Origin of the sequence: Neoroseomonas soli (genome assembly GCF_018129065.1) — a bacterium.
Classification (GTDB): Bacteria; Pseudomonadota; Alphaproteobacteria; order Acetobacterales; family Acetobacteraceae; genus Neoroseomonas; species Neoroseomonas soli.
Map to the genome: position 1 here is coordinate 1 of NZ_JAAEDM010000031.1, position 48,231 is coordinate 48,231.

Genomic DNA, 48,231 nt, shown 5'->3' on the forward strand with positions numbered 1-48,231 from the left:
GGCTTCGCGGCCGCCTTCGGCCCAGCCTTGGCGGCGGGCTTGCGGGCCGGGGCCTTGGCTGCGGGCGCCTTGCGGGTGGCGGCTTCGGCCGTCTTCGCCGAGGCCTTGCGCGGCGCAGCCTTGGGCGAGGCGGCCTTGCGCGCCGCGGCGCCGCGCGGCTTCAGTGCCTTGCCCTTCTCCTCGAGCAGCGCCACCGCGTCCTCGAGGGTGATGTCCTCCATCGCCACGTCGCGCGGCAGGTTGGCGACCGTCTTGCCGTGCTGGGCATAGGGGCCGAAACGGCCCTTGCGGACCACCACCGGCTCCTTGTCCTTCGGGTGCGCGCCGAGTTCACGCACCCGTGCCCGCGCATCCGCCAGCAGCGCCAGCGCCCGGTTCATGCCGACGGTCAGGACGTCGTCATCCTTGTCGAGCGACTTGAAGACTGTCCCGCAGCGCACATAGGGACCGAAGCGCCCGAGGCCGGCGGTGATCTCCTCCCCCGTCTCGGGATCGAACCCGATGGCGCGGGGCAGGGAGAGCAGGCCGATCGCCTGATCCAGCGTGACAGTATCTGGCGCTACGCCGTTGGGAAGGCTGGTTCTCTTCGGCTTGGTCGGCTTGCCCTTGGCATCCGTGCCGCCCTCGCCGAGCTGGATATAGAAGCCGTAGGGGCCGCGCTTGAGCGTGATCTTCTCGCCCGTCGCCGGGTCGTCGCCGAGTTCCTGGTCGCCGCCCGCACCCTCCGCATTGCCCGAATCCACGCCGAACGGCCGCGTGTAGCGGCATTCCGGGTAGTTGGAGCAGCCGATGAAGGCGCCCGTCCGCCCCAGCCGCAGCCCGAGCCGGCCATTGCCGCAGGTCGGGCAGACGCGCGGGTCCGTGCCGTCGGCGCGCTCGGGGAAGATGTGCGGGCCGAGATCCTCGTCCAGCGCGTCGATGACGTCGCGGATCTTGAGGTCCTTGGTCGCTTCCACCGCGGCGGAGAAATCCTTCCAGAAGTCGCGCATCACCGCGCGCCAGTCGGTCTGGCCGGCGGAGATCTCGTCGAGCTTCTCCTCCATCGCCGAGGTGAACCCGGTGTCCACGTAGCGCTCGAAGAAGCGGACGAGGAAGGTGGTCACCATCCGCCCGAGATCCTGCGCGATGAAGCGCCGCTTCTCGAGCGTGACGTATTTCAGGTCCTGCAGCCGTTGCAGGATCGAGGCGTAGGTCGAGGGGCGCCCGATTCCCAGTTCTTCCAGGCGCTTGACCAGGGAGGCCTCGGAATAGCGCGGCGGCGGTTGGGTGAAGTGCTGCCTGGCCGTGACCTCTCCGCGCTTCAGCGGATCCCGCTCCCGCATCGGCGGCAGGATGCGGCTGTCCTCGTCCTCGGTCGGCTCGGCGGGCTTGATGCCGGCGCGGAGGTCGGCGGCGCGGTCGTCCTCGTCTTCCCTGTAGAGCTTCAGGAAGCCGTCGAAAGCAACGACGGAACCCGTTGCACGGAAACGAAGATTTCGGTCGGCACTGTCGATGTCCACTGCGGTCTGGTCGAGTTCCGCAGCCGACATCTGGGACGCCACCGCGCGCTTCCAGATCAGTTCGTAGAGCCGGGCCTGGGCGCCATCGAGTTCGCGGGCCATCGCCTCCGGCGTGCGGGTGACGTCGGTGGGGCGGATCGCCTCGTGCGCCTCCTGGGCGTTCTTGGCCTTGGTCTGGTACTCGCGCGGGGCGGACGGCAGGTAATCCGGGCCGAAGGCATCCTTCACATGGTCACGGATGGCGAACATCGCCTCCCGCGCCATCGAGACGCCGTCCGTCCGCATGTAGGTGATGTGCCCGGCCTCATAGAGCGCCTGGGCCGTGCGCATCGCCTGCTGCGCGCCCATGCCGAGCTTGCGCGAAGCCTCCATCTGCAGCGTCGAGGTCATGAAGGGCGGCGGCGGGTTGCGCCGGGTCCGCTTCTTCTCGACCGAGGCGACGGCGTAGCTCCCGGCTTCCGCCAGCGCCTTGGCGCGCTTCGCGGTCGCCTCGTCCGGCAGGTCGAACTGCTCGAGCTTCCTGCCGTCCAGGTGCGTCAGGCGGGCGGTGAAGGGGGCGCCGGCGGGGGTCTGGAAGCGGGCTTCCAGGGTCCAGTATTCGCGGGCACGGAAGGCCTCGATCTCGGCCTCGCGCTCGCAGATCAGGCGCAGCGCCACCGACTGCACGCGGCCTGCCGACCGGCTGCCCGGCAGCTTGCGCCACAGCAGTGGGGAGAGCGTGTAGCCCACCAGGTAGTCCAGCGCGCGGCGCGCCAGGTAGGCGTCGATCAGCGGCACATCGAGGTCGCGTGGGTGCTCCACCGCGTATTGCACGGCGCGCTTGGTGATCTCGTTGAAGGTGATGCGCTGGACGTCCTTGCCCTTCAGCGCCCCGCGCTGGCCGAGCATGTCCTTGACGTGCCAGGAGATCGCCTCGCCCTCGCGATCCGGGTCGGTGGCGAGGAAGAGGCGCTTCGCCCCCTTCAGCGCCTGGGCGATCTTGCCGACCTGCTGTTCTCCGCGCGGGTCCTTGCCCCAGACCATGGCGAAGTCCTGGTCGGGGATGACGGCGCCATCCTTTTCCTCCAGGTCGCGGACATGGCCGAAGGAGGCGAGGACCGTGAAGTCCCGCCCGAGATACTTCTCGATCGTCTTGGCCTTGGCCGGGGATTCGACGACAACGACGTCGGACATGCTTTGAGGATCACCCGTTCGCAGAGCGCATGACGCGGTGGCCGGGCAGCAGTTCCACCCGGCCTTCGAGCTCCAGATCCGTCAGCACGGCCTGGAGTTCGGGTGCAGTCAGGTGGCAGCGCCGCAGCACCTCGTCAACCGATACCGGTGACATTCCAATTAATTCAAGGACTTCCCCCGTCCCTTCCGGGGGTGGGCCGAGGGGGTCGGCGGCCTCCGGCGCCGTTTCGGCGTTCGCCGGCGCCATCCGGGAGGGGTCGAAGAGGGGGCCGGCGCGCGGCGCATCGGGCAGGTGGTCGAGCACGTCCTCGGCCGTTTCGACCAGGTGCGCGCCCTGTCGGATCAGGTCGTTCGAGCCGCGGCAGCGCGGGTCGAGCGGGCTGCCCGGTACCGCGAAGACCTCCCGCCCGTGCTCCAGCGCCAGGCGCGCGGTGATCAGCGTGCCGGAGCGGTGCGCGGCCTCCACCACCACCACGCCGAGCGACAGCCCGGCCACGATCCGGTTTCGCCTTGGAAAGTGCCGGTTCAGCGGCGCGGTGCCGAGCGGGCTTTCCGCCACCACCGCCCCGCGCCCCGCGATCCGCGCGGCGAGCCCCGCATTCTCCGGCGGATAGGGCACGTCGATGCCGCCGGGCAACACGGCGATGGTGCCGCCGCTGCGCAGCGCCCCCTCATGCGCGGCGGTGTCCACGCCGCGGGCGAGGCCCGAGACGACCGTCAGCCCCTTGCCGGCCAGGGCCTCAGCCAGTTGCTCCGCCACGCGGCGCCCGGCGGCGGAGGCATTGCGCGCCCCCACCACGGCCACCGCCGGCGCGGCGAGCAGCGGCGCATCGCCGAGCACGGCGATCACCGGCGGCGCATCGGGCAACAGCGCCAGCAGGGGCGGGTAGAGCGGGTCGTCGAGGAACACGAATCGGCCGCCGAGTTGCGCGAGTGCCGCCCCCTCCCGCTCGGCTTCGGCCGCTGGTGGCGGCTGGTACGGCGTGGCGCGGGTGGTGCTCAGTGCGGGCAGGGCGGCGAGTGCAGCCTCAGGGTCCCGATGACGTGCGATGAGCTTGCGGAATGTAAGGGGGCCGATGCCCTCGGTGCGGGCGAGGCGGAGTCGGGCCAGGGTGTCCGGGGTCATGGTCATCCGTGGGGGCGCCGCCCCCACGCCCCCGCCGGGGTGCGCGGCGCATCCCGGCCCCCGCCAGAACTGGGGCGCGGCCGGTGGGGAGGTGGAGGCAGAAAGTTCACGCGATAGAGATAGCGTGAATTTCTACCGGAAGGCGAGGGCTCAGCCCTTCTGCCCGATCCGCGGTTCCGTCCCCGCGATCAGCCGCCGGATGTTCGCTTCGTGTCGCCAGAAGACCAGCAACCCGACCAGCAGGGCCAGGAGCGCGTGTTCCGCATCCGCCAGCAGCAGCGCCAGCAGCGGCGCGGCAGCGAGGGCCGCCAGCGCGCCGGCCGAGGAGATCCGCGTCACCTTCGCCGCGACCAGCCAGACCGCGCAGCAGGCGAGCCCGACAGGCCACATGGCGCCGAGATAGACGCCGAGCCCCGTCGCCACCCCCTTGCCGCCCTTGAAGCCCAGCCAGACCGGCAGCGTGTGCCCGAGCACCGCCGCCGTCCCGGCCACCAGATCCTGCTCGCCGAGGAAGGCCCGCGCCAGCAGCACCGCGGCCACGCCCTTCAGGCCATCGAGCAGCAGCGTCGCCGCCGCGAGCTTCCTGTTGCCCGTCCGCAGGACGTTGGTCGCGCCGATATTGCCCGAGCCGATCGCCCGGATGTCCCCGAGCCCCGCCGCGCGCGTCAGGATCAGCCCGAAGGGAATCGAGCCGACCAGGTAGCCGCCGACCAGGGCGAGCAGGAAGGCGATGCTGTCCGCGTGTTCGCCCATGCTCAGCCCCCGAAGACCCGGCGGCCGGACTTCCAGGTGCCGAGCACGCGACCCTCGAGCGCCCGCCCATCGAAGGGGGAATTCTGCGCCTTGCCGGGCAGTTTCCCCGCCTCGACCTTCCAGCCGCGATCGGGATGGAACAGGACCAGGTCCGCCGGCGCGCCCTTGGCCAGCCGGCCGCAGGCAAGCCCCAGCAGCGCCGCCGGCTTCGCAGTCAGCAGGCCGAGCGCTGTCAGCATCGGAATGTCGCCCGCGTGAACCCGCGCCAGCGTCACGGCGAGCAGGGTGGCGAGGCCTGCACCCCCGGCCTCGGCCTGGGCGAAGGGGAGCCGCTTGTCATCGGCATCGCGCGGCTGATGGTCGGAGGCGATCGCATCCAACGTCCCGTCCGCCAGCGCGGCGACCACTGCCCGGCGATCGGCCTCGGTGCGCAGCGGGGGCGAAAGCTTCGCATAGGTGCGGTAGTCGCCGATCGCCGTCTCGTTCAGGTCGAAATAGGGCGGCGCGGTATCGGCGGTGACTAGCAGGCCCTCGGCCTTGGCGGCGCGGATCAGGTCGAGCGCCGCCGCGGTCGAGACATGGGCGAAGTGCACATGGCCGCCGGTCATGCGCGCGAGGGCGATGTCGCGCGCGACCATCATCGCCTCCGCGGCCGGCGGTATCGCAGGAAGGCCGAGGCGGGTGGCGAGTTCGCCCTCCGTCGCCGAGCCGCCGGCGGCAAGGGACGGCTCCTCCGGGTGCTGCACGACGAAGGCGCCGAAGGCGCGCGCGTAGGACAGCGCGAGCCGCATCGTCCGCGCATTGCCGATCGCCCGCACGCCGTCGGTGAAGGCGATGGCGCCGGCTTCCCGCAGCAGGCCGAGTTCGGCGAGTTCCTTACCCGCGCAGCCGACCGTGGCGGCGCCGTAGGGCAGCAGCGCGACCGAGCCCGTCGCCTCGCCCCGGCGGATGATGAAGGAGAGCAGCGCCGGATCGTCGAGCGCCGGATCGGTGTCGGGCAGCACGCAGAGGGTCGTGATGCCCCCCGCGGCGGCGGCGGCGGCGGCGGAGGCGATGGTTTCGCGGTGCTCCGCGCCGGGCTCGCCGAGATTGGCGCGCAGGTCCACGAGGCCCGGGGCCAGGCAGGCGCCGTTGGCGTCCAGCACCTCCGCGTCATCGGGCGCCGTGAGGCCGGGGCCGAGATCGGCGATGGCGCCGTCGCGGACCAGCAGCGCGCCGGGCGCGTCGAGGCCGGAGGCTGGGTCGAGGAGGCGGGCGCCGGTGATCAGCAGGTCGCGCATGGGTTCCGCTTATAGACGGATGGCCGAGTCCTGCCATGGGGCGGTGCGCGGGCGCGCAGACCGACGGGACCAAGGGCTGCACCGGACGGGCGCCGTCGGGGCGCGCCGGTTCCGCTGCCGAAGCTCGGGGATGGCCATGGCAGCCCGACCGGTGCTTTCCGCCCGAGCACCTTGCATTTCTTTTGTGTCGCCGACGAAATGTGTGGTGGGGTCCTCCTGGCATCGCGGCGTGCCCCGGCACGTATCCGGCCGCGCAGCGCGCCATGGAGACGCCAGATGGAAAAGATCGCCAGATGCCTGTGCGGTGGGCTGCGCGCCATAGTGACGGCGGACCCGCGGAGCGTGACCATTTGCCACTGCACGGACTGCCAGCGCCGCTCCGGCGTGCCGCTGACAAGCAATGCCCACTACCGGACATCGGATGTGCGGCTGGACGGGCCGTACAAGGTCTATGTCCGCGATGGCCAGGAAGGGCGGAAGGTCCGCCACCACTTCTGCCCGGAGTGCGGCACGACCGTGTTCTCGCAGGGCGAGAAGTTTCCCGGCCTCTGCACGGTCTTCGTGGGCGCCTTCGCCGATCCGGACTACCCGGCGCCCACGGCCTCGGTCTTCGAGGAAACGATGCACACCTGGGTCATCCTCCCGCCGGGAATCGAGCGCTATCGGCAGGGTCGGGCTCCGGGCGCCCTGACGCCCACGACCGGCGGGCGCTGACCAGGGGCGGCAGCGCGATCCGCCTGGCCTACGGCAGCGGTTGGCCCGGTGGCGAAAGACGCCTTTCCATGAACACCCGCCGGAAGCCCGCCTGTTCCTCCCGGTGCGTCTCGGTGAAGCCGAGGCGCAGGTAGCGGGCGATGTTCGTCGTCATCATTTCGTTGGTGTAGAGCCAGACCCGGGCATGGCCGCGGCGGCGAGCCTCGGCCTCCGTGAAGGCCATCAGCGCGCCGCCGAGGCCGCGGCCGCGCGCCTCCGGCGCCACGGCGATGTTGTCGAGCAGCAGCCCGTCCTTGGTGTCCTCGAGGATCAGCGCGCCGACCAGGCGGCCGGCTTCCTCGACGACCCAGGCCTGGTCCGCGGCGATACGGGCGGCGTAGTCGTCGGTCATCGGCATGGGCTCGCGGCCCACGGTCGGCACCCATTCCGCATAGGCGGCGCGAACCAGGTCCCGCAGCGCGGCGGCTTCCTCGGGCCGTGCGCGCCGGGGCTCGTTCACCGGTTCCGCGGCAGCCGCCGCGCCAGCACGTCCAGCACCGCCATGCGGCAGGCGACGCCCATTTCCACCTGCTCCCCGATCACGGAGCGCGTCGGGTGGTCGGCGATGGCGCTGTCGATCTCGACGCCGCGGTTCATCGGGCCGGGGTGCATGACGATGCTGTCGGGCTTCGCGTGCGCCAGCTTCTCGGCATCCAGGCCGTAGAAGCGGAAGAACTCACGCGCCGAGGGCACCAGCCCGCCTGACATGCGTTCGCGCTGCAGGCGCAGCATCATCACCACGTCGGCGTCCTTGAGGCCCGCCTTCATGTCGTGGAAGACCTCGACCCCGAGCCGCGCGACATCCGCCGGGATTAGCGTGGGCGGACCGATGATCCGCACGCGGCTGCCCATCGTCGTCAGCAGATGGATGTTCGACCGCGCGACGCGGGAATGGGCGATGTCGCCGCAGATCGCGACGATCAGCCCTTCGAGGCTTCCCTTGTGGCGGCGAATGGTCAGGGCGTCGAGCAGCGCCTGGGTCGGATGCTCGTGCGTGCCGTCGCCGGCATTGATGACGGCCGCATCGACCTTCTGGGAGAGCAGCGCCGGCGCGCCGGACTGCGCGTGGCGGATGACCAGCAGGTCGCACTGCATGGCGTTCAGCGTGCTCGCGGTGTCGAGCAGCGTCTCGCCCTTGTTCACCGAGGAGGTGCTGACGGACATGTTGATCACGTCCGCCCCCAGCCGCTTGCCGGCGAGCTCGAAGCTGGTGCGGGTGCGGGTGCTGTCCTCGAAGAACAGGTTGATGAGGGTCCTGCCCTTGAGCAGGTCCCGCTGCGTCTTTCCGCTGCGGTTCAGCAGGGCATAGGATTCCGCGAGGTCGAGCAGGTCCGCGATGTGCGGCGGCTCGAGCCCCTCGATGGCGAGCAGGTGTTTGGACGGGTGCGACACGGCCGGACCTTAGGCCGCCGGAGCAGATTCGGCCAGGGTCGGGGCCGCCGCGGCCGGGTCGCCGCGCTGCGACCTGACGCACACAGGGCGGCAGCCGGAAGTGGTAGAAGGGTGGCCGGCCTCAACCGGCCCCGGCGACGTCCGGCAGTGTCACCTACGGAGATTTTCGCACCGCATCCCAGCCCTTCCGCCACGCAGGAGAGCCCGATGGCCAACGAAATGACCTCGCTGCAGTTCCAGAAGGCCCTGAAGGCCGATGGGCTCTTCGCCGGAAAGGTCGATGGCGAACCCTCCGCCGCGCTGGATCGCGCGATCGACGCCCGCTTCGACCGTGAGGCACTGGCCGGCCGCCTCGCCGATGGCTGGCAGGGCTGGCCGCCCCTGCGCCGCAAGCTCGCGGTGGAGCAGGCGATCATCCGCGATGCCGGCATCGAGGTGGGCAAGGTGGACGGGCTGATCGGCCCGCAGACGCGCTTCGCGCGGGAATCGTTCCAGGCCTTCGACCAGACGGGAAAGCCCCTCGTGATCCCCGGCAGGGACGAGACCCCCGCCCAGCCGGTGCCGGCGAGCGGGCCGGCGACCCGCTGGCCCCGCCAGTCCGAGGTGCCCGCCTTCTACGGCGCCATGGAGCAGAACCAGGCGATGCTCCGCCTGCCCTACGAGATGCGGCTGTCCTGGGAACCGCAGACGCGCATCACCCGCTTCTCCTGCCACGAGAAGGTCCACGACGCCTTCCTGAGGGTGTTCCAGAAGACGCTCGCCGAATACGGGGAGATGCGCATCCAGGAGTTGCGTCTCGACCTCTTCGGCGGCTGCCTGAACAAGCGGCTCATGAAGGGCGGCACGCAGATGTCGATGCATTCCTGGGGCATCGCGGTCGATCTCGACCCCGAGCGCAACGCCCTGCGCATGACGCACAGGGAAGCCGCCTTCGCCCGCCCCGAATACGAGCCCTTCTGGCGCATCGTGGAGGGGGAGGGCCTGGTCAGCCTCGGCCGCGCGCGGGACTTCGACTGGATGCATTTCCAGGCCGCACGGTTGTGACGCCCCGGCGCGCCGCCGTCGCCGCGTTGCTCGCGATGGTCCTGCCGGGCTGCGCGGTGGATGGGATCGGCCTGGCCCGGGCCGAGGTGGTCCGGGCCGACGGCGCGGTGGTCGTGCGCGCCGAGACGTTGGGGGCCGCGCTGCGCACCGACCCGGCCGAGGCGGGCCTGGCCATCGGCGTCACCCGCACGCTGACCGTCCTGCCGGACAGGGACGGGGCGCCGGCGCCCGGGCGCTATCCCTTCGGGCTGGCGCTGCGCGGCATCGCGCCCGCGGCGCGGATCCGGCAGGTAATCGGCCTCGACCTCGGTTTCGGGGGGCGGATGGCGGGCTTCACCCTGGGCTATTCCGAGGACGCGGTCTTCGCGGCCGTGCCCGCCGGCGCATCCATCATCCGGCGGCTCGAACTGGTGCCGGACGAACCCGGCCTGACCTTCCTGCGGTCCTGCGAGGAGGCATCGCGATGCGAGTGAAGGCACCTCGATGCGCGGGGGCGGCGCTGGGCGCGCTGCTGCTCGCGGCCTGCGAGCCGACGCAGCTCTACACCGGCGCGCGCACGGTGATCGGCATCAACGCGGCGGTGAACCTGGAACAGACCAGCGGGTCGCTGGTCATCGGCTACGACCGCTCCTTCGCGGCGGTGGTGCCGCGGAGCGTGGAGGCGCCCGGGCAGGACGGGCGCGACGCGATGTCCGCCCTGGTCTGCTCGGACCTGCAGGTGCAGGGCATCACCATCCGGCACTACAGCGAGTCCCTCGCAACCGGGCAGGCTGCGACCGACTTCGCCGACCAACTTCGGAATCAGGACCGGGCGGGGCAGGCAAGAGTGGCGCTGCGGGACTTCTTCCGCTGTCTCCGCGAAGCCCCGGCGACTGCGGGAAGTGGGTCATGACCGGAAACCGAAGGCCGCGGCGCCGTTCCGCCGCACTGGTGGCATGCGTGCTCCCTGCGGTGGCGGGCTGTGGGCAGACCCTGGTGTTCGCGGAGCGCAGCGGCGTGAATCTGTCGATCCGCGCCGATGCGACAAGCCGCCCGCCGCTGGCGGTGAATTTCGGCCTCGACCGCGCCTCCGGCACCATCGTGCCGCCGCGCGCGCGAGGCGAGGACGGCAGGCCGCAAGGGGAGGCGATCAACATGTTCGCCGGTTTCCAGGTCGATCGCCGGGGTGAGGTCGCGACGCAGCAACCGGTCAACGTCGATCTGCGGGTCTCGACGCAATTCGCCTCGGGCGCGGCGGCCCTCAAGGTCGCCGGTGCCCCCGACGTGGTGCGCGACATCGTAACCCTCGGACAGTTCCCGCTGGCGGAGGCAACCCCGGAGGCCCTCCAGGCCAGGGTCGCTGCCTTGTCCCGTCGCATCCTCGGACTGAGCCCGGAGGCGGCCCGCAGGGCGCTGACGCTGCTCGGCCTTCCTTCGGGCGGGGCGGACCCGAAGCGGCAGTTGAGGGAGGTGCTCTCGGTGCGGAACACCTCGGCGGATCAGGTGGCTGCGATCGAGAGCGCCGTCAGGACGGCGGCGGGAGGATAGTCCCATGGACCCGCATATCCGCAATTCACCGGGTTCGAGGACGCTGGCGCAACTCGGGCAGGTGATCGGCAGTCAGGAGGTGATCCTCGGCCGGTTCCTCGGCGCGATCATGGCCGGCTCCGAGACCAACTTCCTGGCTTTTGCAGGCGTGGAAACCGCGGATGACCTGCCGGGGGATGGCCAGCAGACCCGGCTCGAGTTCATCGACGGGCACCCGCAGGAGAAGGCCGGATCCGCGCTGGTCTGGTTCGGGACGGTGCTGGTCGGCGCGGAGCCGCGGCTGGTGGCGGCGTACAGGCCGCTGTGAACGGCGGAATCACGGAGGAGAGGCCAAGGGGGGAATGTCCGCGGGTGGCGATGGCCGGCCGATCCGGCGTGTGGAGGCGTTCCTGGCCGGTCAGGCCCGGGACGCATCCAGCGCGGCCTGCAGCATGTAGGCCGCCGCCGCCCGGTCCACCGCCTCGGCCCGCTTCGCGCGGGTGAGGTCGGCCTCGCTGATCAGCATGCGATTGACGGCGGCAGAGGAAAGGCGCTCGTCGAACAGGGCGCAGGGCAGGCCGATGGCGTCCGAAACCGCACGCGCCCAGTCCTTCGACGCCTGGGCGGCCGGGCCCATCGTTCCGTCCATGGACAGCGGCAGACCGACGACCAGGCCTCCGGCGCCTTCCTTCTTCGCGATGGCCGCGATCTCGGCGGCGTTGGCCGTGAGTTTCCCGCGCTTCAGCGCGCCGTAGGGGCTCGCCAGCATCAGGGTCACGTCGGACAGCGCGACGCCGATCGTCTTCGTCCCCGGATCGAGTCCGATAAGCCTCGCGTGCCGGGCCAGGCCGGCGCGGAGGTCCTTCAGGTTGATGATGGCCATGGCGGGCCTTATGGTCCGCCGCCCGTTCCCCTGGAAGTAGAGAGTGATGTCCCTCGATACCGCCACCGTGCGGCGTGTCGCCGCCCTTGCCCGCATCCGCCTGGAGGAGGAGGAGGTCGCCCGTGTCCAGGGTGAACTCAACGGCATCCTCGGCTGGATCGAGCAATTGCAGGCGGTGAACACCGACGGCGTGGAGCCGATGGCCGGCGGCACGCCGGAAGGCATCGCCGCGATGCCGATGCGCGACGACGTCGTGACCGATGGCGGCATCGCCGCGAAGGTCCTGGCCAATGCCCCCGACCGCGAGGGCGAGTATTTCGGCGTGCCGAAGGTGATCGAGTGATGCATCCGACGGAATTCACCCTGGCCGGCGCCGTCGCCGCGCTGGAAGAGGGCGTGATCTCCTCCGAGGAGCTGACCCGCGCCCATGTCGAGGCGGTCGAGGCGCTGAACCCGCGCCTGAACGCCTTCATCACGACGACGCCCGAGCAGGCGATGGAGGCCGCGCGCGCCTCCGACGCCCGTCGCAAGCGGGGCGAGGCCGGGCCGCTCGAGGGCATCCCGCTCGCCATCAAGGACCTGTTCTGCACCGAGGGCGTGCAGACCACGGCGGCGTCGAAGATCCTCGAGGGCTTCGTCCCGCCTTATGAAAGCACCGTCACCGCCAAGCTGAAGCGCGACGGGGCGGTGTTCCTGGGCAAGGCGAACCTCGACGAGTTCGCCATGGGGTCGTCGAACCTGACCTCGGCCTTCGGGGGCGTGCTGAACCCGTGGTCGCGGCGCAACGACCCCGACGCGCGGCTGGTGCCGGGCGGGTCCTCCGGCGGGTCGGCGGCGGCGGTCGCGGCGCGGCTGGCGCTGGGGGCGACCGGCACCGACACCGGCGGGTCCATCCGCCAGCCTGCGGCCTTCTGCGGCATCGCGGGCATCAAGCCGACCTATGGGCGGTGCTCGCGCTTCGGGATCGTGGCCTTCGCGTCGTCGCTCGACCAGGCCGGGCCCTTCGGACGCACGGTCGAGGATTGCGCGATCATGCTGCGCTCCATGGCCGGGCACGACCCGAAGGATTCGACCAGCGCCGACAGGCCGGTGCCCGATTTCGCCAAGGCCTGCGGGCGTTCGGTGAAGGGCCTGCGGATCGGCGTGCCGAAGGAATACCGGCTCGACGGCACGCCGCCGGAGATCGAGAAGCTGTGGCGCCAGGGCCTCGACTGGCTGCGCGAGGCGGGGGCGGAGATCGTGGACATCTCCCTGCCGCACACCAAGTACGCGCTGCCGACCTACTACATCGTCGCGCCGGCGGAGGCTTCGTCGAACCTCGCGCGCTACGACGGCGTGCGATTCGGGCTGCGTGAGGCCGAAGCGAATTCCGACCTGCGCGACCTCTATGAGCGCACCCGCGCGGCGGGCCTCGGGCAGGAAGTGCAGCGCCGCATCATGATCGGCACCTATGTGCTGAGCGCCGGCTACTACGACGCCTACTACCTCAAGGCGCAGAAGGTCCGCGCGCTGATCGCGCGCGACTTCCGCGAGGCCTGGGGGAAGGTGGACGCCATCGTCACGCCGGCCACGCCGAACGCCGCCTTCGCGGAGGGCGAGAACACCGACGATCCGGTGAAGATGTACCTCAACGACGTCTTCACCGTGACGGCGAACCTGGCGGGGCTTCCGGGCCTCGCGGTGCCGGCGGGGCTCGATCCGCAGGGGCTGCCGCTCGGCCTGCAGGTGATCGGGCGGCCCTTCGACGAGGAAACCGTCTTCGCGGTCGGCTCGGCCATCGAGCGCGCGGCGGACTTCAAGGCACTTCCGGGCATGAGGGCCGGGGCATGAGCTACACGATCGACGGCGAGACGGGCGCCTGGGAACTCGTCATCGGGCTGGAAGTCCACGCGCAGGTCGTCAGCAAGGCGAAGCTGTTCTCCGGCGCGGCGACGGAATTCGGCGCCGAGCCGAACAGCCAGGTGTCCTTCATCGATGCCGGCTTCCCCGGCATGCTGCCGGTGATCAACCGCGAATGCGTGGCGCAGGCGGTGCGGACGGGGCTTGGCCTGAATGCCAAGGTGAACCTGTGGTCGCGCTTCGACCGCAAGAACTACTTCTATGCGGACCTGCCGCAGGGCTACCAGATCAGCCAGTTCGCGCATCCGATCATCGGCACCGGCGAGATCGAGATCGAGTTGCAGGACGGCAGCACCAAGACCATCGGCATCACGCGCCTGCACCTCGAGCAGGATGCGGGGAAGTCGATGCACGACCAGCATCCGACGAAGTCCTTCATCGACCTGAACCGGTCGGGCGTGGCGCTGATGGAGATCGTGTCGGAACCCGACATGCGATCCCCCGAGGAAGCCGGCGCCTACCTGACGAAGCTGCGCCAGATCCTGCGCTACCTCGGCACCTGCGACGGCAACATGGAGGAAGGCTCCATGCGCGCCGACGTGAACGTTTCCGTCCGCAAGGCGGGCGAGGAATACCGCACGCGCTGCGAGGTGAAGAACGTCAACTCCATCCGCTTCGTCATGCAGGCGGTGGAGGCCGAGGCGCGGCGCCAGATCGAGGTGTGGGAATCCGGCGGCACGGTCGAGCAGGAGACGCGCCTGTTCGACACCGGCCGCGGTGTGACGCGGTCCATGCGGTCGAAGGAGGACGCGCACGACTACCGCTACTTCCCCGACCCCGACCTGCCGCCGCTGGTGATCGAGCAGTCCTGGGTTGAGCAGCTCAAGGCGGCCCTGCCGGAACTGCCGGACGCCCGCCGCGCCCGCTACGTGCGCGACTTTGGCGTGACGCCCTACGACGCGCATGTGCTGACGCTCGAGAAGGAGACCGCGGCCTATTACGAGGCGGTCGCCAATGGGCGCGACGCCAAGCAGGCGGCGAACTGGGTCATGGGCGACCTGTTCGCCGCCATCAACCGCACCAAGACCTCGATCTCGGAGCCGCCCGTCTCCGCGGCGGACCTCGGCGCGCTGCTGGACCTGATGGCGGACAACACGCTGTCCGGGAAGCTCGCGAAGGAGGTCTTCGAGGTGATGGTCGAGACCGGCCGCGCACCTGGCGTCATCGTCGAGGAGCGTGGCCTGAAGCAGGTCACCGACACCGGCGCGATCGAGGCGGTGATCGACGGCGTGCTCGCCGCCAATGCCGACAAGGTCGCCGAATTCAGGTCCGGCAAGGACAAGCTCTTCGGCTTCTTCGTCGGCCAGACCATGAAGGCCATGCAGGGCAAGGGGAACCCCGCCCTGGTGAACGAGGTGCTGAAGAAGAAGCTGTCCTGACGGCGCGCTTTCCCGGAGGCTTCGTGGCGTGCTTGGCTGGCGCCGCGAGGCAGGGAAGGCCGCCATGCAGACCGATTCGCCGGGTCCCGAGGAGCGTCACGCCACCACCGTGCTGATGGCCGAGCGGGCAGCGGTGCTGATCCTGCTCGCACTGCTGCTCTACGGCGTGATGCGGGTGCTCGAGCCCTTCGGCATGGCGATCGCCTTCGGGGCCTTCATCGCCATCGGCACCTGGCCGCTGCGCGCGTTCCTCGTGCGCCGCGGCGTGCGGCCCGGCGCGGCGGCCGCGGTCATGCTCGCCGCCGTCATCCTCGTGGTGGCCGTCCCCGCCGTGCTGATGGCGCCGGGCCTCGGCGAGCAGATTGGCGTCGTCGTCGCTCGCGGCCGCGCGCTGCTCGAGAACCTGCCGCCCGCGGCGCCGTCCTGGCTCGCGGACCTGCCGGTGGTCGGGGGGCGCATCGCGCAGGGGTGGCCTCGCCTCCAGGCGTTGCAGGGCGACCTCAACGCCGTCCTCGCGCCCTACAGCGGGGAGATCGCGCGGCTTCTGGTGGATATCGGCCAGCAGGCGGCGGCGAGCCTGCTGCAGATCCTGCTCGCGCTGGTCGTGGCGACGATGTTCTGGGCCAGCGGCGACCGGATGGTCGCGCAGCTGGAGGACATCGCCGGCCGACTCGGGGGCGAGACCGGCGTGGCAGCGGTGGAGGCCGCCGGCGGCGCGGTGCGCGGTGTCGCCTGGGGCGTGGTTGGCACGGGCATTCTGCAGGCGTTGCTGATGGGCGTGGGGCTGGCGGTGGCGGGCGTGCCGGGCGCGGCCGTGCTGTCCTTCCTGACCATGGTGTTCTCGATCAGCCAGGTGCTCGGGCCGCTCGTGATCGTGACCTGGGGCGGGGCCGCGGCCTGGCTCTACGGGCAGGGGGACACGGGCTGGGCGTTGTTCATGCTGGTCTGGGGCGGGGTGTTGGTTTCGGGCAGCGACAACATCGTCCGGCCGCTGCTGATCCAGCGGGGCAGCGCGATGCCGCTTGGGCTCATCATCCTCGGTGTCTTCGGGGGGCTGATCGCTTTCGGCTTCCTCGGGTTGTTCGTGGGGCCGGCGCTGCTGGCGGTCGGGCACGGGCTGCTCGGCGCCTGGCGTGGCGCAGGGGGCAGCCGGACGCCGGCGTGACCGCCGGCGGTGGACGGGCAGGGGGCGCCATGCGAAGCCTGCCGTCCGAGCCCCCCTGGAGGACATGCGCGCATGAGCATCGAGTTCTGGACCTGGAACACGCCCAATGGCCGCAAGATCAGCGTCGCGCTGGAGGAGATGGGCCTGCCCTACACGGTGAAGACCGTGAACATCTCCAAGGACGAGCAGTTCAACCCGGAATTCCTCGCCTTCAGCCCGAACAATCGCATCCCGGCGATCAAGGATCCGGACGGGCCGGACGGCAAGCCGATCACGGTCTTCGAGAGCGGCGCGATCCTGCTTTACCTCGCCGAGAAGTCCGGGAAGTTCCTGCCGACGAGCCTGCGCGACCGCGTCCCGGTCTACGAATGGCTGATGTGGCAGATGGGCGGCTTCGGGCCGATGCCCGGACAGGTGCACCACTTCCTGATGCAGCCCGAGGGCCCCGCCCGGGACTACGGCCTGAATCGCTACCACAAGGAGACGCTGCGGCTTTACGGAGTTCTGGACCGGCGTCTGGCCGGGCGGGACTTCGTGGCAACGGCGGGCGAGCCGAGCGTGGCCGATTTCGCGATTCTCGGCTGGGCCTGGCGGCACGAACGGCACCAGGTGGACCTGAGCGGCTTCCCGAACGTGAAGCGTTGGTACGAAACGATGATGGCGCGCCCGGCCACGAAGCGGGGATTCGAGATCGCGCTGTCCTAGGTTTCCGCGGCGGGCGCTGCGGGATGTTTGACGACCCGCGCGCCCGCCGGTAGAAGCAGCGCCCTGCAACGCCGTGTGACTTTCCACTCCTGCGGAGGGGTGGCCGAGTGGCCGAAGGCGGCGGTTTGCTAAACCGTTATAGGATGTCAAGTCCTATCGTGGGTTCGAATCCCATCCCCTCCGCCATCTCTCTTTGCATCAATAAAATCAAAGCCTTAGGCGGTCATCCCACACAGGTTTCCGGCACAGGCCTGCCTGTCGTTGGCCGGTCCTAGGCCGCCTTCCCAGGCCGCCAAGAAGCTCTTCTCTGTTCGCCGAAGGGTCCGCGTCATCGGCTTGTCGGAGCGCATGAGCAGCTTGTTCAGGCTACTCTCGGAGATAAAGGTTATGGCGCTCGCCTTGGTTTTGGCGAACAGGGTGACACGCCGCCAGGACTGACAGCAGCGAGCGCGACGCGCAGCGCGGCGAGCGGATCGGCGATGGTCGGCACTGTCCGTTAGAAACCGGATGTATGCCGGCGCGTTTCAATCTCGCTGACTGCCTTTGACGAGCGCCGCACCTTCGCCCCGCAACGGGGTGTGCAGCTCGAGCGATGGAGGTTCCAATGTGCGTGAACTCCGTTGTCGCGTTTGCGCTGAGCCCGGACGGCCTGATTGCAGCCATCGAACTTCCAACCGACCCGACGCCATCCGTCATGCAGTTCGACGCGGCAGAGTTGGACGAGCTCATTACCTGCCTTGGCCGGCTCCGCGAGAGCATGAGCGATCGTGTGCCCGAACAGCTGGAGCCGGTCTTCCGGGCGCCGCGCGTGAGAACGACGCACTGGATCGCGAGCAGCACTGATTCGGGGCCTGGACTATCCTTGCGCGATCCGGGTTTCGGCTGGCTGCACTTCCTCATCACGCCAGGCCAATGCCGGGACCTGGCGGCCAGCCTGCTGCATGTCGCAGGCAAGACGTTGACCCAATAGCCCCGGAATGCCGTCGAGCGTCACCGCACGGCTCAAGCCTTTCTCGCGCTCTGCATTGCCGAAAGCTGCGCATCGCCGCCATCACCCCCCCGACCTGATCCCGGGGGTCGCCCGCCCTCCCCACATGCATCGGGCGTGCATTCACCCCCCCCAGGCCCTCGAACCCTCCCGCGCGGGCCTCCCGCCATCGCCCGAACAGGCCCCAGCCCCGACGCGCGCGCGGCCCTCGCCCTCTGGCCTGATCTCCGCATCCTGGTCATCATTGTACGGAAACAGTCCCGGGTGATCCGTCCATGAATGCCGAAGGCCCCGCGCAAACCCGCGCGCCCGCCGCCACGCAGGCCCTCTCCCAGAAGCGCGCCGCGCCGCCGGTGCCGCCGAACCTGCGCAACTTCCTCTCGCTGAATGACTTCGAGGTCGCGGCGGAGAAGCACCTGCCGAAGATGCTGCACGGCTACCTCGCCGGCGGGGTCGAGACCGACTGGTCGCTCGATGACAACCGCCGCGCCTTCGCCGAATGGGGCTTCATCCCGCGCGTGCTGGTCGATGCCCGCGCCCGCACCACGGCGACGACGCTCTTCGGCAAGGAATATGCCGCCCCCTTTGGCATTCCGCCGATGGGTTCCTCGGCGCTGATGGCCTATCGCGGCGACCTGGTGCTGACCCAGGCGGCCCGCGCCAAGGGCATCCCGATGATCATGTCCGCCTCCTCGCTCATCAAGCTGGAGGAGATCGCCAAGGCCAATCCGGACGCCTGGTACCAGGCCTACCTGCCCGGTGACCCCACGCGCATCGAGCCGCTGGTGGACCGCGTCATCGCCGCGGGCTTCAAGACCTTCGTGCTCACGGTGGACGTGCAGGTGTCCTCGAATCGCGAGAACAACATCCGCAACGGCTACACCATCCCGCTGAAGCCGACCTTCAAGCTGTTCTGGCAGGGGGCGACGCATCCGGGCTGGGCGTTCGGCACCTGGTTCAGGACGCTGAAGAACTACGGCATGCCGTATTTCGAGAACATGGACGCCGGGCGCGGCCCGCCCATCCTCTCGCGGGAACTCGAACGCGCCTTCGGCGCGCGCGACGGCCTCTCCTGGCCGCACCTCGAACTCATCCGCAAGCGCTTCCCGGGCAAGGTGCTGATCAAGGGCGTCCTGCACCCCGACGACGTCGTGCGCGCGAAGGAGATCGGCGTGGACGGCTTCATGGTTTCCAACCATGGCGGCCGGCAGCTCGACGGCGCCGTGTCGGGCCTGCGCATGTTGCCGGAGATCGTGAAGGTCGCCGGCGGCCTGCCGGTGATCTACGACGGCGGCATCCGGCGCGGGACCGACGTGCTGAAGGCCTACGCCCTCGGCGCGGCCTTCGTCTTCGTCGGCCGGCCGATGCTCTCGGCGGCCGTGGTACGCGGCCAGGCGGGCGTCGAGCGCGCGATCGACCTGTTGCAGGAGGAGATCCATCGCGACCTCGCGCTGATCGGCGCGAACTCGATGGCGGAACTCGGGCCGGAGTTTCTGCGGCGCGTTCCGCAGTCGGCCTGACGCTGAGGGGAGCGGCGAATGGCCGAGGCCGCCAGGGCGGCGCCCCTGAGTTGGATCCGTGACGGGCACTGGCTGACCGGCACACGGGCCGCTCTCTACGGGGCGGTTCTCGCCTTGGTGCCAGGCTTCTATCTCGCCGTTGCGCTTCAGCGGATGGCGGGTGAGGCGGGCCGCACGCCTGGAACGATCGACTTTTCAGCGTTCTACGCGGCCTCGTCGCTTGCGCTGTCGGGGACGCCAGCCGTGGCCTGGGACCGCGCGCTGCATGCCGCGGCGCACGGCACCTCCGTGGCTGGCGGCTATTTTCCGTTCCTCTATCCGCCCACCTTCCTGTTGCTCTGCCTGCCGCTCGCGCTCCTTCCCTTCGCGCTGAGTTTCTTCGCCTGGATCGGTACGACCTGGGCCGCCTGCGTCGCGGCACTGTCCGCGTATCGGGCAGCACCATGGCCGGCGATCGCTCTCATCTGCACGTTCGCACCGGTCGCGGTGCAGAACGTGGCGAACGGGCAGAATGGTTTCCTCACGACGGCGCTTTTCGCCGCCGCCGGCGTCACCCTGGATCGGCGCCCGGCCCTGGCCGGTGCGATCCTCGCGGTGCTGTCCTTCAAGCCGCAACTCGGATTGCTGGTGCTGCCGGCGCTTCTTTCCGCGCGACGCTGGCGCGTGCTCGGACTGGGGACCGTGGCGGGGGCGCTGCTGGTTATCGCCTCCGTGGCCGCCTTCGGGACCGAACCATGGCGGGCCTTCCTGGCGGGCATGCCAACAGCGACGCATGCGCTCGACACCGGCCAGGTTCCCATGTGGCAGTTCCAGAGCGTGTTCGGGTTTCTCCGCACCCTGGGCGTCGACCGGGGCCTTGCCTACGTCGTGCAGGGCGTTGTCACCCTTGCTGCCGTCCTCCTTGTCGCGGCGGTGGCGCGGCGCCGCCCGGGCGGCAGGGCGGAGATCGCCGCGATGGCGGCCGGTGCGCCCTTGGCGACGCCCTACATCTTCGCCTACGACCTCACGCTGTTGCTGCTGCCGGTGGTCTGGCTGTGGTCCGAGGCGCGGCGCGCCGGCTTCCTGCCATGGGAAAAGACCGGTCTGGTCTTCGGTGTCGCCACCCCCGCGGCTTCGATAGGCCTCGGCCTCGCTTACGGCGTCTCGATCGGGCCTGTCGCGGCGCTGATCGTCCTTGCGCTTGTGATCCGGCGGATCAATCGCCTTTCCCCGCGGTAGACGCCTCCGCGTCGGCCCCAGCCGCGCCGTTCGTCATAGGCCTTCGGCGTCGAAGGACATCGGCAGCGCTGCCGGGGAGAAATCCTCCCCGACACATCCCGCACCGTGCCGAACACCTCGCAGGACGGGTCATCGGGCGACCGCCCTCCGGTCGCCTGATGCATACGGCACTTCTGTCCGCATGGCAGAGCGGGCGGCGGCCTGGGCACCGCCCGCGCGCGGATCACTTCTGCGCGGCGAGATACGCCATCAGGTCGTTGAGCTGCGTCTCGTTGCGCAGGCCCGGGAAGGACATGCTGCCCGTCGGCACGACCGCCTTCGGGTTCTGGATGTACGCGCGCAGCCGGTCCTCGTTCCACACCAGCCCGCCGGTGGCGAGTTCGCGCAGGTTGGAGGAGTAGCGGAAGCCATCGACCGAGCCGGCGCGGCGGCCGACGATGCCCCAGAGGTTCGGCCCGACGCCCGGGCGCCCGCCTTCGTTGATCGTGTGGCACGCGCGGCACTGGTTGAACACGCGCTGGCCCGCCGCGGCATCACCCGCCTCAGCGAAGGCCGCCACCGGCAGCGAGGACGCGGCAGCCACCACCATCGTCAGCATCAGTCGTCGCATGCGATTTCTCTCCAACCATATTCCGCAGGCCCGGTGATGATGCCGTGGGCACGGCGTTGCAAGGCCCTGGGGAACATGCCTTCGCAAATAATCCGGATTGGCACCCCCGCAGGTCGGGGGAGTGTCGCGCGGCGTTCCTCCGATCGCGCAACGAGTTTCAGCCAAGGCAGATTTGCATGCCTTGGCGCGGCGGGCGGCGCTTGCATGCCCTGACTGCCCTGGGGCAAGGAGGCGCCTTGTCGTCGAGCGCGCGCGAAGGTGGCGCTGCGCGGCTGATCGCAGCATGACACAAATCAAGGACCAGGGGGTCAAGCCTCTGATCTGATACGATACTGCGTCCTGTAGCGACGCTTGCCCGCCCAGCCTGGCGGACCCGAGGACCCGGGAGCCCACGATGGACTACGAGGATTATTTCCGCGCCCAGATCGACACCCTCCGCCGCGAGGGACGCTACAGGATCTTCGCCGACATCGAGCGCCAGGCCGGCCACTACCCGCGCGCCATCCGCCACGATGCGGGCGCGACGCGCGACGTGACCGTCTGGTGCTCCAACGACTACCTCGGCATGGGCCAGCACCCGAAGGTGCTCGCCGCGATGCACGAGGCGCTGGACCGCTACGGCGCGGGTGCTGGCGGCACGCGCAACATCTCCGGCACCAACCACGAGCACGTGCTGCTGGAACGCGACCTCGCCGAGCTGCACGGCAAGGATGCCGCGCTGCTGTTCAATTCCGGCTACATGTCGAACTGGGCGGCGCTCTCCACGCTCGCCTCCCGCATGCCGGGCTGCGTGATCGTCTCCGACGAGATGAACCACGCCTCCATGATCGAGGGCATGCGCCATTCGCGCGCCGAGCGGCGCGTGTTCCGCCACAACGACGTCGCCGACCTGCGCCGTCTGCTGGCGGAACTCGATCCGAAGGCGCCGAAGCTGGTGGCCTTCGAGAGCGTCTATTCCATGGATGGCGACATCGCGCCTATCGCGGACATCTGCGATGTGGCGGATGAGTTCCGCGCCATGACCTATTGCGACGAGGTGCATGGCGTCGGCCTCTATGGCGCGACGGGCGGCGGCGTGACGGAGCGCGATGGCGTGGCGCACCGGCTGACGGTGATCCAGGGCACGCTCGCCAAGGCCTTCGGCGTGATCGGCGGCTATATCGCCGGCTCGGCGGCGATGTGCGACTTCGTGCGGTCCTATGCCTCGGGGTTCATATTCTCCACCGCGCTGCCGCCGGCGGTCGCGGCCGGCGCCCGCGCGGCGATCGCGCACCTGCGCGACAGCGGCATGGAGCGCGACCGCCTGCACGAGCGCGCCCGGACCCTGCGCAGGCGGCTCGATGCCGCCGGCGTGCCGCATCTGCCGAACCCGAGCCACATCGTGCCGGTGATGGTTTGCGACCCGGTCGTGTGCAAGACGATCAGCGACATCCTCCTCGACGAGCACGGCATCTACGTGCAGCCGATCAACTACCCCACGGTGACGCGCGGGACGGAGCGGCTGCGCATCACGCCGTCCCCGGTCCACACGGACGCCGATATGGACCGGCTGGTGTCGGCGCTCGAGGATGTCTGGGCGCGCTTCAGCCTGAAGCGCGCCGCCTGACCGTCATCCCAGCCCTGCAAGGGCTGGGTCTTTGGCGGGCGGTCGGGCGCGTAGCGCTGGTGAGGTCGCCGCACGCGCAGGCAACTGGCCGACGCCTGATGCGCAAACGCCCATCGCCTCCCGCACCAGGGCGAATCCCGATCAGGCGGAAGTTCCCGATCGGTTCAGGCGGAAGTTCCCGATCGGTTAAGGATACCGAGAGAACAAGCGACCGAAGCGGTTGCCGTCTGCCGGCGCGAACGGAAGCCGCTCGAGGCGTCACGCGGCCGCCGAGAGAGGAGGCCGGCCCCGGATGAAGTCCGACGCCCTCTCCGCGATCATCATCGTGGTCGCGTAGGTATTGGCGGACGGCATCGACGGCATGATGGAGGCGTCCACCACGCGCAGCCCCTCCAGCCCGTGAACCTGCAGACGGTCGTTGACCACCGAGGTCCTGTCCTCGGCCGGGCCCATGCGGCAGGTGCCGATGAGGTGGTAGGTCGTCGAGCCGTTCTTGTAGGCGAAGTCCAGCAACTCGTCGTCGCGTTCGATGTTCACGCCGGGCAGCACTTCCTTGTCGAGGTACTGCGCGAGTTGCGGCATGTGGAGCAGCCTGCGGATCAGGCGGATGCCGCCGAGATGGACGCGACGGTCCATCTCGTCCGCGAGGTAGTTCGGCTGGATTTCCGGATCCTCGAAGACGTCGGTGCTCTTCGCCCGCACCCAGCCGAGGCTTTCCGGCCGGTGCTGCCAGGCGCCGGCGGTGCAGCCGGGATAGTCGTCCAGCACGTAGACCTTGCCCTCGGCATAGGAGCCGGGGGTGAAGACGCCCTGCAGGTCGGGCTCGTCCAGTCCCTCGAAGGACTTCCAGAAGATATGCACGTGGGAGGGGGCGGTCGCGAGGATGGACGGCTTGCCGCTCGCCCAGCGCGCCACCTGCTTCACCAGGCCGAAGCCGCGGGCGAGTTCGTTCAGCGTCTCGACCCCCGGCTTGGCGCGCATCACGAGGCGGGAGGCGTAGTGGTCGCGGAAACTCTCGCCGACCGGCAGTTCGTGGAACACCGGCACGCCGATGCGCGCCAGCGTCGAGGCCGGCCCGACGCCGGAGACCTGGAGCAATCGCGCCGTGTTCACCGTGCCGGAGGAAAGGATGACCTCCTTCCGTGCGCGCACCTCGACGGGCATGCCGTTGCGGGCTGTGACGTAGCGGATGCCGACGGCGCGCCTGCCCTCGAATATGATCCCGCAGGCGCGGGCATTGGTGCGGACCTCGAGCTCCTTCCGCGCCATCGCCGGCTTGAGGAAGGCGCGCGCAGCGGAGACGCGCCAGCCCTTCTGGATGCCGCGCTGGAAGTAGCCGACGCCGGCCTGCTCACCGCTGTTGTAGTCCCGGTTGCGCGGCAGGCCCGCCGCCACGCAGCCTTCCATGAAGGCTTCCGAGAGCGGGTGGATCCAGTCCATGTCCGTGACGGGCAGCGAACCCTGCTTTCCGCGCCGATCGTCGCGGCCGAAGCCGATGCGCTTTTCGGTGCGCATGTAGTAGGGCAGGCAATCCTCGTAGCCCCAGCCGCGGTTGCCGCGCTGTGCCCAGGAATTCAGGTCGCCCGGCTGGCCACGGTTGTAGATCATGCCGTTGACGGAGGACGAACCCCCCAGCGTCCGCCCCTGCGTGGTGGCGATGGCGCGGCCGCCGGTGCGCTCGGTCGGCGCGGTCTTGAACTGCCAGGTGACCGAGGGGTCCACCAGCGTCTTGATGAAGCCCGCCGGGATGTGGATCCAGGGATTGCGGTCCGTGGGGCCCGCCTCCAGCACGCAGACGGTTACCCCCGGGTCTTCCGTCAGCCGCGCGGCGAGGATCGAGCCGGCAGCGCCGGCGCCGACGATGACGTAGTCGAAGGTGTCGGGCGTGCTGGCCATCTGGGCGGGACTCTCCCTGGGGCGTGATGCGCCAACCTAGGCGCGCGCGGGCCTTCCCGCCAGACGGCGACAGTGCGGGCCTCGTGCGGCATGCTTGGCTTCCTGACAGTGAAGCCGGAGGAACCGCATGTCGCAATCGGCCGTGATGGAGAACCTGGCATGAGCTTCGCCGCCCCGCCCCGCCGCGCCGGCTGGATCGACCGGCCGGATGCGCGCATCCGTTACGAAATGACCGGCCAGGGCCCGGCGATCGTCTTCGCCCATGGCCTGGGCGGCTGCCTCTTCTCCTGGTGGCAGCAGGTCGCGCATTTCGCACCGCGCTACACCTGCGTGGCTTTCTCGCATCGCGGCTTCTTCCCCTCGACGGCACCCGCGGGCGGGCCGGACCCGGCGCAATATGCGGGGGATGTGGCGGCGCTGGTCGACGAGCTCGGCCTCGGCGAGATCCGCATGGTCTGCCAGTCCATGGGCGGCTGGAGCGGGGTGGAGTACGCGCTCCTGCGGCCGGGCCGGGTCAAGGCGCTGGTGCTGGCGGCGACCACGGGCTCGCTCGACCCGCGACAGATGCGGGAGCCCGAACACTCTCGCCTCGCCACCTGGAGCAAGGAGAGTGCGGAGGCGCGCTCGGCGCTGCTCACCGGCAACATCCTGCCCGCGGCGGGCGCGCGCATGGCGGAGGAGCAGCCGGCGCTGCACCACCTCTACACCCATATCAACGGGCTCTCCCAGGGCTTCGACCGGGAGGCGGTGCGCGCGAAGCTGCATGCCGCACGCACGCGCCCGCCGGAATCCTTCGCCGCGGCGCAGACGCCGGTGCTGTTCGTCCCCAGCGAGGAGGACGTGGTGATCCCACCCTTCGCGCCCGCCGGCATGGCGCCCATGATCCCGGGCGCGAAGGTGGCGCCGCTGCCGAAGGCCGGGCATTCCGGCCATTTCGAGCACGCGGCGCAGTTCAACGCGCTGGTCGAGGCCTTCTTCGCGGAGGTCGGCGCCTAGAGCAGATCCCGATCAGGTGCAACCACCTGGTCGGGTGAATATGCTCGCAAAAACAATGACCTAGAGCGATTTCCGTGAGCCAGGGCGAACGGAAGCCGCTCTAGCCGGCCTGCTGCGCCCCGCGCACCAGGCGGCCGGGCAGGGCCCCGGTCGCCTCGCCGTCGCGATAGGTGATCGCGCCGGACAGCACCGTCGCGACATAGCCTTCCGCCTTCTGCACCAGCCGCTTGCCACCGGCCGGCAGGTCGTAGCGCATCTCCGGCGCGCGCAGTTGCAGGCGGCCGAAGTCGATGACGTTCAGGTCCGCCTTGGTGCCCGGCGCCACCACGCCGCGGTCGGCCAGCCCCATGGCCGCCGCGTTGTCGCGGCTGATGCGCTTCACCGCCTGCTCGACCGGCAGCCTCGGCCCGCGCGCGCGGTCGCGCGCCCAATGCACCAGCATGTGGGTCATGCAGGAGGCATCGCAGATGTAGCCGACATGCGCCCCGCCATCGCCGAGGCCCATCAGCGTGTGCGGATGGGTCATCATCTCGCGGATCGCGCCGAGGTCGCCATCGGCGTAGTTCAGCAGCGGGCGGTTCAGGATGGCCTGGCCGTCGCGCTCCAGCATCAGGTCGTAGCAAAGCGCCTCCGGCGCCATGTCGCGCGCGGCGGCCATGGCGGCGACGGAGCGTTCAGGCGGCGGCTCGTAGTCCGGCGGGTCGCCGAGCGGGAAGATCTTGTCCCAGTTGTTCAGCCGCACCTTCAGCGCGTCGTCGTCGGTCGGCTCTGCCAGGATGCGGGCGCGGCGCGCCGGGTCGCGCAGGGCAGCGGCGCGTTCGGGCAGCGGCAGATGGGCGACCTCGCGGTAGGACGGTCGCGTCAGGAAGGGGTGCTGCGACAGTTCGAAGCCGAACATCAGCCCGACCGGGCGGCCCATCACCTGGCCGAACATCTGCACGCCGGCGGCGTTGGCTTCCTCCACGCGGTCGAGCAGCCAGCGCCAGAATTTCGGCTTCGATTCCCGTTGCAGCAGGGAGAAGGTGAGGGGACGCCCCGCCACCGCGGCGACGCGGCGCAGGCGGGCGAATTCCTCCTCCGCCGGGTCGTCGAAGTCGGAGATCACCTGGAGCCAGCCGCTGCCATGGGCGCGCAGCGCGCGGGCGAGGGCCTCCAGCTCCGCCTCCGGCGCGCCGAGCGTCGGGATGTGGCGGCCATCGAGGGTGCGGTGCGCCAGGGCGCGCGACGTCGATATGCCCACCGCGCCCGCCGCCAGCCCTTCGGCCGCGAGCCGCGCCATCTCGAGGCATTCGGCCTCGGTGGCTTCGGCATGGGCTTCCGCGCGCTCGCCCATCACGTGCACGCGCAGCGGGGCGTGGGTGACCATCGCGGCGATGTCGGTGTCGTAGCGCCGGCCGCCGAGGAAATTCAGGTAGTCGGGGAATGACTGCCAGGTCCAGGGCAGGCCCTCGGTCAGCACGACTTCGGGCAGGTCCTCCACGCCCTCCATCAGCTTCACCAGCATGTCGCGCCGCTCCGGCCGGCAGGGCGCGAAGCCGACGCCGCAATTGCCGATCAGCGCGGTGGTGACGCCGTTGATGGAGGAGGAGATCAGCCGCTCGCTCCAGGTCGCCTGCGCGTCGTAGTGGGTGTGGATGTCCACGAAGCCAGGGGTGACGAGCAGGCCCTTGGCGTCGATCTCCTCTGCCCCGCGGCCGGCGACGCGGCCGACCTCGACGATGCGGCCGTTGCCGATGGCGACATCGGCCTCGAAAGGCGGGGCGCCGGTGCCGTCCACCACCGTGCCGCCGCGGATGACGAGGTCATGCATGGCGCGCCTCCCTCAGACCGCGAGCACGATCTTGCCGAAGTGCTTGTTGGCCTTCATGTGGCCGAGCGCCTCCACCACCAGGTCGAGCGGGAAGACCCGGTCGATCGGGATGGCGAAGCGCCCTTCCTGCACTGCGCCCCACAGGTCGCGGCGCATCGCCGCGTATTCGGCGCGGATCTCCTCGCGCGAGCGCGTGCGGTGGGTGACGCCGATGTAGGAAATGCGGCGGTTCGCATGCAGGTCGAAGTCGAACTCGCCCTTCGCGCCGCCGAGCCGGCCGACATTGACGATCCGCCCGGTGATCGCCGTGCAGCGCATCGCCGCATTGATGGTCGGGCCGCTCACCTGGTCGATCACCAGGTTCACGCCGCGGCCGCCCGTAGCCGCCAGCACCTGGTCCGCCCAGTCCGCGTCGCGCGTGTTCACCGCGACGTCGGCGCCGAACTCCTTCAGCCGCGCGCGGCGGTCTGGATCGGTCGAGGTGCCGACGACCAGCGACGCCCCCATGAACTTCGCGATCTGCATGCCCATGATGCCGACGCCGGAGGAGGCGCCGAGGATCATCGCGCTCTCGCCCTTGGCGATGCGGCCGTTCACGACCAGCGCGTCGTGCATGGTGGCGAGCGCCACGGGCAGCGTCGCGGCTTCCTCCCAGGAGAGGTTGCGGTCGGGGATCGGCAGCACCCGGTCCTTGTCGGCAACCGCATACTCGGCATAGCCGCCGGAGCCCGAGCAGGTCACGCGATCCCCCGGCTTCACGCCCTTCACGGCGCTGCCGACGGCGGCCACCTCGCCGGCGAAGTCGAGGCCGAGGATCGTGCCCGGCCCGCCCATCGCGCCATGCGCATGCCCCGCGGCCACGCCGAGATCGGCGCGGTTCAGCGTTGCGGCGCGGACGCGGACCAGCACCTCCTCGGGCCCCGGGCTCGGGCGGGGCACGTCCCGCACCTGCACGCCCTCAGCCGTGACGACAGCCGCACGCATCGTTTCCGTCATGGTCGTTCCCATCCCCTCGTGCCTCTCGGGCGCTGCACACGGATGAGGCCGTCCGGCACGGCGCGCAAGCCCTCCATGCCCGTGCCCGTGGAGCACCGGCAGGCGTCGCAAGCGGACGCAGCGTCGGGCAAGGCTGGAAGGCAGCCGCAGGGCGATCATGCGACGCATGGAGCATTCCATTGCGGCATCGAGACGGGCTAGGATTTCAGAAGCCTCTTCGGGCTCGATGGAACTACCGATGCCTTCCCCGCTCCACACCCGCGCATGTGGCGATGCATCCGGCATTGCCGGGCGTGGCTGCGGTCGCCGGGGCTGCCTCGCGTTTGTGGCGCTTTCCGTCTCCGCCTGCGCCGGCCGGCCGCCGCCCGCCCCGGACGTGGCGGGCAGGGAGGCCATCCGCCTGCGTGCGGTCATGCTGGCGGATGTTCCGGGCGCCGCCGCACCGGACCCGCCGCAGGCCGTCCGGTGGATCGCGCTGGCCCGCAATGCCTTGGCCGAGGCCGGTCGCACGCCGCAGGGGACGGAACTCGCGCTGCTGGTGGACCGCGCGCCGGCCGTACAGCGTATTGCGCTGCTGCTGCTACGCGCGGAAGGCCCGTGGGAGGTGGTGGCGACGGCACCGGCGGCCACGGGCATCACCGGCCGTCGCGGCTACTTCGTCACCCCCACCGGCGTCTTCGTGAACGACGGCGGCATCATGGGCTACCGTGCCCTCGGCACGCCCAACCAGGAAGGCATCCGCGGCCTCGGCGCGCGCGGCATGCGGGCCTGGGATTTCGGCTGGATCAGGGCGCCGCGCGGCTGGACGGATGACGGCAGCGAGGCGCGCATCCGCTTCCTGCTGCACGCCACGGACCCCGATTACTTCGAGCCGCTCCTCGGCCAGCCGGGATCGCAAGGCTGCGTGCGCGTCGGCGGCGCGATGAACATGTTCCTCGACCGCCACGGCGTCATCGACGCCGACCTCGAACGCATCGCGGCCGAGAGCCCGCGCATGGCCGCGCTGCTCGCCCCCGACCGGACGCCGACATCCATCGCCGGGCGGATGCTGATCGTGATCGACAGCGCCGCATCCTGACCGCGGCGCGGCCGCATCAGCCGCCGGGCGGCCGGTGGATCGGGTCCACCCAGAGCACCGATTCCGGCTTCTCCACCGGCTCGATGTCGAGGTTGATCGCGATCGCCTCGTTGTCGCTGCGCACCAGCACGCATTCCAGCGTCTCGTCGGAGGACGCGTTGATCTCCTGGTGCGGCACGTAGGGCGGGACGTAGATGAAGTCGCCGGGCCCGGCCTCGGCGACGAATTCCAGCTTCTCGCCCCAGCGCATGCGGGCCTTGCCGCGCACCACGTAGATCACGCTTTCCAGGTGCCCGTGATGGTGCGCGCCGGTCTTGGCGTCGGGGTGGATATGGACGGTGCCGGCCCAGATCTTCTGCGCGCCGACGCGCGCGGCGTTGATCGCGGCGGCACGGTTCATGCCCGGCGTCTGCGCGGTGTTGGTGTCGAGGCTGTCGCCGGGAATGACGCGGACGCCAGTGTGCTTCCAGCCATCCGTCGGGATGGAGGGATGGTCGTGGCCGTCATGGGGCATGGCAGAGGTCCTCGGCAGCGATGGTCCGCCGCCGAAAAGGCGCCTTCCCCCACGCCGTCGCAAGTATCGCGCGAAAATAGCGAAGCCCTGCTCCCGGATGGCGCCGATGAAGCAGGTCCTTCCGCCGGAACGGCCGCAGCGGCGAAAGCCTGTCCCGGTGTCAGGCCGTGCTCGGCCCGGCGAGCCACAGCCGCGTGCGGTGGCAGGCCCACAGCAGCGCCGCCTGGCCGGTGAACCAGATGGCCGCCGGAGGCACCCGCCCGTGCAGCACGACGGTGGCGAGCACCCCCGCCACCGTCAGCACGAAGGCGAGGTGGATGGCACGGTCGAAGGCGCCGAGGGCCACCTGTCGCATCCATGCGGGCAGGGCGACCATCGGCGTGGCCACCGCGACGCCGGCCAGTAGGGCCAGCAGCGCGAGCGTGATCGCAAACCCGAGCAGGCAGCCGCCAAGCGCGACGAGCTTCGCGAACTCCGGCCCCAGCCCGCTGCCGGGCAGGGCCAGGCGCAGCACCAGCAGCAGCGCGGCGAGGCCGATGCAGGCCGTGACCGCCGCCCGGACCGGTTCGTCCGCGGGGCGCGGCCGACCTTCGACGGGCCGCGGCAGCAGCGGCCAGGTTTCGAAGGCGGGCTTGGGGCTGGCCATGGGCGGGCTCCGGTCGCGGGGACATCCCTCCGCGACCATTGCCCGCCAACGGTTTCCGTCGGGCTAACGCGGCGCGGCGTCAGCCCTGCCGGGGCATCAACCGCTCCGCCAGCGCCGCCCACCAGGACGCGCCGACGGGGAGGATCTCGTCGTTGAAGTCGTATTTCGGGTGGTGGACGTTGGCGTCCTGCTCCGAGCGCCCACCGCCGAGCATCAGGTAGGCGCCGTCCTTGGCGTTGAGCATGAAGGAGAAATCCTCCCCGCCCATGGTCGGCTTCGGCATCGGGACGACGCGGGCCTCGCCCTGCACGGCGCGGGCGGCGTCGGCGGCGAGGTGGACGCTCTTCACCTCGTTGATCGTGGCGGGGTAGAGGCGGATGAACTTCGCCTCGGCCGAGGCGCCGAAGGCGGCGGCGATGCCGGTCACGGTCTCGAGGAAGCGCTTCTCCAGCAGGTCGCCGACCTCCTTGTCGAACCAGCGCGCGGTGCCGAGCATCGTCACCGTCTGCGGGATCACGTTGTAGGTGTGGCCGCCGGTGATGTGGCCGATGGTGATGACGCCGGCATCCACCGGCTCCACATTGCGCGCGACGATGGACTGCAGCGCCTGCACGATGGCCGCGGCGATGACGATCGGGTCGTTGCCGTTGTGCGGCATGGCGCCGTGCGCGCCCTTGCCGGTGATGGTCACTTCCAGGTTGGCGACGGCGGCCATCACCGGGCCTTCCCGCCAGGCGAAGGTGCCGGCGGGGATGGCGGGCCAGTTGTGCAGGCCGAAGACGCGCTCCATCGGGAAGCGCTCGAAGAGGCCCTCCTTCACCATGACCTCGCCGCCGCCGAAATTCTCCTCGGCCGGCTGGAAGATCACGTAGACGGTGCCGTCGAAATTGCGCGTCTCCGCCAGGTACTTCGCGGCGCCGAGCAGCATGGTGGTGTGCCCGTCATGCCCGCAGGCGTGCATCTTGCCCGGCGTCTTTGAGGCATAGGGCAGGCCGGTGTCCTCGAGGATCGGCAGCGCATCCATGTCCGCGCGCAGGCCGATCGCACGGCCGGAGGCGGCATTCCGCCCGCGGATGACGCCGACCACGCCGGTCTTGGCGATGCCCGTCACGACCTCGTCGCAGCCGAACTCCCGCAGCTTCTCGGCGACGATGCGGGAGGTACGGACTTCCTCGAAGGCGAGTTCCGGATTCTCGTGGAAGTCGCGCCGCCAGGCGGTCATCTCGGCATGGAAGTCGGCGATGCGGTTGTTGACGGGCATGGAAGGGCTCCGGTGCGATGTCAGCCGGTGGTGTGGTCCGGCCCGAAGGTGAGGGCAAGGCCTTGCGCGAGCGGAATCGGCTCCACCCCGAGGATCCGGCGCATCGGTCCGATGTCGAAGGCCTTGTCCTCGGTCAGGCGGCGGATCTCGTCGCCGGTGACGTTCGGCAGGCCCGGCACGATGCGCGTCAGCGGCGCCAGCAGCCGCAGCGGCAGGGCCGGGATGGGCAGGATGGGCGGCGCGCGCAGCCCGGCCGCGGCGGCGACGGCGCGCAGGAAATCGCGATAGGACATGGCCGCGGGGCCGGCGATGACCAGCGTTTCCGGCTTCTCCCAGCGCAGGCCCAGGGCGGCGACCAGGCAGCGCGTCACGTCGTCCTGGTGGATCGGCTGCACCAGGGCGCGGCCGCCGCCGGGCAGCGGGGCCACGGGCAGGCGCGCGAGCAGGGCCGAAAGGCGCTGGACATTGTTCTCCCCCTGCGCGCCGTAGATCATCGTCGGGTGCAGCATGACGCCGGGGCGGCCCGAGGCGAGGAAGGCCGCTTCCCCCGCGCGCACGCCGTCGCCGTGGTCGTCGGGCCATTGCGAGAAGCGGCGCGTCGATCCCATCAGCACGAAGGACGCGTCGGGCTCGGCGGCCGCGAGCAAGGCCGGCGTCCAGCGCGCATGGGCGGTGCTGACGACGCGGTCGGCGCCTGCAAGCGCCTGTCGCAGCGCCTCGGGGTCACGCAGGTCGGCGACGCGCAACTCACCCGGAAGGCCGAGCGCCGCCCAGGCCGCCGCATTCCGCGCCACCGGCACGAAGGGCATCCCGGCGGCGAGCAGCGCGCGCGCGAGCGCCACCCCCGACCGCCCGGTGGCGCCGACAAGCGCGATCAAGGCGCCGCGCGCAGGAAGGCAAGGTCGGCGCCGAGCGGCGCCTGCGTCACCTGCTCATGCACCAGCCGGTCCCAGCCGCGGGCCGGGGCAGGGGCGGGCGTCCAGGCGGCCCGCCGCTGCGTCAGCACCGCCTCATCCACCAGCAGTTCGAGGCTGCGGTTCTTCACCGACAGCCGGATGCGGTCGCCGGTCTCGACGAAGGCGAGCGGCCCGCCGACCGAGGCCTCGGGCGCGATGTGCAGGACGATGGTGCCGAAGGCGGTGCCGGACATGCGGCAGTCGCTCATGCGGACCATGTCCTTCACGCCCTGGCGCGCGAGCTTCTTCGGGATGGGCAGGTAGCCCGCTTCCGGCATGCCGGCGGGGCTGCGCGGGCCCGCCCCCTTCAGGACGAGAATGTCCTGCGCCGTCACGTCGAGATCGGGGTCGTCGATTCGCGCGGAAAGGTCGGCAAGCCCGTCGAAGACGATGCAGCGCGCCTCGGTCTCGAACAGCGCCGGCGTCGCCGCGCTGCGCTTGAGGATCGCCCCGTCCGGCGCCAGCGAACCGAACAGCGCGACCAGCCCGCCGACCGGCGAGACCGGCTCGCCCCGCGCGCGGATGATGCGGCGGTCCACGAAATGCGTCCCGTCGCCGATGCGTTCCGCCAGTGACGCGCCGTCCAGATCCTTCGCCGTCAGGTCCAGCAGGTCGCGCAATTCCCACAGCAGGGCGCGCATGCCGCCGGCCGAATGGAAGTCCTCCATGTAGCCTTCGCCGGTGGGCTTGAGGTCCACCAGCACCGGGGTCGTCTCAGACAGCGCATCGAGGCGCTTCAGGTCCAGCGCCAGCCCGGCCCGCCCGGCGATGGCGGCGAGATGCACGATCGCATTGGTCGAACCGCCGAGCGCCAGCAGCACGCGCACCGCATTGTCGAGATTGCCCTGCGTCATCAGCGAGAGCGGCGAGACCGGGTTCCTGATGAGTCGCACAGCCTGCGCGCCCGCTTCCTCCGCGATGCGGAGCCGGTCGGCATGCACCGCCGGCGCACTTGCCGCATCGAGGGGCATGAAGCCGAGCGTCGCGGCGAGGCAGGCCATGGTGGAGGCCGTGCCCATCACGCCGCAGGTCCCCGCCGTCGTCGCCAGCTTGCCTTCCAGCGTGCTGATCTTCTCGTCCGAGACCTCGCCCGCGCGATAGCGCGCCCAGTAGCGGCGGCAGTCGGTGCAGGCGGACAGGCGCTCGCCCTCGAAGGCCTGCGCCAGCATCGGGCCCACCACCAGCATCACCGACGGCGTGCCCGCGCTGATCGCGGCCATGAGCTGCGCCGGCACCGTCTTGTCGCAGCCGCCGACCAGCACCGCCGCGTCCATCGGCTGGTTCGCCAGCATGGTCTCGGTGTCGAGCGCCATGAGGTTGCGGTAGTGCATGGAGCACGGGCTGAGCGAAGGCTCGCAGATGCTGATCGTCGGGAAGGCCATCGGCAGGCCGCCGGCGGCGAGCACGCCGCGCTTCACCGCCTCGATCAGTTCGGGGATGGTGCGGTGGCAGTTGTTGTAGTCGCTCGCCGTGTCGGCGATGCCGACCACCGGCTTGTCGAGCATCGCCTGCGAATAGCCCATGGACTTCGCGAACGACCGCCGCAGGTAGAGCGCGAAGGCCGGATCGCCGTAGTTCGAGGCGTTGCGGCCAAGGCCATGGGGCTTGTCGGTCATGCGTGTCCTCCGCGCCGCCGCGCCGTGCCGCCGCTAAGCCGGGCGGCGGCAGACGCAGCAGAGCTTGTTGCCATCGGGGTCGCGCACATAAGCACCGTAGTAGTCGGGGTGGTAGTGCGGGCGGAGGCCCGGGGCGCCCTCATCCGTGCCGCCATGCGCGAGGGCGGTGGCGTGGAAGCGGTCCACCGCCGGGCGGTCCGGCGCGTCGAATGCGATGGTCATGCCATTGCTGGCGCTGGCCGGCCGGCGATCGAGCGGGCGCGTCACCCAGAACTGCGGCCTCGCCCCCGGCGCGGCTGCATAGCCGGCATAGCCTTCCTCGATATCCGATTCGTGCCGGTTCAGGCCGAGCCCGGCCAGCAGTGGATCATAGAAGGCGATCGCGCGGCGGATGTCGTTCGTGCCGAGGGTGACGTGGCTGTACATGGGCGCGGCCTCCTCCGCCGCACCGGTAGACTATCGGAGCCGGTTCGAACCGGTGCCCGCACTTTCGCGTGCGGCTATTCCGGCTGGATGCCGGCGCGGCGCATCAGGTCCTTGTTCTGGTCGAGTTCGCGGCGGATCCGGGCCATCAGCGCCTCCGGCCCGGGTTCGGCCCGGGCGAAGCCGAGGCGGGCGAAGGCCTCGGCCGTGGCGGGGGTGGCGAAGGCCTCCTTGGCCAGGTCGTTGACGCGGTCCAGGATGGGCCTGGGCGTCCCCGACGGGGCCTGCAGGCTGAACCAGCCACCCAGGACGAAATCCCGCTGGCCGAGTTCGGTCATGGTCGGAACATCCGGCAGCGCCGGCGTCCGCGCCGCCGAGACCATCCCGAGCGCGCGCAACCGCCCGCTTTCCACATGGGGCTTGGCCGGGGCGAAGGTGGAAATCATCACGTCCGTCCGCCCGGCGATGGTCTCGGTCAGCGCCGGCGGGGTGCCGTTGAAGGGGACGTGGAGCATCTCCGTCCCGGTTCGCTGCATCAGGTCCACCATGCCGAGGTGCGACGTGCTGCCGACGCCCCAGGTCGCGTAGGTGAGTTGCCCCGGACGGCGGCGCGCCTCGGAAAGCACGTGGTCGAGGCTCTCCCACCGCGGGTGGGCGACCATGATGAATAGGGTCTCGGCGATCTGGGTGATGTGGGCGAAGTCGTTGATCGGGTCGTAGCCCAGGCTCCGCAGCGCATAGGGCGCCATGGTGAAGGTGACGATGGTGCCCATCAGCAGCGTCGTGCCATCCGGGCGCGCGCGGGCCACGTGGCGGGCGGCGAGGGTCGTGGAGGCGCCCGGCTTGTGGTCCATGATGAAGGTGCCGCCGCTGCGCTCGGCGAATCCCTGGGTGATGATCCGGCCGAGCACGTCGGGCGAGCCGCCCGCGGCATAGGGGATCACGAGACTTGTGGCCTGGCCCTGTGGCCAGTTGCCCTGGGCCCGAACCAGGCCAGGCGCGGCGAGCAGCCCGCTGGCGGCGAGCAGGCTGCGGCGGTTGAGAGACGTCATGGACTTTCCCCAGGTTATCCGGCGGCGCCTTCGGGCGCCTTTGGCATCAGCCTCGCAGGCAGGCCGCTTGAGGGGAAGAGAGCCGCGCAAGGATTACGGTATCCAGTTACCTCTTCACCGAATCCCGCTTCCGGCTTGACTTTCCCGGCCACGATCGCGATAAGCCACGCCACTGAACACGCCTGATACCTGGAAAACCAATGCTCACGAGACAGACCACCTCGCTGAAGCCGGCGGAGGTCAAGAAGGGCTGGGTGCTGATCGATGCGGACGGGCTCGTGCTCGGCCGCCTCGCGACGCTCGTGGCCAATCGCCTTCGCGGCAAGAACAAGCCGCAGTTCACCCCGCATGTGGATTGCGGCGACCATGTCGTCATCATCAATGCCCGCAAGATCCGCGTCACCGGCGCGAAGGCGGAGCAGAAGGTGTTCTACTGGCACACCGGCTACGCCGGCGGCATCAAGCAGCGCACCGTGCGCGAGCGCCTCGAGAGCAAGTACCCCGAGCGGGTCATCGAGAAGGCGGTCGAGCGCATGATCACGCGCGGCCCGCTCGGCCGCGAGCAGATGCGCAACCTGCACGTCTATGCCGATGCCGAGCATCCGCATGCCGGCCAGCAGCCCGAGGCGCTCGACGTCGCGGCGCTGAACCGCAAGAACTCCGTGCTCGTGAAGAAGGTGGCCTGAGGCGATGAGCGAGACCCGTACCCTCGCGGACCTCAAGGAACTCGTCGCCGGCACGCCGGCGGCGCCCGAGGCCGCCCCGAAGCGTGAGCCGAAGCGCGACGCGTTCGGCCGCGCCTATGCGACCGGCCGCCGCAAGGACGCCGTGGCCCGCGTGTGGGTGAAGCCCGGCAAGGGCCAGATCCTGATCAACGACAGGCCGGCGGCGAAGTACTTTGCCCGCCCGGTCCTGCGCATGCTGATCACGCAGCCCTTCCTGGTGGCCGACCGCTACCAGCAGTTCGATGTGTTCTGCTCGGTGGTCGGCGGCGGGCTGTCCGGCCAGGCCGGCGCGGTGCGCCACGGCATTTCCCGTGCGCTCACCAACTACGAGCCGGAGCTGCGCGCCATCCTGAAGAAGGCCGGCTTCCTGACCCGCGACCCCCGCGTCGTGGAGCGCAAGAAGTACGGCAAGGCCAAGGCGCGACGTTCCTTCCAGTTCAGCAAGCGCTGACGCCCGGCGGACGGGCGTCACGCCCGGCCGCATGGCTGGTTCGTTTGGGGGGCGGGTCCGCAAGGGCCCGCCCCTCTTGCATTTCCCGCCGCATTTCGCGGCAAATGGCCAGACAACGGAGGTCCATTCCATGGCCAAGACCCCCACGGTGTTCATCGACGGCGAGGCCGGCACCACCGGCCTGCAGATCCGCGAGCGGCTGGCTGCGAACCCGCATGTCGCCCTGCGATCCATCGCCGCCGAGCGCCGAAAGGATGCGGGGGCGCGGCGGGAGATGATGGAGGAGGTGGACCTCGTCATCCTTTGCCTGCCCGACGACGCGGCGAAGGAGAGCGCGGCCCTCGCCGCCTCGCTCGGCGCCAAGGCGCCGAAGCTGCTCGATGCCTCGACGGCGTATCGTGTCGATCCCGACTGGGTCTATGGCCTGCCGGAACTGACGCCGGACCAGGCCGCGGCGATCGCCGCCGCGCCGCGCGTCTCCAACCCGGGCTGCTACCCGACGGGCGCGATCCTGATGCTGCGTCCGCTGGTCGAGGCCGGGCTCATGGCGCCGGACCATCCCGTCACGGTAAATGCCGTCTCCGGCTATACCGGCGGCGGCAAGTCCATGGTGGCGGCCTATGAGGCCCGCACCGCGCCGGACTTCGAGATGTACGGCCTCAGCCTGCGCCACAAGCATCTGCCGGAGATGCAGAAATACGCGCTGCTGACGCGCCGGCCGATCTTCGTGCCGGCTGTCGCCGACTATGCGCAGGGCATGCTGGACGCGATCCCGCTGCACCTCGACACGCTGGCTGGCAAGCCGAAGCCGGCCGACATCGAGGCGCTGCTCCGCGACCGCTACGCCGGCAGCCAGTATGTCCGCGTCGTGCCCGCCGAGGCCGGCGGCAAGATCGAGCCGCAGGCGTTGAACGGCACCAATGCCCTCGAGATCCGCGTCTATGGCGACGAGGCGCTCGGTCAGGCGGTGCTGGTCGCGCGCTTCGACAACCTGGGCAAGGGCGCGTCGGGGGCGGCGGTGCAGAACCTCGGGCTGATGCTGGGCATTCCGGTGAGTGCCGACCTGCCCGTCGCGGCCCCGCGCGCGGCCGAGTAGCGACCCGGGCGGGGTGGCCTTCCGCTGCCCCGCCTGCTGGCGCATCTTGCGCCCGAATCATCGGGAGGACCCGCCATGGACACGAACCAGACCCTGACGCTGCCGCCGTTCTACGTCTTCGAGGGGCACCGGCCGGTCGTCCACCCCACCGCCTTCGTCGCGCCGACCGCGGCCGTGATCGGCCAGGTGACGATCGGGGAGGGGTCCAACATCTGGTATCACTGCGTCCTGCGCGGCGACACCAACACCATCGCCATCGGCCGCGGCACCAACATCCAGGACGGCACGATCATCCACGTGAATGCCGGGCGCCAGTGCACGACGATCGGCGATGACGTGACGGTGGGCCACGCCGCCATCATCCACGCCTGCACGCTGAAGGACCGCGCCTTCGTCGGCATGGGCGCGACCGTGCTGGACGACGCGGTGATCGAGGAAGGCGGCGTGCTTGCCGCCGGCTCCGTGCTGCCGCCGGGCAAGGTCATCGGCGCCATGGAACTCTGGATGGGCAACCCGGCGAAGCTGGTGCGCGTCCTGACGGTCGAGCAGCGCGCCGGCTTCGACCGCACGGCGCCGCACTACGTGGAACTCTCCGGCCGCCACCGGCGCTCGCTCGGCGGCTGACCGCGGCCAGCGCAAGGACCGTTTGAGGCTGCCTGAACCGGCCTTGGGAATGCGCCATGCGGCGTATTCTCGAACGATCTCTCAGGGCGGCTGGGGATCCTGCGCCGCTCCGGCAGCACCTTGAGGCTGCCGGCGCCGGCCTTGGCAATGCGCCATGCGGCGCATCCTCAAACGATCTCTCAGGGCGGCGTGGGGGTCCTGCGCCGCTCCGGCAGCACCACCTGGCCGTCGCTGGCGTAGAGCAGGCAGGGACCGTCGCGGCGGTTCCGCTCGCGGTCGTCGTTGCAGGCATTGAGCGCGGCTTCCTCCGCAGCCGTCCGGCTGGCAGCGCCGGTGCGCCAGTAGAAGCGGCCGGTCGGGTGCATGGCCATGGCCTTGGGCTCCGGCCCGGCCACGTAGCGCGCCAGATCCGCACCGGGGCCGCGCCGCGTCGGCAGGATGCCCGGCACCTGGGCGAGATCGAAGGCGCCGGCATGGGCGACGCGCGGCATCGGGCGGGGCGGGCCGGGCTCCGCAAGGCGGTCATTCACCGCGACCAGGATGCAGGGCGCGCCATAGGCGATCTGGCAGCGCTCGAGCACGATCTCCGCGACGTCGACGTTCTCGGGCAGGGCGGAGATGCGCCAGGAGCCACGCCGGACACCCTGGATCGCGATCGCCTTCGCCGGGCCGCGCTCGGCGATGTAGGTTGCGGCGATGCGGTGGGCATCCTCCGGCGTCATCCGCGCGGCGAGCACGGTGGCGAGGCTCTCCTCCGTCACCGCGCCGGCGCCCGGCGCCGCGATGCGGTCAGCGCCGCCGCCGGGCGGTGCGCCGAGTTCGCGCAGGCGGTTCGCCGCCAGGTCGCGGAACAGGCCGGCCGGGAAGCGTGCCAGGTAGGCCTGCAGGTCGGCCGGGTTGCGGCTTGCGCGCACGCTTTCCCAGAAGACCAGCTCGGCGTCCCGCGCCGCGCCGGTGGCGGCCGTCGCGGCGGGGGGCGGCACGAAGTAGAATGCGCCCTCCAGCGCCGAATGCTCCCACGGCACCTGGCGGCCGCCGGTTGCCTCCCGCACCTCGCGGCGCACCTCGGCGAGCATCTGGCGGAGCTCAATCCCCGGCGCCTCGATCCTGCGCAACAACGCCCTGGTGAAGGGGCTGTTGCGGCCCTCGCCATCGGCCGCGACGGTGCCGGGCGCGGTGGAGAAGGCGACCAGCGTCCCCACGGCGGCCCGCAACTGCGCGAGGCCCAGGCCCACGGTCGCGCTGCGGCTCACGCCGGCGAGGCGCAGCCGGAAGGGATTGTCCCTGCAGGCATCGAGCAGCACGATCGAGACGCGCGCGACGCCATCCAGCTGCTCGCCGACGATGTCCATGTCGAGCGCCTCGAAGCGCAGGTCGCGTTCGCTGCCGATCTCGGCGGTGACCGGCAGAAGCCAGTTCCGCCCGCCGGCCTCGAGCGCATGGCCGGCGAAGTAGAACACCGCCGCCTCCGCCCCGCGCGCCGCCTGGCCGAGCCGTCGCACCGCCTGCTCGAGCTGCGCGCGGTCGGGATCGAGCACGAGGTCGGTGCGGAAGCCGAGGCGGGCGAGCGCGGCGGCGATGTCGGCCGCGTCGTTGGGCGGGTTCGCGAGCCCCGGGACGTGCCGGTAGGCGCCGGCGCCCACCACCAGCGCAACGCGCTGCGCCATGGCCGGCAGCGCGGCCAGCAGCAGGGTGGCGACAAGCAGGATCACCAGGCGTCGCATCGGCAGCGTGTCCGGGGAGCTTGGCGGGGTCAGGCTGCCACGCCGGGGCCACCGAGGGGAAGCGCCATGGAGACGGGGGGCTGACGCGGGTCCGCGCCTCTCCCATAGTCCCGGGGCCGGCACGTCTGCGGGGGAAGGAAGCGCATGGTCGAGACGATTTCGCGCCTGTTGGCGGGCGGGGCCGCCGGCGCCGCCGCGATCCGCGGCACCAATGAGCGGCCCACCCTGACCTTCGGCGCGCTGCGCGGCCTCTGCACGCGGACCGTCGCCACGCTGAACCGCCTCGGCATCGGGCGCGGCGACCGCGTGGCGATCGTGCTGCCCAACGGGCCGGAGATGGCGGCCGCCTTCCTCGCCATCGGCGCGGGGGCGACCACGGCGCCGCTCAACCCCGCCTACCGGGCGGAGGAATTCACCTTCTACCTCACCGACCTCAGGGCGAAGGCGCTGGTCATCCTGCACGGCATGGCGAGCGATGCGCGGGAGGTCGCCGCGCGGCTTGCCATCCCCGTGCTCGACCTGGTGCCGGGGGAGGCGGCCGGCGACTTCACGCTCGAGGGTGGCGAGCCCGGCAATGCCGCGAAGCCCGGCCTCGCCTGGCCCGAGGACGCGGCGCTGGTGCTGCACACCTCCGGCACCACGGCGCGGCCCAAGATCGTGCCGCTGAGCCAGGCGAACATCTGTGCCTCGGCGCGCAACATCGCGCGCACGCTGGAACTCGGGCCGGACGATGCCTGCCTGAACATCATGCCGCTGTTCCACATCCATGGGCTGATGGCGGCGGTTCTGGCATCCGTCGGCTCGGGCGGGGCGGTGGTCTGCTCGCCAGGCTTCGACGCGCTGCGCTTCTTCCGCTGGCTGGACGATGAACGCCCGTCCTGGGTGACGGCGGTGCCGACCATGCATCAGGCGATTCTGTCGCGCGCCGAGCGCAACCTCGATGTCATCCGCCGCGCGCCGCTGCGCTTCCTGCGCTCTTCTTCCTCCTCGCTGCCGGGGCCGGTGATGCAGCAGCTCGAGCAGGTCTTCGGCTGTCCGGTGGTCGAGAGCTACGGCATGACCGAGGCCTCGCACCAGATGTGCTCCAACCCACTCGCCGGGCCGCGCAAGCCGGGCTCGGTCGGTCGGCCCGCAGGGCCCGAGGTTGCCGTCATGGATGATGACGGCAATCTCCTCCCGGAGGGCGCGGTCGGCGAGGTCGTCATCCGCGGCCCCAACGTCACCGCCGGCTACGAAGCGAACCCGGAGGCCAACGCGAAGGCCTTCACGCATGGCTGGTTCCGCACCGGCGACCAGGGCGCCTTCGACGCCGAGGGCTTCCTGACCCTGACCGGCCGCCTCAAGGAACTGATCAACCGGGGTGGGGAGAAGGTGAGCCCGCTGGAGGTCGATGGCGTGCTCTCCGGCCATCCTGCGGTCGCGCAGGCGCTGACCTTCGCCATCCCGCACCCGAAGCTGGGCGAGGAGGTCGGCGCCGCCGTCGTGCTCCGCGACGGGATGGAATGCAGCGAGCGGGAGTTGCGCGAATTCGCGGCCGAACACCTCGCCGACTTCAAGGTGCCGCGGAAGGTCGTGTTCCTGGCCGAGATCCCGAAAGGGGCGACCGGCAAGCTGATGCGCATCGGCCTGGCGGAGAAGCTGGGTCTGACCGCCTGACCCGGCTCAGCCCCGCGGCGCCAGCCTGACCCACGATACCTCGCCGGGGCGGAACAGCGCCCGCGCCCGGCGCGACCACAGCGCTGGTGCGTGGTCCCCGACGATGAGCACCTCGAGCGGCTGCGTGCGCGCATCGAGGGCGACGGCGGCGACCGTCTCCATCAGGTCGGCCCACAGTTCCGCCATGAGGCAGATCTCCTTCTGGCCGAAGGGACCGCCCCCGTCGTCGCAGCCGAAGCGCGGCTGGCTATCACCCGGGCGGATCGGCGCATGCGTGTTCAAGGTCAGCCAGTACGTGAAGCGGCCTTCCGGACGAGGCGGCAGCAGGCGCGGCAGGCTGGCGCCGATTTCGGTGTCGCAGAGCCCGGTGAAGACGCCGCCGCAGCGGTTGTGCAGCGTGTCGGCCATCTCCTCCGCGAAGAGCATCCGCTGGAAGCCGAGCAGCGGGTACCAGTCGCGCCGGTCGAACATCTGGCCGGTGTAGGCGTGCAGGGCGACGGTCCGCCGGCCGGCCTCGGCCAGTCGCCGGGGAAGGCAGTCGCGGGCGGCCTCTGCGGTCAGGGTGGTGTAGGACTGGGAGGAGCGGCAGAGTTCGCGGAGCTCGCCGGAGGTCGTGGCGCCGAAATAGGGCACGGTGCCGCTGGTGACCTCGTAGGCCGCACGCAGCCGGCGCGAGCCGAAGGCCGAGAGCACCAGTTCCCGGTGCGCCGGGTCGGCGAAGGCGCCGAGGCTTTCCACGACCACGAGCAGCGCGTTCCTTTGGCCCGGTGCCAGCACCGCTTGCTCGAACCCCGAGCGCCTGGCGGCGGAGTCGAGTTCCGCGGGCGCGCTGCGCAGCGTCAGGAACGAGACGTTGCCGGTCGCATAGGTCCAGACATCCCCGCCTGCGAGGGCGAGCGTGGCCAGCAGCGCCGGCACCAGGCTGGCCTGGCGGAGCGCCTCGCGGTGCCGCGCGAGAAGCAGCAACGACGTGGTGGTCGACGACGCGACGCCCGCGATCAGTGCGAGATAGAGCGGTGAGGCGGCGAGATTGAGTTCCGAGGTGAACTTCAGCGCCTGCAGGATCCCCAGCGGCGTCAGGTGGAAGGTTGCGGAGAGGGTCCAGACGATATCCGCGGCCAGCACGAGAAGGTAGGTGCCGCAGGCGACCGCGAAGGGTAGGCGCCGGGCGAGGAGGACGACCCAGAGGTAGAGGAAGAAGGCCGGCGTCCGCAGCGGCACCCCGACATCGGCCGCGATGCCCAGCAGGTGCACGGCATTGGGCAGGAGCACCCCGGCGAGCAGCGCGACGATCTCGGGATGGCCGGCGAGGCGGCTTCCGCGTCCCCGGTCGGGAAGTGTCACGGTGCTCGACACGTTGATGCCCGGCGCCTGCCTCTGCCCTGCGCGCGCCCCGATGGTGCCGCCCGCGTTCTTTCAGGTTATCACACGATCGTCAGCAAGAGATACCACTTATGGATGTATCTCCTGATGCGGTGGCAGGCGCCGGGATGCCCCCGATCCCCCGACTCGCGCATGGCGCGAGCGCCTTACGCCGGGCCGGACCTTCCGGCCCGGCCGCGCCGCGGCCATACTCTCGCGGACAGGAAGGAGCGGCGGGCGGCCCATGAAAATCTGCATCTTCGGGGCCGGCGCGATCGGCGGGCTGATGGGCGCCAGGCTTGCCGCGAAGGGTGACGCGGAGGTGACGGTCATCGCCCGCGGCCCGCACCTCGCCGCGATGCAGGCCAATGGCCTGAAGCTGGTCAGCGAGGGGCAGGAGACCGTCGTCCGCCCACGCTGCGTCGCATCGGCCGAGGAAGCCGGCCCGCAGGACTATGTTGTCGTCACCCTGAAGGCGCATTCCCTGCCATGTGCCGCGGCGCAGATGCAGCCGCTGCTCGGGCCGGAGACTGCGGTTGTCAGCGCGGTCAACGGCGTGCCCTGGTGGTACTTCCACGGCCTCGGCGGCCCGCATGAGGGCCGCATCGTCGCCAGCGTCGATCCGGGCGGCGAGGTCACCCGCCTGCTGCCGCCGTCGCGCGCCATCGGCTGCATCGTCTATCCCGCCGCCGAGGTGACCGCGCCCGGCGTCATCGAGCACACCTACGGCGACCGTTTCTCCCTGGGCGAGCCTGACGGGTCGCGCACCCCGCGCGCGCAGAGGTTGTCCGAGGCGCTGATCGCCGCCGGCTTCAAGGCGCCGGTGCGGCCGCGCATCCGCGACGAATTGTGGGTCAAGCTCTGGGGCAACATGGCCTTCAACCCGATCTCGGCGCTGACCACGGCGACGCTCGACGTGCTGGTCGCCGACGAGGGCCAGCGCGGCGTGGCCCGCGCCATGATGCTGGAGGGCCAGCGGGTGGCGGAGGCGCTCGGCGTGCGCTTCGCCATCGACGTCGACAAGCGCATCGCCGGCGCGGCCGAGGTCGGCGCGCACAGGACCTCGATGCTGCAGGACCTCGAGCGCGGCCGGCCGATGGAGATCGAGGCCCTGCTCGGCGCGGTGGTGGAACTGGCCGAACTGGTCGGCGAGCCTGCACCCACCTGCCGCACCGTGCTCGCGCTGGTGCGCGCGCGCGCCAGGGCGGCCGGCTGCCTGCCGTGATCCTCGGCGCGCAAGCCATTGTCCGCCCGCGCGGCGATGGCCAGATGCGTGGGCGGAGGTGACTGCCATGGAGCACAACCTTGTTCCCGGCCGCCGCGGCGCCTGCCTCGCGGCCCTTGGTCTGCTGGCTGCCTGCACGAACCGCCCACCGCCACCCGTGGTCAGCCTGCCGATGGCGCCGGGCTTCGTCCTCACCGACCCGGTGCGTCAGTCGATCCTGCACACGGGCTATGCCTTCGCGACCCGCGGGAGCATGAACGGGCGGCCCTGGGAGGCCGCGCAGGCGATTTCCGAAGTCGAGTTCCTCGCTGTCGAGCTCGACGCCAACCAGCGCTGGATCGAGATGTCCGGGCTGGCGAAGATGGCCCTGGTGCAGGCACGGCCGGAATGGCGGGGGGCGCTCGGCATCGCCGCCGACGCGCAGCCGCAGGCGGTGATCGACGCGATGACGCGGGTGCGGCTCGCCTATGGCGCCCAGGACAGCGCCGCCGCGGCGGTCGCGCTGCAGCCGCCCTTGTTCACGCCGGGCGGGGCGTCAGGCCTTGCGCGACTGAACGAATTGCCGCCTCTACCGCGCACCGCGCGTGCCGCGATGCTGGCCCAGCAGGAGTTGATGCGCATGGATAGCCGAAACCGAAGGGATGACTGGCAGTGACTCTTCGTCGTGCGTTGCTGCTGATGCCCGTGGCCCTCGGCGCGTGCGAGGAATTGCGCACGCCTGCCGCCGCGCCGCCTGCCGTGCTGACCTCCGCTTCCAGCGCCGGTGCGCCGCTTCGCGCCGCGGTGGCGGCCACCGCCGCCGCCTTCGCGGGGCAGGGCGCGGCCCTCACCGACCGCCCCGCCGATGCGGCGCTCGCGATCGCCCGGCTCGAGGCGCTGGAGATGGAGGTCGCGAACCGCCGCGCCTGGCCGGAACTCTCGCCCTCCCTCGCCACGGCCATGCGTACGGCGCGGAACGAGACGCGCGCGGCACTCGGCGCCGCGCAGCAGGCACCGGGACCGGAGGTGGTCCGGGCGCTTGCCACCGTCTCCTCCCGCCTGCGCGCGGGGGACCGGGCCGGAGCAGCCGCGGCGCTGCCGCGGAGCCTGTTCGAGCCGGGCGGGGAGGCGACACTCGATCGTCTCGGCGCCCTCGGCCCGCTGCCGGCGGCGGAGCAGGCCACCGCCGCATTGCTGCGCGACGTGCGGCGGCTCGACCTCGACGGCGGCTGGGCGGGGGCGGGGAACTGGTGGCAGACCGGCGCCCCCGGCACGATCACCGACGGGCTCGGCGCCGGGTACTGATCAGTCGGTCGCCATGACCTTCACGAAGGCGCCGGGTGCGTCTTCGATGGCGGGGAGGGCGCCTTCCCCGGGGATACGTGCCGAGACCATGGTCTTGTCCTGGCCGCTCACCCAGCGGTGCCAGTCCGGCCACCAGGAGCCGGCGAGTTCCGTCGCGCCCTTGAACCAGGCCTCCGGGTCGGGGGGCAGTTCCTCGTTGATCCAGTGGCTGTACTTGCCGGCGTCGGGCGGGTTGGCGACGCCCGCGATGTGGCCCGAGGCGGCGAGCACGAAGCGCACCGGCCCCTGGTAGATCTGCGTCGCGCGGTAGGTGGATTTCCACGGCGCGATGTGGTCCTCCCGCGTGCTCAGTATGTAGGCGGGGGTCTTGATCTTGCGCAGGTCGAGCTTCACGCCCAGCAGCTCGACGCCGCCCGGCTTCACCAGGTCGTTCTGCTGGTACATCCGGCGCAGGTAGAAGGAGTGCATGCGGGCCGGCATGCGGGTGGAATCGTCGTTCCAGTAGAGCAGGTCGAAGGGGAAGGGCTCCTGGCCCATCAGGTAGTTGTTCACCACGAAGGACCAGATCAGGTCGTTCGCGCGGAGCATGTTGAAGGTGGTCGCCATCTCCCGGCCCTCGAGGTAGCCGAGCTTCGACATCTTCTGCTCGAGCGCGGAGAGTTGCTCCTCGTCGATGAAGACGCCGAGTTCGCCCGCTTCCTCGAAATCCACCATCGTCGTGAAGAAGGTCGCGGACTTTACCCGCGTATCCTTCTTCGCCGCCATCTGCGCGAGCGTGGACGCGAGCAGCGTGCCGCCCAGGCAATAACCGATGACGTTGGCGCCCTTCTCGCCGGTCGCCTTCTCGATGGCGTCGAGCGCGGCGTGGGGGCCTTCGAGCATGTAGTCGTCGAAGCCCTTCTCCGTGAGCTTCTCATCCGGATTGACCCAGGAGATGACGAAGACCGTGTGGCCCTGTTCGACGGCCCAGCGGATGAAGGAGTTCTTCGGCCGCAGGTCGAGGATGTAGAACTTGTTGATCCAGGGCGGGATGATCAGCAGCGGGCGCTTCAGCACCTTCTCGGTGGTGGGCGCGTACTGGATCAGCTGCATCAGGTCGTTCTGGTAGACGACCTTGCCCGGGGTGACGGCGATGTTCTCGCCCACCTTGAACTTGGTGTCGTCCGTCATGCGGATCTTGAGTTGGCCGCGGCCGCGCTCAAGATCCGTCAGCAGGTTCGACAGGCCACGCAGCAGGTTCTCGCCGCCCGTCTCGGCGGTGCGGCGCAGCACCTCCGGGTTGGTCAGCAGGAAGTTCGTCGGGCTCATCGCATCGACGAACTGCCGCGTGTAGAAATCCACCTTCTGCGCCGTCTTGGGCTCCAGCCCCTCGGCACCTTCGACGACGGAGCGGAAGTAGCGCGCCGAGAGGAGGTAGGTCTGGCGGATGAAGTCGAAGACCTCGTGCTCGCGCCAGGCGTCGTCCTTGAAGCGGCGGTCCTTGTCGTCCTCGGCGATCACCGGCTGCGGGTCATCGCCCATCATGCGCCGCGCGGTGTTCTGCCAGAGGGTGAGGTAGTCGTGCCAGAAGCCGAGTTGCGCCTGCACCAGCCGCGCCGGGTTGGCCATCAGCCGCGTCGTCATCTCGAGGAAGGCGTTGCCGATCTTCAGCGGGTCCGGATCGGCGGAGGACCCGGCCTGGCGCTTGAGGAAGTCCGAGACGATGCGCTGCCCGCGCTCCGCCACGTCGGCCATGGTCCGGCTCACGAGGGCCGGGTCCGGTAGCCGGAAGGAGGAAGCGTTGGGTGACTCTTTGTCGGCCATCGGAGTTTCCGGTGCGTGCGAAGCCGCCCCGGCCTTCGCGCGCCGACCGATTCGGGCTACCGCTTCGCCAGCATATGGCAGGGGCGGGATGACCGGTCGAATGGGCCGCGAGACAGGGCAGGGTCACGGTAGGGGTCGCCAACCGGCCGATCAAGCACGGTGGGCGTTGCTCCTGCCGACGCTGCTCTGCGCTGCGTGCAGCGCGGGGCAGGGGCCGGAGTCGATCGGCCCGGTCTGGAGCCGCGTGACCGGCCCCGCCTTTGAAGGGCGAGAGGCGCCGCCCGGTGCCGATGGGGCCTTTCCCAACCTCGGAACGATCCCCGCGCGCCCGACCGTGCCGGATCCCGCGGTGCGGGACGCGCTGACCGCAGCCCTGGCGGCCGAACGGCAGCGCAGCCGCAATCCGCTCGACCCCGAGCGCCAGCCGGAACCGATGCGACCCGCCGGGACGCCGGGCGATGCCGCCATGCCGATGCGGCCGCCTGGCCCGGTGGCCCTCCCCGCCGCGCCGCGCGTGCCGTGGGAGGAGGCGCCGATC

46 protein-coding genes, 1 tRNA gene and 1 pseudogene are annotated in these 48,231 nt (G+C 70.7%); 27 read left to right on the plus strand and 21 right to left on the minus strand.

Annotated features, from left to right (window positions below; genetic code table 11):
• From topA to GXW76_RS12680, 4 genes are all read right to left on the minus strand, one after another.
• Positions 1 to 2,672, minus strand: a 2,672-nt coding sequence (gene topA / locus GXW76_RS12665) for a type I DNA topoisomerase (RefSeq protein WP_211862392.1), incomplete at its 3' end; no start/stop codon positions are given.
• A gap of 10 nt (positions 2,673 to 2,682) precedes the next feature.
• Complete coding sequence (gene dprA / locus GXW76_RS12670; RefSeq protein WP_211862393.1) at positions 2,683 to 3,798, minus strand: DNA-processing protein DprA; 1,116 nt, start codon at positions 3,796 to 3,798, stop codon at positions 2,683 to 2,685.
• A gap of 150 nt (positions 3,799 to 3,948) precedes the next feature.
• A complete protein-coding gene (plsY, locus tag GXW76_RS12675) occupies positions 3,949 to 4,551 on the minus strand; it encodes a glycerol-3-phosphate 1-O-acyltransferase PlsY (protein WP_211862394.1) in 603 nt (200 codons plus the stop codon).
• Between the two features lie 2 nt (positions 4,552 to 4,553).
• Positions 4,554 to 5,831 carry a dihydroorotase gene (locus GXW76_RS12680; RefSeq protein WP_211862395.1) on the minus strand — a complete coding sequence of 426 codons (1,278 nt, stop codon included), beginning with the start codon at positions 5,829 to 5,831 and terminating at the stop codon, positions 4,554 to 4,556.
• A 276-nt stretch (positions 5,832 to 6,107) separates the two neighbouring features.
• On the opposite strand from GXW76_RS12680, the gene GXW76_RS12685 reads away from it, so the two are divergent.
• The gene (locus GXW76_RS12685) at positions 6,108 to 6,545 is read left to right on the plus strand and encodes a GFA family protein (RefSeq protein ID WP_211862396.1); all 438 of its coding nucleotides are present in this window, start codon (positions 6,108 to 6,110) and stop codon (positions 6,543 to 6,545) included.
• A gap of 28 nt (positions 6,546 to 6,573) precedes the next feature.
• Here GXW76_RS12685 and GXW76_RS12690 read toward each other — a convergent pair whose 3' ends face one another.
• Complete coding sequence (locus tag GXW76_RS12690) at positions 6,574 to 7,044, minus strand: GNAT family N-acetyltransferase (protein ID WP_211862397.1); 471 nt, start codon at positions 7,042 to 7,044, stop codon at positions 6,574 to 6,576.
• Positions 7,041 to 7,976, minus strand: coding sequence for an aspartate carbamoyltransferase catalytic subunit (locus GXW76_RS12695; RefSeq protein WP_211862398.1), 936 nt, complete (start codon positions 7,974 to 7,976; stop codon positions 7,041 to 7,043). The genes GXW76_RS12690 and GXW76_RS12695 overlap by 4 nt, the downstream gene beginning before the upstream one ends.
• A 207-nt stretch (positions 7,977 to 8,183) precedes the next feature.
• Between GXW76_RS12695 and GXW76_RS12700 the strand changes: the two genes are divergently transcribed.
• The 5 genes from GXW76_RS12700 to GXW76_RS12720 all read left to right on the plus strand — a co-directional run bounded on the left by GXW76_RS12700 (position 8,184) and on the right by GXW76_RS12720 (position 10,854).
• Positions 8,184 to 9,020, plus strand: a complete 837-nt coding sequence (locus GXW76_RS12700; RefSeq protein ID WP_211862399.1) for a M15 family metallopeptidase — start codon at positions 8,184 to 8,186, stop codon at positions 9,018 to 9,020.
• The gene (locus tag GXW76_RS12705; RefSeq protein ID WP_211862400.1) at positions 9,017 to 9,493 is read left to right on the plus strand and encodes a hypothetical protein; all 477 of its coding nucleotides are present in this window, start codon (positions 9,017 to 9,019) and stop codon (positions 9,491 to 9,493) included. The genes GXW76_RS12700 and GXW76_RS12705 overlap by 4 nt, the downstream gene beginning before the upstream one ends.
• Entirely contained in the window at positions 9,484 to 9,912 is a 429-nt protein-coding gene (locus GXW76_RS12710) for a hypothetical protein (RefSeq protein WP_211862401.1), read from the plus strand. Before GXW76_RS12705 ends, GXW76_RS12710 begins: the two co-directional genes overlap by 10 nt.
• Before the next feature lie 104 nt (positions 9,913 to 10,016).
• Positions 10,017 to 10,547, plus strand: coding sequence for a hypothetical protein (locus tag GXW76_RS12715; protein ID WP_211862402.1), 531 nt, complete (start codon positions 10,017 to 10,019; stop codon positions 10,545 to 10,547).
• Positions 10,548 to 10,551: 4 nt separating this feature from the next.
• Entirely contained in the window at positions 10,552 to 10,854 is a 303-nt protein-coding gene (locus tag GXW76_RS12720; RefSeq protein ID WP_211862403.1) for a hypothetical protein, read from the plus strand.
• 90 nt (positions 10,855 to 10,944) lie between these two features.
• Here the strand turns inward: GXW76_RS12720 and ruvX are convergent, their stop codons facing one another.
• Positions 10,945 to 11,409, minus strand: coding sequence for a Holliday junction resolvase RuvX (gene ruvX / locus GXW76_RS12725; protein ID WP_211862404.1), 465 nt, complete (start codon positions 11,407 to 11,409; stop codon positions 10,945 to 10,947).
• Between the two features lie 46 nt (positions 11,410 to 11,455).
• Here ruvX and gatC point away from each other — a divergent pair, with 46 nt between their 5' ends.
• The 9 genes from gatC (at position 11,456) to GXW76_RS12770 (ending at position 20,283) form a co-directional block, all read left to right on the plus strand.
• Positions 11,456 to 11,752 (plus strand): Asp-tRNA(Asn)/Glu-tRNA(Gln) amidotransferase subunit GatC, encoded by a 297-nt coding sequence (gene gatC / locus GXW76_RS12730; RefSeq protein ID WP_211862405.1) that lies wholly within the window; start codon positions 11,456 to 11,458, stop codon positions 11,750 to 11,752.
• The gene (gene gatA, locus GXW76_RS12735) at positions 11,752 to 13,239 is read left to right on the plus strand and encodes an Asp-tRNA(Asn)/Glu-tRNA(Gln) amidotransferase subunit GatA (RefSeq protein ID WP_211862406.1); all 1,488 of its coding nucleotides are present in this window, start codon (positions 11,752 to 11,754) and stop codon (positions 13,237 to 13,239) included. The genes gatC and gatA overlap by 1 nt, the downstream gene beginning before the upstream one ends.
• Positions 13,236 to 14,687, plus strand: a complete 1,452-nt coding sequence (gene gatB / locus GXW76_RS12740) for an Asp-tRNA(Asn)/Glu-tRNA(Gln) amidotransferase subunit GatB (RefSeq protein WP_211862407.1) — start codon at positions 13,236 to 13,238, stop codon at positions 14,685 to 14,687. The genes gatA and gatB overlap by 4 nt, the downstream gene beginning before the upstream one ends.
• 64 nt (positions 14,688 to 14,751) lie before the next feature.
• Positions 14,752 to 15,852 (plus strand): AI-2E family transporter, encoded by a 1,101-nt coding sequence (locus tag GXW76_RS12745; RefSeq protein WP_211862408.1) that lies wholly within the window; start codon positions 14,752 to 14,754, stop codon positions 15,850 to 15,852.
• 72 nt (positions 15,853 to 15,924) lie between these two features.
• Positions 15,925 to 16,557 (plus strand): glutathione S-transferase family protein, encoded by a 633-nt coding sequence (locus tag GXW76_RS12750; protein ID WP_211862409.1) that lies wholly within the window; start codon positions 15,925 to 15,927, stop codon positions 16,555 to 16,557.
• A gap of 93 nt (positions 16,558 to 16,650) precedes the next feature.
• A tRNA-Ser gene (locus GXW76_RS12755) sits at positions 16,651 to 16,743 on the plus strand.
• Between the two features lie 424 nt (positions 16,744 to 17,167).
• Positions 17,168 to 17,527, plus strand: a complete 360-nt coding sequence (locus GXW76_RS12760; protein WP_211862410.1) for a hypothetical protein — start codon at positions 17,168 to 17,170, stop codon at positions 17,525 to 17,527.
• Positions 17,528 to 17,820: 293 nt separating this feature from the next.
• Positions 17,821 to 19,065: an alpha-hydroxy acid oxidase gene (locus tag GXW76_RS12765; RefSeq protein WP_211862411.1), complete on the plus strand. Its 1,245-nt coding sequence runs from the start codon at positions 17,821 to 17,823 to the stop codon at positions 19,063 to 19,065.
• 18 nt (positions 19,066 to 19,083) lie between these two features.
• Positions 19,084 to 20,283: a glycosyltransferase family 87 protein gene (locus GXW76_RS12770; RefSeq protein ID WP_211862412.1), complete on the plus strand. Its 1,200-nt coding sequence runs from the start codon at positions 19,084 to 19,086 to the stop codon at positions 20,281 to 20,283.
• Between the two features lie 223 nt (positions 20,284 to 20,506).
• On the opposite strand, the gene GXW76_RS12775 is transcribed toward GXW76_RS12770, so the two are convergent.
• The gene (locus tag GXW76_RS12775; protein WP_211862413.1) at positions 20,507 to 20,893 is read right to left on the minus strand and encodes a c-type cytochrome; all 387 of its coding nucleotides are present in this window, start codon (positions 20,891 to 20,893) and stop codon (positions 20,507 to 20,509) included.
• A gap of 394 nt (positions 20,894 to 21,287) precedes the next feature.
• Between GXW76_RS12775 and hemA the strand changes: the two genes are divergently transcribed.
• Complete coding sequence (gene hemA / locus GXW76_RS12780; RefSeq protein WP_211862414.1) at positions 21,288 to 22,499, plus strand: 5-aminolevulinate synthase; 1,212 nt, start codon at positions 21,288 to 21,290, stop codon at positions 22,497 to 22,499.
• 258 nt (positions 22,500 to 22,757) lie between these two features.
• On the opposite strand, the gene GXW76_RS12785 is transcribed toward hemA, so the two are convergent.
• On the minus strand, positions 22,758 to 24,395 hold the full coding sequence (locus GXW76_RS12785) for a GMC family oxidoreductase (RefSeq protein ID WP_211862415.1): 1,638 nt from the start codon (positions 24,393 to 24,395) through the stop codon (positions 22,758 to 22,760).
• A 159-nt stretch (positions 24,396 to 24,554) separates the two neighbouring features.
• Between GXW76_RS12785 and GXW76_RS12790 the strand changes: the two genes are divergently transcribed.
• Positions 24,555 to 25,391, plus strand: coding sequence for an alpha/beta fold hydrolase (locus tag GXW76_RS12790; protein ID WP_211862416.1), 837 nt, complete (start codon positions 24,555 to 24,557; stop codon positions 25,389 to 25,391).
• Between the two features lie 100 nt (positions 25,392 to 25,491).
• Here the strand turns inward: GXW76_RS12790 and GXW76_RS12795 are convergent, their stop codons facing one another.
• Together GXW76_RS12795 and GXW76_RS12800 are read right to left on the minus strand one after the other, a co-directional pair.
• Positions 25,492 to 27,201 (minus strand): N-acyl-D-amino-acid deacylase family protein, encoded by a 1,710-nt coding sequence (locus GXW76_RS12795; RefSeq protein ID WP_211862417.1) that lies wholly within the window; start codon positions 27,199 to 27,201, stop codon positions 25,492 to 25,494.
• Between the two features lie 12 nt (positions 27,202 to 27,213).
• Entirely contained in the window at positions 27,214 to 28,197 is a 984-nt protein-coding gene (locus tag GXW76_RS12800; protein WP_211862418.1) for a zinc-binding dehydrogenase, read from the minus strand.
• 325 nt (positions 28,198 to 28,522) lie between these two features.
• Here GXW76_RS12800 and GXW76_RS12805 point away from each other — a divergent pair, with 325 nt between their 5' ends.
• On the plus strand, positions 28,523 to 29,275 hold the full coding sequence (locus tag GXW76_RS12805; protein ID WP_211862419.1) for a L,D-transpeptidase: 753 nt from the start codon (positions 28,523 to 28,525) through the stop codon (positions 29,273 to 29,275).
• A gap of 16 nt (positions 29,276 to 29,291) precedes the next feature.
• On the opposite strand, the gene GXW76_RS12810 is transcribed toward GXW76_RS12805, so the two are convergent.
• The 7 genes from GXW76_RS12810 to GXW76_RS12840 form a co-directional block, all read right to left on the minus strand.
• On the minus strand, positions 29,292 to 29,789 hold the full coding sequence (locus GXW76_RS12810) for a cupin domain-containing protein (protein ID WP_211862420.1): 498 nt from the start codon (positions 29,787 to 29,789) through the stop codon (positions 29,292 to 29,294).
• Between the two features lie 160 nt (positions 29,790 to 29,949).
• On the minus strand, positions 29,950 to 30,435 hold the full coding sequence (locus tag GXW76_RS12815; RefSeq protein WP_211862421.1) for a hypothetical protein: 486 nt from the start codon (positions 30,433 to 30,435) through the stop codon (positions 29,950 to 29,952).
• Between the two features lie 79 nt (positions 30,436 to 30,514).
• Positions 30,515 to 31,696 (minus strand): M20 aminoacylase family protein, encoded by a 1,182-nt coding sequence (locus GXW76_RS12820; RefSeq protein ID WP_211862422.1) that lies wholly within the window; start codon positions 31,694 to 31,696, stop codon positions 30,515 to 30,517.
• 20 nt (positions 31,697 to 31,716) lie between these two features.
• The gene (locus GXW76_RS12825; RefSeq protein WP_211862423.1) at positions 31,717 to 32,574 is read right to left on the minus strand and encodes an SDR family oxidoreductase; all 858 of its coding nucleotides are present in this window, start codon (positions 32,572 to 32,574) and stop codon (positions 31,717 to 31,719) included.
• On the minus strand, positions 32,571 to 34,268 hold the full coding sequence (locus GXW76_RS12830; protein ID WP_211862424.1) for a dihydroxy-acid dehydratase: 1,698 nt from the start codon (positions 34,266 to 34,268) through the stop codon (positions 32,571 to 32,573). The genes GXW76_RS12825 and GXW76_RS12830 overlap by 4 nt, the downstream gene beginning before the upstream one ends.
• A 33-nt stretch (positions 34,269 to 34,301) precedes the next feature.
• A complete protein-coding gene (locus GXW76_RS12835) occupies positions 34,302 to 34,694 on the minus strand; it encodes a VOC family protein (RefSeq protein WP_211862425.1) in 393 nt (130 codons plus the stop codon).
• Positions 34,695 to 34,768: 74 nt separating this feature from the next.
• Positions 34,769 to 35,743 (minus strand): Bug family tripartite tricarboxylate transporter substrate binding protein, encoded by a 975-nt coding sequence (locus GXW76_RS12840; protein ID WP_211862426.1) that lies wholly within the window; start codon positions 35,741 to 35,743, stop codon positions 34,769 to 34,771.
• A 200-nt stretch (positions 35,744 to 35,943) separates the two neighbouring features.
• Between GXW76_RS12840 and rplM the strand changes: the two genes are divergently transcribed.
• From rplM to GXW76_RS12860, 4 genes are all read left to right on the plus strand, one after another.
• Entirely contained in the window at positions 35,944 to 36,429 is a 486-nt protein-coding gene (gene rplM, locus GXW76_RS12845; RefSeq protein ID WP_211862427.1) for a 50S ribosomal protein L13, read from the plus strand.
• A gap of 4 nt (positions 36,430 to 36,433) precedes the next feature.
• Positions 36,434 to 36,919, plus strand: coding sequence for a 30S ribosomal protein S9 (gene rpsI / locus GXW76_RS12850; protein ID WP_211862428.1), 486 nt, complete (start codon positions 36,434 to 36,436; stop codon positions 36,917 to 36,919).
• Between the two features lie 130 nt (positions 36,920 to 37,049).
• A complete protein-coding gene (gene argC, locus GXW76_RS12855) occupies positions 37,050 to 38,015 on the plus strand; it encodes an N-acetyl-gamma-glutamyl-phosphate reductase (RefSeq protein WP_211862429.1) in 966 nt (321 codons plus the stop codon).
• Positions 38,016 to 38,090: 75 nt separating this feature from the next.
• Entirely contained in the window at positions 38,091 to 38,639 is a 549-nt protein-coding gene (locus GXW76_RS12860) for a gamma carbonic anhydrase family protein (protein WP_211862430.1), read from the plus strand.
• 179 nt (positions 38,640 to 38,818) lie between these two features.
• On the opposite strand, the gene GXW76_RS12865 is transcribed toward GXW76_RS12860, so the two are convergent.
• Positions 38,819 to 40,363: a caspase family protein gene (locus GXW76_RS12865; protein WP_211862431.1), complete on the minus strand. Its 1,545-nt coding sequence runs from the start codon at positions 40,361 to 40,363 to the stop codon at positions 38,819 to 38,821.
• Between the two features lie 144 nt (positions 40,364 to 40,507).
• Between GXW76_RS12865 and GXW76_RS12870 the strand changes: the two genes are divergently transcribed.
• Entirely contained in the window at positions 40,508 to 42,019 is a 1,512-nt protein-coding gene (locus tag GXW76_RS12870) for an acyl--CoA ligase (protein ID WP_211862432.1), read from the plus strand.
• A gap of 6 nt (positions 42,020 to 42,025) precedes the next feature.
• Here GXW76_RS12870 and GXW76_RS12875 read toward each other — a convergent pair whose 3' ends face one another.
• Positions 42,026 to 43,363: an alkaline phosphatase family protein gene (locus tag GXW76_RS12875; RefSeq protein WP_211862433.1), complete on the minus strand. Its 1,338-nt coding sequence runs from the start codon at positions 43,361 to 43,363 to the stop codon at positions 42,026 to 42,028.
• Positions 43,364 to 43,625: 262 nt separating this feature from the next.
• Here GXW76_RS12875 and GXW76_RS12880 point away from each other — a divergent pair, with 262 nt between their 5' ends.
• The 3 genes from GXW76_RS12880 to GXW76_RS12890 all read left to right on the plus strand — a co-directional run bounded on the left by GXW76_RS12880 (position 43,626) and on the right by GXW76_RS12890 (position 45,890).
• A complete protein-coding gene (locus GXW76_RS12880; protein ID WP_211862434.1) occupies positions 43,626 to 44,606 on the plus strand; it encodes a 2-dehydropantoate 2-reductase in 981 nt (326 codons plus the stop codon).
• A 67-nt stretch (positions 44,607 to 44,673) separates the two neighbouring features.
• Positions 44,674 to 45,261: a hypothetical protein gene (locus GXW76_RS12885; RefSeq protein ID WP_211862435.1), complete on the plus strand. Its 588-nt coding sequence runs from the start codon at positions 44,674 to 44,676 to the stop codon at positions 45,259 to 45,261.
• Positions 45,258 to 45,890: a hypothetical protein gene (locus tag GXW76_RS12890; RefSeq protein ID WP_211862436.1), complete on the plus strand. Its 633-nt coding sequence runs from the start codon at positions 45,258 to 45,260 to the stop codon at positions 45,888 to 45,890. The genes GXW76_RS12885 and GXW76_RS12890 overlap by 4 nt, the downstream gene beginning before the upstream one ends.
• Here the strand turns inward: GXW76_RS12890 and GXW76_RS12895 are convergent, their stop codons facing one another.
• Positions 45,891 to 47,693, minus strand: coding sequence for a PHA/PHB synthase family protein (locus tag GXW76_RS12895; RefSeq protein ID WP_211862437.1), 1,803 nt, complete (start codon positions 47,691 to 47,693; stop codon positions 45,891 to 45,893).
• A gap of 166 nt (positions 47,694 to 47,859) precedes the next feature.
• Here GXW76_RS12895 and GXW76_RS12900 point away from each other — a divergent pair.
• Positions 47,860 to 48,231 (plus strand): annotated as a pseudogene (locus GXW76_RS12900) (hypothetical protein); the annotation flags it as partial.

Excerpts from the sequence above, each read along its gene's own strand:
- dprA (WP_211862393.1), bottom strand. The coding sequence starts at position 3,798 with ATGACCCCGGACACCCTGGCCCGACTCCGCCTCGCCCGCACCGAGGGC.
- plsY (WP_211862394.1), bottom strand. The coding sequence starts at position 4,551 with ATGGGCGAACACGCGGACAGCATCGCCTTCCTGCTCGCCCTGGTCGGC.
- GXW76_RS12680 (WP_211862395.1), bottom strand. The coding sequence starts at position 5,831 with ATGCGCGACCTGCTGATCACCGGCGCCCGCCTCCTCGACCCAGCCTCC.
- GXW76_RS12685 (WP_211862396.1), top strand. The coding sequence starts at position 6,108 with ATGGAAAAGATCGCCAGATGCCTGTGCGGTGGGCTGCGCGCCATAGTG.
- GXW76_RS12700 (WP_211862399.1), top strand. The coding sequence starts at position 8,184 with ATGGCCAACGAAATGACCTCGCTGCAGTTCCAGAAGGCCCTGAAGGCC.
- GXW76_RS12710 (WP_211862401.1), top strand. The coding sequence starts at position 9,484 with ATGCGAGTGAAGGCACCTCGATGCGCGGGGGCGGCGCTGGGCGCGCTG.
- GXW76_RS12720 (WP_211862403.1), top strand. The coding sequence starts at position 10,552 with ATGGACCCGCATATCCGCAATTCACCGGGTTCGAGGACGCTGGCGCAA.
- ruvX (WP_211862404.1), bottom strand. The coding sequence starts at position 11,409 with ATGGCCATCATCAACCTGAAGGACCTCCGCGCCGGCCTGGCCCGGCAC.
- gatC (WP_211862405.1), top strand. The coding sequence starts at position 11,456 with ATGTCCCTCGATACCGCCACCGTGCGGCGTGTCGCCGCCCTTGCCCGC.
- gatA (WP_211862406.1), top strand. The coding sequence starts at position 11,752 with ATGCATCCGACGGAATTCACCCTGGCCGGCGCCGTCGCCGCGCTGGAA.
- gatB (WP_211862407.1), top strand. The coding sequence starts at position 13,236 with ATGAGCTACACGATCGACGGCGAGACGGGCGCCTGGGAACTCGTCATC.
- GXW76_RS12745 (WP_211862408.1), top strand. The coding sequence starts at position 14,752 with ATGCAGACCGATTCGCCGGGTCCCGAGGAGCGTCACGCCACCACCGTG.
- GXW76_RS12750 (WP_211862409.1), top strand. The coding sequence starts at position 15,925 with ATGAGCATCGAGTTCTGGACCTGGAACACGCCCAATGGCCGCAAGATC.
- GXW76_RS12765 (WP_211862411.1), top strand. The coding sequence starts at position 17,821 with ATGAATGCCGAAGGCCCCGCGCAAACCCGCGCGCCCGCCGCCACGCAG.
- GXW76_RS12770 (WP_211862412.1), top strand. The coding sequence starts at position 19,084 with ATGGCCGAGGCCGCCAGGGCGGCGCCCCTGAGTTGGATCCGTGACGGG.
- GXW76_RS12775 (WP_211862413.1), bottom strand. The coding sequence starts at position 20,893 with ATGCGACGACTGATGCTGACGATGGTGGTGGCTGCCGCGTCCTCGCTG.
- hemA (WP_211862414.1), top strand. The coding sequence starts at position 21,288 with ATGGACTACGAGGATTATTTCCGCGCCCAGATCGACACCCTCCGCCGC.
- GXW76_RS12785 (WP_211862415.1), bottom strand. The coding sequence starts at position 24,395 with ATGGCCAGCACGCCCGACACCTTCGACTACGTCATCGTCGGCGCCGGC.
- GXW76_RS12790 (WP_211862416.1), top strand. The coding sequence starts at position 24,555 with ATGAGCTTCGCCGCCCCGCCCCGCCGCGCCGGCTGGATCGACCGGCCG.
- GXW76_RS12795 (WP_211862417.1), bottom strand. The coding sequence starts at position 27,201 with ATGCATGACCTCGTCATCCGCGGCGGCACGGTGGTGGACGGCACCGGC.
- GXW76_RS12800 (WP_211862418.1), bottom strand. The coding sequence starts at position 28,197 with ATGACGGAAACGATGCGTGCGGCTGTCGTCACGGCTGAGGGCGTGCAG.
- GXW76_RS12810 (WP_211862420.1), bottom strand. The coding sequence starts at position 29,789 with ATGCCCCATGACGGCCACGACCATCCCTCCATCCCGACGGATGGCTGG.
- GXW76_RS12815 (WP_211862421.1), bottom strand. The coding sequence starts at position 30,435 with ATGGCCAGCCCCAAGCCCGCCTTCGAAACCTGGCCGCTGCTGCCGCGG.
- GXW76_RS12820 (WP_211862422.1), bottom strand. The coding sequence starts at position 31,696 with ATGCCCGTCAACAACCGCATCGCCGACTTCCATGCCGAGATGACCGCC.
- GXW76_RS12830 (WP_211862424.1), bottom strand. The coding sequence starts at position 34,268 with ATGACCGACAAGCCCCATGGCCTTGGCCGCAACGCCTCGAACTACGGC.
- GXW76_RS12835 (WP_211862425.1), bottom strand. The coding sequence starts at position 34,694 with ATGTACAGCCACGTCACCCTCGGCACGAACGACATCCGCCGCGCGATC.
- GXW76_RS12840 (WP_211862426.1), bottom strand. The coding sequence starts at position 35,743 with ATGACGTCTCTCAACCGCCGCAGCCTGCTCGCCGCCAGCGGGCTGCTC.
- rplM (WP_211862427.1), top strand. The coding sequence starts at position 35,944 with ATGCTCACGAGACAGACCACCTCGCTGAAGCCGGCGGAGGTCAAGAAG.
- rpsI (WP_211862428.1), top strand. The coding sequence starts at position 36,434 with ATGAGCGAGACCCGTACCCTCGCGGACCTCAAGGAACTCGTCGCCGGC.
- argC (WP_211862429.1), top strand. The coding sequence starts at position 37,050 with ATGGCCAAGACCCCCACGGTGTTCATCGACGGCGAGGCCGGCACCACC.
- GXW76_RS12860 (WP_211862430.1), top strand. The coding sequence starts at position 38,091 with ATGGACACGAACCAGACCCTGACGCTGCCGCCGTTCTACGTCTTCGAG.
- GXW76_RS12865 (WP_211862431.1), bottom strand. The coding sequence starts at position 40,363 with ATGCGACGCCTGGTGATCCTGCTTGTCGCCACCCTGCTGCTGGCCGCG.
- GXW76_RS12870 (WP_211862432.1), top strand. The coding sequence starts at position 40,508 with ATGGTCGAGACGATTTCGCGCCTGTTGGCGGGCGGGGCCGCCGGCGCC.
- GXW76_RS12880 (WP_211862434.1), top strand. The coding sequence starts at position 43,626 with ATGAAAATCTGCATCTTCGGGGCCGGCGCGATCGGCGGGCTGATGGGC.
- GXW76_RS12885 (WP_211862435.1), top strand. The coding sequence starts at position 44,674 with ATGGAGCACAACCTTGTTCCCGGCCGCCGCGGCGCCTGCCTCGCGGCC.
- GXW76_RS12895 (WP_211862437.1), bottom strand. The coding sequence starts at position 47,693 with ATGGCCGACAAAGAGTCACCCAACGCTTCCTCCTTCCGGCTACCGGAC.